55 protein-coding genes (2 of these 55 only partly in view) are annotated in these 57,671 nt (G+C 43.8%); 38 read left to right on the top strand and 17 right to left on the bottom strand.

Annotated features, from left to right (window positions below; all coding sequences use genetic code 11):
• From AC59JT_RS10025 to AC59JT_RS10075, 11 genes are all read left to right on the top strand, one after another.
• Positions 1-1,543: the 3' portion of a TonB-dependent siderophore receptor gene (locus AC59JT_RS10025; protein WP_497398321.1), read on the top strand. The gene continues 902 nt to the left of window position 1, outside the view; 1,543 of the gene's 2,445 nt are visible here — the last part of the coding sequence; the start codon falls outside the window, past its left edge; the stop codon is at positions 1,541-1,543.
• Between the two features lie 140 nt (positions 1,544-1,683).
• Positions 1,684-2,145 (top strand): hypothetical protein, encoded by a 462-nt coding sequence (locus AC59JT_RS10030; protein ID WP_497398323.1) that lies wholly within the window; start codon positions 1,684-1,686, stop codon positions 2,143-2,145.
• A gap of 97 nt (positions 2,146-2,242) precedes the next feature.
• The gene (locus tag AC59JT_RS10035) at positions 2,243-3,193 is read left to right on the top strand and encodes a glycosyltransferase family 2 protein (RefSeq protein ID WP_497398324.1); all 951 of its coding nucleotides are present in this window, start codon (positions 2,243-2,245) and stop codon (positions 3,191-3,193) included.
• A 128-nt stretch (positions 3,194-3,321) separates the two neighbouring features.
• Positions 3,322-4,293 carry a glycosyltransferase gene (locus tag AC59JT_RS10040; protein ID WP_497398326.1) on the top strand — a complete coding sequence of 324 codons (972 nt, stop codon included), beginning with the start codon at positions 3,322-3,324 and terminating at the stop codon, positions 4,291-4,293.
• 8 nt (positions 4,294-4,301) lie between these two features.
• Positions 4,302-5,033 carry a hypothetical protein gene (locus tag AC59JT_RS10045; protein WP_497398328.1) on the top strand — a complete coding sequence of 244 codons (732 nt, stop codon included), beginning with the start codon at positions 4,302-4,304 and terminating at the stop codon, positions 5,031-5,033.
• 3 nt (positions 5,034-5,036) lie between these two features.
• Positions 5,037-6,536 (top strand): GH3 auxin-responsive promoter family protein, encoded by a 1,500-nt coding sequence (locus AC59JT_RS10050; RefSeq protein ID WP_497398330.1) that lies wholly within the window; start codon positions 5,037-5,039, stop codon positions 6,534-6,536.
• A 9-nt stretch (positions 6,537-6,545) separates the two neighbouring features.
• Entirely contained in the window at positions 6,546-7,733 is a 1,188-nt protein-coding gene (locus AC59JT_RS10055; RefSeq protein ID WP_497398332.1) for a 1-deoxy-D-xylulose-5-phosphate reductoisomerase, read from the top strand.
• Between the two features lie 13 nt (positions 7,734-7,746).
• The gene (gene rseP / locus AC59JT_RS10060; RefSeq protein WP_497398334.1) at positions 7,747-9,105 is read left to right on the top strand and encodes an RIP metalloprotease RseP; all 1,359 of its coding nucleotides are present in this window, start codon (positions 7,747-7,749) and stop codon (positions 9,103-9,105) included.
• Positions 9,106-9,176: 71 nt separating this feature from the next.
• The gene (locus tag AC59JT_RS10065) at positions 9,177-9,323 is read left to right on the top strand and encodes a VOC family protein (RefSeq protein WP_497398336.1); all 147 of its coding nucleotides are present in this window, start codon (positions 9,177-9,179) and stop codon (positions 9,321-9,323) included.
• Positions 9,324-9,348: 25 nt separating this feature from the next.
• The gene (locus tag AC59JT_RS10070) at positions 9,349-9,702 is read left to right on the top strand and encodes a VOC family protein (protein ID WP_497398338.1); all 354 of its coding nucleotides are present in this window, start codon (positions 9,349-9,351) and stop codon (positions 9,700-9,702) included.
• Between the two features lie 198 nt (positions 9,703-9,900).
• Positions 9,901-11,274: a DUF3943 domain-containing protein gene (locus tag AC59JT_RS10075; protein WP_497398340.1), complete on the top strand. Its 1,374-nt coding sequence runs from the start codon at positions 9,901-9,903 to the stop codon at positions 11,272-11,274.
• A gap of 9 nt (positions 11,275-11,283) precedes the next feature.
• Here AC59JT_RS10075 and AC59JT_RS10080 read toward each other — a convergent pair whose 3' ends face one another.
• Positions 11,284-11,868 carry a TMEM175 family protein gene (locus tag AC59JT_RS10080; RefSeq protein ID WP_497398342.1) on the bottom strand — a complete coding sequence of 195 codons (585 nt, stop codon included), beginning with the start codon at positions 11,866-11,868 and terminating at the stop codon, positions 11,284-11,286.
• A 309-nt stretch (positions 11,869-12,177) separates the two neighbouring features.
• Between AC59JT_RS10080 and AC59JT_RS10085 the strand changes: the two genes are divergently transcribed.
• Positions 12,178-12,402 (top strand): hypothetical protein, encoded by a 225-nt coding sequence (locus AC59JT_RS10085; RefSeq protein ID WP_497398344.1) that lies wholly within the window; start codon positions 12,178-12,180, stop codon positions 12,400-12,402.
• Here the strand turns inward: AC59JT_RS10085 and AC59JT_RS10090 are convergent.
• Genes AC59JT_RS10090 through AC59JT_RS10105 form a run of 4 tightly spaced genes read right to left on the bottom strand, consistent with a single transcriptional unit; the run spans position 12,399 to position 16,188 of the window.
• The gene (locus AC59JT_RS10090) at positions 12,399-13,196 is read right to left on the bottom strand and encodes an NIPSNAP family protein (protein WP_497398346.1); all 798 of its coding nucleotides are present in this window, start codon (positions 13,194-13,196) and stop codon (positions 12,399-12,401) included. The two genes, AC59JT_RS10085 and AC59JT_RS10090, sit on opposite strands and share 4 nt — an antisense overlap.
• Before the next feature lie 13 nt (positions 13,197-13,209).
• Positions 13,210-14,079 carry an ABC transporter permease gene (locus AC59JT_RS10095; RefSeq protein ID WP_497398348.1) on the bottom strand — a complete coding sequence of 290 codons (870 nt, stop codon included), beginning with the start codon at positions 14,077-14,079 and terminating at the stop codon, positions 13,210-13,212.
• Positions 14,079-15,044 carry an ABC transporter substrate-binding protein gene (locus AC59JT_RS10100; protein WP_497398350.1) on the bottom strand — a complete coding sequence of 322 codons (966 nt, stop codon included), beginning with the start codon at positions 15,042-15,044 and terminating at the stop codon, positions 14,079-14,081. Before AC59JT_RS10100 ends, AC59JT_RS10095 begins: the two co-directional genes overlap by 1 nt.
• Before the next feature lie 37 nt (positions 15,045-15,081).
• The gene (locus AC59JT_RS10105) at positions 15,082-16,188 is read right to left on the bottom strand and encodes a serine hydrolase domain-containing protein (RefSeq protein WP_497398352.1); all 1,107 of its coding nucleotides are present in this window, start codon (positions 16,186-16,188) and stop codon (positions 15,082-15,084) included.
• 111 nt (positions 16,189-16,299) lie between these two features.
• Between AC59JT_RS10105 and AC59JT_RS10110 the strand changes: the two genes are divergently transcribed.
• The 6 genes from AC59JT_RS10110 (at position 16,300) to AC59JT_RS10135 (ending at position 27,170) form a co-directional block, all read left to right on the top strand.
• Entirely contained in the window at positions 16,300-17,451 is a 1,152-nt protein-coding gene (locus tag AC59JT_RS10110) for a methionine aminotransferase (protein WP_497398354.1), read from the top strand.
• A 41-nt stretch (positions 17,452-17,492) separates the two neighbouring features.
• Positions 17,493-18,275, top strand: coding sequence for an amidohydrolase (locus tag AC59JT_RS10115; protein WP_497398356.1), 783 nt, complete (start codon positions 17,493-17,495; stop codon positions 18,273-18,275).
• A gap of 27 nt (positions 18,276-18,302) precedes the next feature.
• Positions 18,303-20,837, top strand: coding sequence for a glycoside hydrolase domain-containing protein (locus AC59JT_RS10120; protein WP_497398358.1), 2,535 nt, complete (start codon positions 18,303-18,305; stop codon positions 20,835-20,837).
• A 118-nt stretch (positions 20,838-20,955) separates the two neighbouring features.
• Positions 20,956-23,274: a penicillin-binding protein 1A gene (locus tag AC59JT_RS10125; protein ID WP_497398360.1), complete on the top strand. Its 2,319-nt coding sequence runs from the start codon at positions 20,956-20,958 to the stop codon at positions 23,272-23,274.
• Positions 23,275-23,336: 62 nt separating this feature from the next.
• Complete coding sequence (locus AC59JT_RS10130) at positions 23,337-26,486, top strand: tolB protein precursor (RefSeq protein WP_497398362.1); 3,150 nt, start codon at positions 23,337-23,339, stop codon at positions 26,484-26,486.
• A 57-nt stretch (positions 26,487-26,543) separates the two neighbouring features.
• On the top strand, positions 26,544-27,170 hold the full coding sequence (locus AC59JT_RS10135) for a fasciclin domain-containing protein (RefSeq protein ID WP_497398364.1): 627 nt from the start codon (positions 26,544-26,546) through the stop codon (positions 27,168-27,170).
• A 22-nt stretch (positions 27,171-27,192) separates the two neighbouring features.
• Here AC59JT_RS10135 and AC59JT_RS10140 read toward each other — a convergent pair whose 3' ends face one another.
• On the bottom strand, positions 27,193-27,549 hold the full coding sequence (locus AC59JT_RS10140; protein ID WP_497398366.1) for a GIY-YIG nuclease family protein: 357 nt from the start codon (positions 27,547-27,549) through the stop codon (positions 27,193-27,195).
• A gap of 86 nt (positions 27,550-27,635) precedes the next feature.
• Here AC59JT_RS10140 and AC59JT_RS10145 point away from each other — a divergent pair, with 86 nt between their 5' ends.
• From AC59JT_RS10145 to AC59JT_RS10185, 9 genes are all read left to right on the top strand, one after another.
• Positions 27,636-28,409 carry an XRE family transcriptional regulator gene (locus AC59JT_RS10145; RefSeq protein WP_497398368.1) on the top strand — a complete coding sequence of 258 codons (774 nt, stop codon included), beginning with the start codon at positions 27,636-27,638 and terminating at the stop codon, positions 28,407-28,409.
• 66 nt (positions 28,410-28,475) lie between these two features.
• Positions 28,476-28,826 carry a hypothetical protein gene (locus AC59JT_RS10150; RefSeq protein ID WP_497398370.1) on the top strand — a complete coding sequence of 117 codons (351 nt, stop codon included), beginning with the start codon at positions 28,476-28,478 and terminating at the stop codon, positions 28,824-28,826.
• 115 nt (positions 28,827-28,941) lie between these two features.
• Positions 28,942-29,337 (top strand): hypothetical protein, encoded by a 396-nt coding sequence (locus tag AC59JT_RS10155; RefSeq protein WP_497398372.1) that lies wholly within the window; start codon positions 28,942-28,944, stop codon positions 29,335-29,337.
• Positions 29,338-29,469: 132 nt separating this feature from the next.
• Positions 29,470-29,859 carry a DUF4890 domain-containing protein gene (locus AC59JT_RS10160; RefSeq protein ID WP_497398374.1) on the top strand — a complete coding sequence of 130 codons (390 nt, stop codon included), beginning with the start codon at positions 29,470-29,472 and terminating at the stop codon, positions 29,857-29,859.
• Positions 29,860-29,900: 41 nt separating this feature from the next.
• Positions 29,901-30,287, top strand: coding sequence for a hypothetical protein (locus tag AC59JT_RS10165; RefSeq protein WP_497398376.1), 387 nt, complete (start codon positions 29,901-29,903; stop codon positions 30,285-30,287).
• 93 nt (positions 30,288-30,380) lie between these two features.
• Positions 30,381-30,743 carry a hypothetical protein gene (locus tag AC59JT_RS10170; protein WP_497398378.1) on the top strand — a complete coding sequence of 121 codons (363 nt, stop codon included), beginning with the start codon at positions 30,381-30,383 and terminating at the stop codon, positions 30,741-30,743.
• 75 nt (positions 30,744-30,818) lie between these two features.
• The gene (locus AC59JT_RS10175) at positions 30,819-31,937 is read left to right on the top strand and encodes an aminotransferase class I/II-fold pyridoxal phosphate-dependent enzyme (protein ID WP_497398380.1); all 1,119 of its coding nucleotides are present in this window, start codon (positions 30,819-30,821) and stop codon (positions 31,935-31,937) included.
• Positions 31,930-32,538 (top strand): dethiobiotin synthase, encoded by a 609-nt coding sequence (gene bioD / locus AC59JT_RS10180; protein WP_497398382.1) that lies wholly within the window; start codon positions 31,930-31,932, stop codon positions 32,536-32,538. Before AC59JT_RS10175 ends, bioD begins: the two co-directional genes overlap by 8 nt.
• Positions 32,539-32,549: 11 nt before the next feature.
• Positions 32,550-33,440: a 3-hydroxybutyryl-CoA dehydrogenase gene (locus tag AC59JT_RS10185; protein ID WP_497398384.1), complete on the top strand. Its 891-nt coding sequence runs from the start codon at positions 32,550-32,552 to the stop codon at positions 33,438-33,440.
• 51 nt (positions 33,441-33,491) lie between these two features.
• Here the strand turns inward: AC59JT_RS10185 and AC59JT_RS10190 are convergent, their stop codons facing one another.
• The 3 genes from AC59JT_RS10190 to AC59JT_RS10200 are packed head-to-tail and all read right to left on the bottom strand — an operon-like array spanning position 33,492 to position 37,734.
• Entirely contained in the window at positions 33,492-34,571 is a 1,080-nt protein-coding gene (locus tag AC59JT_RS10190; RefSeq protein ID WP_497398386.1) for a Gfo/Idh/MocA family protein, read from the bottom strand.
• A gap of 9 nt (positions 34,572-34,580) precedes the next feature.
• A complete protein-coding gene (locus tag AC59JT_RS10195) occupies positions 34,581-36,035 on the bottom strand; it encodes a Gfo/Idh/MocA family protein (protein ID WP_497398388.1) in 1,455 nt (484 codons plus the stop codon).
• A 34-nt stretch (positions 36,036-36,069) separates the two neighbouring features.
• The gene (locus AC59JT_RS10200) at positions 36,070-37,734 is read right to left on the bottom strand and encodes a 3-keto-disaccharide hydrolase (RefSeq protein ID WP_497398390.1); all 1,665 of its coding nucleotides are present in this window, start codon (positions 37,732-37,734) and stop codon (positions 36,070-36,072) included.
• A gap of 159 nt (positions 37,735-37,893) precedes the next feature.
• Between AC59JT_RS10200 and AC59JT_RS10205 the strand changes: the two genes are divergently transcribed.
• From AC59JT_RS10205 to AC59JT_RS10215, 3 genes are all read left to right on the top strand, one after another.
• Positions 37,894-39,504, top strand: coding sequence for a Na+/H+ antiporter (locus tag AC59JT_RS10205; RefSeq protein ID WP_497398392.1), 1,611 nt, complete (start codon positions 37,894-37,896; stop codon positions 39,502-39,504).
• Positions 39,505-39,602: 98 nt separating this feature from the next.
• The gene (locus tag AC59JT_RS10210) at positions 39,603-40,706 is read left to right on the top strand and encodes an SPFH domain-containing protein (protein ID WP_497398394.1); all 1,104 of its coding nucleotides are present in this window, start codon (positions 39,603-39,605) and stop codon (positions 40,704-40,706) included.
• 26 nt (positions 40,707-40,732) lie between these two features.
• A complete protein-coding gene (locus AC59JT_RS10215) occupies positions 40,733-41,851 on the top strand; it encodes a TFIIB-type zinc ribbon-containing protein (RefSeq protein WP_497398396.1) in 1,119 nt (372 codons plus the stop codon).
• Between the two features lie 13 nt (positions 41,852-41,864).
• Here the strand turns inward: AC59JT_RS10215 and xth are convergent, their stop codons facing one another.
• The 3 genes from xth to AC59JT_RS10230 all read right to left on the bottom strand — a co-directional run bounded on the left by xth (position 41,865) and on the right by AC59JT_RS10230 (position 44,380).
• A complete protein-coding gene (xth, locus tag AC59JT_RS10220; RefSeq protein ID WP_497398398.1) occupies positions 41,865-42,638 on the bottom strand; it encodes an exodeoxyribonuclease III in 774 nt (257 codons plus the stop codon).
• Positions 42,639-42,668: 30 nt separating this feature from the next.
• Positions 42,669-43,259 carry a DUF4468 domain-containing protein gene (locus tag AC59JT_RS10225; RefSeq protein WP_497398400.1) on the bottom strand — a complete coding sequence of 197 codons (591 nt, stop codon included), beginning with the start codon at positions 43,257-43,259 and terminating at the stop codon, positions 42,669-42,671.
• Positions 43,260-43,333: 74 nt separating this feature from the next.
• A complete protein-coding gene (locus tag AC59JT_RS10230; RefSeq protein WP_497398402.1) occupies positions 43,334-44,380 on the bottom strand; it encodes an outer membrane beta-barrel protein in 1,047 nt (348 codons plus the stop codon).
• Between the two features lie 587 nt (positions 44,381-44,967).
• On the opposite strand from AC59JT_RS10230, the gene AC59JT_RS10235 reads away from it, so the two are divergent.
• Positions 44,968-47,139 carry a glutamine synthetase III family protein gene (locus AC59JT_RS10235; protein WP_497398404.1) on the top strand — a complete coding sequence of 724 codons (2,172 nt, stop codon included), beginning with the start codon at positions 44,968-44,970 and terminating at the stop codon, positions 47,137-47,139.
• A 78-nt stretch (positions 47,140-47,217) separates the two neighbouring features.
• On the opposite strand, the gene xerD is transcribed toward AC59JT_RS10235, so the two are convergent.
• Positions 47,218-48,117: a site-specific tyrosine recombinase XerD gene (gene xerD, locus AC59JT_RS10240; RefSeq protein ID WP_497398406.1), complete on the bottom strand. Its 900-nt coding sequence runs from the start codon at positions 48,115-48,117 to the stop codon at positions 47,218-47,220.
• 40 nt (positions 48,118-48,157) lie between these two features.
• Between xerD and aroQ the strand changes: the two genes are divergently transcribed.
• Both aroQ and AC59JT_RS10250 read left to right on the top strand, forming a co-directional pair.
• Entirely contained in the window at positions 48,158-48,577 is a 420-nt protein-coding gene (aroQ, locus tag AC59JT_RS10245) for a type II 3-dehydroquinate dehydratase (RefSeq protein ID WP_497398408.1), read from the top strand.
• Positions 48,578-48,667: 90 nt separating this feature from the next.
• On the top strand, positions 48,668-51,190 hold the full coding sequence (locus AC59JT_RS10250; protein ID WP_497398410.1) for a mechanosensitive ion channel domain-containing protein: 2,523 nt from the start codon (positions 48,668-48,670) through the stop codon (positions 51,188-51,190).
• On the opposite strand, the gene AC59JT_RS10255 is transcribed toward AC59JT_RS10250, so the two are convergent.
• A complete protein-coding gene (locus AC59JT_RS10255) occupies positions 51,153-52,202 on the bottom strand; it encodes a glycosyltransferase family 2 protein (protein ID WP_497398412.1) in 1,050 nt (349 codons plus the stop codon). The two genes, AC59JT_RS10250 and AC59JT_RS10255, sit on opposite strands and share 38 nt — an antisense overlap.
• Entirely contained in the window at positions 52,203-53,081 is an 879-nt protein-coding gene (locus AC59JT_RS10260) for a lysophospholipid acyltransferase family protein (RefSeq protein WP_497398414.1), read from the bottom strand.
• Positions 53,082-53,117: 36 nt separating this feature from the next.
• Here AC59JT_RS10260 and AC59JT_RS10265 point away from each other — a divergent pair, with 36 nt between their 5' ends.
• On the top strand, positions 53,118-53,732 hold the full coding sequence (locus tag AC59JT_RS10265; protein WP_497398416.1) for a WbqC family protein: 615 nt from the start codon (positions 53,118-53,120) through the stop codon (positions 53,730-53,732).
• Positions 53,733-54,854 (top strand): magnesium/cobalt transporter CorA, encoded by a 1,122-nt coding sequence (corA, locus tag AC59JT_RS10270; protein ID WP_497398417.1) that lies wholly within the window; start codon positions 53,733-53,735, stop codon positions 54,852-54,854.
• Positions 54,855-54,860: 6 nt separating this feature from the next.
• On the opposite strand, the gene AC59JT_RS10275 is transcribed toward corA, so the two are convergent.
• Positions 54,861-55,931, bottom strand: a complete 1,071-nt coding sequence (locus tag AC59JT_RS10275; RefSeq protein ID WP_497398419.1) for a carboxypeptidase-like regulatory domain-containing protein — start codon at positions 55,929-55,931, stop codon at positions 54,861-54,863.
• 95 nt (positions 55,932-56,026) lie between these two features.
• On the opposite strand from AC59JT_RS10275, the gene AC59JT_RS10280 reads away from it, so the two are divergent.
• On the top strand, positions 56,027-56,614 hold the full coding sequence (locus AC59JT_RS10280; protein ID WP_497398421.1) for a YdeI/OmpD-associated family protein: 588 nt from the start codon (positions 56,027-56,029) through the stop codon (positions 56,612-56,614).
• A 2-nt stretch (positions 56,615-56,616) separates the two neighbouring features.
• Here the strand turns inward: AC59JT_RS10280 and AC59JT_RS10285 are convergent, their stop codons facing one another.
• Positions 56,617-56,862: a DUF3820 family protein gene (locus tag AC59JT_RS10285; protein ID WP_497398423.1), complete on the bottom strand. Its 246-nt coding sequence runs from the start codon at positions 56,860-56,862 to the stop codon at positions 56,617-56,619.
• Between the two features lie 104 nt (positions 56,863-56,966).
• Here AC59JT_RS10285 and AC59JT_RS10290 point away from each other — a divergent pair, with 104 nt between their 5' ends.
• Both AC59JT_RS10290 and AC59JT_RS10295 read left to right on the top strand, forming a co-directional pair.
• The gene (locus AC59JT_RS10290; RefSeq protein WP_497398425.1) at positions 56,967-57,206 is read left to right on the top strand and encodes a hypothetical protein; all 240 of its coding nucleotides are present in this window, start codon (positions 56,967-56,969) and stop codon (positions 57,204-57,206) included.
• Positions 57,207-57,222: 16 nt separating this feature from the next.
• Positions 57,223-57,671, top strand: partial view of an aldo/keto reductase gene (locus AC59JT_RS10295; protein ID WP_497398427.1) — the 5' end (the start) only. Its footprint extends 502 nt past the window's final position; 449 of the gene's 951 nt are visible here — the first part of the coding sequence; its start codon is at positions 57,223-57,225; its stop codon lies off the right edge, out of view.

Raw genomic sequence — 57,671 nt, forward strand, 5'->3', positions numbered from 1 at the left:
AAACCTTGCGGCACAAAATAAAGGTTCGTTCCGCACCAATGAGTTTAACGACCGTTATTCAATTGCGCCGGTAATTTCTTACCAAATTGACACGGCTACCAAAATAACTTTGGAGTACGTTTATCAAAAAGCAAAAATGTCTGACGTTGGTTCAATGTACGTATTTGATCACGATGGCTATGCCACCCGTCCGCGCGAGTTTTCTGCTTTACCGCAGGGCCTGCCGCCAACAAATATTAATGACCATAGCGTAAGCGTAAACTTACAGCATAAGTTAAACGATAACTGGAAATTTACGGCACAAGGCGCTTATTATAACTATTACATGCTGGGCTCATCACTGTGGGTAGCTTCAGACTCAGTACAGGCTAATGGCAAATACCAGCGTAGCGCAGGCTTTTGGGAAGCTAAAAGCGAAATGGGTTTAGCACAGGCATTCCTGAATGGTAAATTTACTACCGGCCCTATCCAGCACAACGTATTGACCGGTATTGATATGGGTACCAAAAAATACATTGCCGATTTTAACCAATCGCACGCCCTTGACAGCGTAGGTGGCGAGTTTGATCCCAATGATCCTAACTACCCTAATGGTGGCAACCCGCCAACAAACGGTTACCCTAATTTTGACAGAAGCCAGCCGCTGGAGCAGCGTGCTTATTTTTATACTTCAACCTACTCGGGCCTGTATTTCCAGGATGTGTTAGGGTTTATGGATAACCGCATCAGGTTAACCCTTGCCGGCCGCTACACCTATGTTAAACAGGACAATAGCCTGGTAGGTAAACGCTTTACCCCAAGAATTGGCCTAAGTGTTTCGGTTGATGATCAAACTTCTGTTTACGGTTTGTACGATCAGGCATTTACCCCACAGGCCGCAGCCCGTTTAGTAGGCGGTGGCAGCGTTAAACCACTTACAGGTGGCAACCTTGAGTTTGGTATCAAGAAAGATTGGGCAAACGGCAAATGGAACAGCACTGTATCGGTATATCGCATTGAGAAAAACAACGAAGCACAGGCCGACCCAAGCAGCACGCCAGCAAACCCGGTTAGCTTTTTGTTAGGTCAAAAAGTAGCTAAAGGTATTGAGTTGGATATCCGTGGCGAGATTTTGCCGGGCTTAAACTTAACTGCCAATTATGCTTTAACAGATTCGCGCGTAAGCCAGATCACAGCAAACACACCAGCCGGTATTGCCGTGGGCGATATTGTGCCGGGCTACTCAAAACATGTTGCTAATGCCTGGTTAAGCTACAAAATACAAAACGGCGTGCTTAAAAACATTGGTATTAATGCCGGCGCCAACTTCCAGGGCGACCGTGTTACCGACACCTGGAGCATCGGTTTAAAAAAACTGCCAAACTATTACAAGTATGATGCTGGCTTATTCTGGGAAGGCCGTAAAATGAGAATTACCGCTAACGCGTTTAACCTGTTAGATACTTACCTGTACAGCGGTTCGTACTACTCATACCAAAAAACATATTACTACCAGGCAGAAGCAGGCAGAAACTACCGCCTGTCTGTAAACTACCGTTTCTAAACAAATTGCAAATACTTTCTATCAAAAAGCTGCGGACCAGATACGGTTCGCAGCTTTTTGCATTTTGGGGAAATCTTTAAGGGTGATTTTCACTCCTGTAAAGAATATTTATCTTATTTTGCCGCCAGCAAATAATTCCCTTGAAAGCCAAAACCTATAACAACATTGCCACTATAACCAGGTTCATCAGCATTGGGGTATACATTATTTCGTTAACCCAACAGGGATTTTGTACATCAAACGCCTGCGGCGATCATTGGACAGGCTTTTCAATTGTTGGGCTGGGCGCCATAGGTGGCATTTTAAGCGTGGCGGGCTTAACGTGGTATGCTAATCCGCTGTTGTGGGTGGGTTGGTCGCTAACCAAAAAGAACGCTAAAAAATCTTTCCTGTTTAGTTTAGGTGCTTTGGCCGTTGGCTTATCATTTTTATTGTTTGATGAAATAGCAGATCGTAAGCCCGGCATCACCGTACCCATCACCAATTATAAAGAAGGGTATTGGCTGTGGATTGGCAGCATGGCTTGCATGGTTTTGGGTATGCTTATACTCACCATCAGTAAAAAGGAAGAAGAACTAAACACACACAATATTTTTTATTGATGCACGTATTAGGTCAGGCATAAAATCATAAGCCATTTTTTATATTTTTGCATGGGTTCGGCAAAAAATCATCAGCCATTACCCCTATCGCTTATAAATGGATATATCAGTAGTAGTACCTCTGTATAACGAAGTTGAATCATTACCCGAACTTACCGCGTGGATAGCCCGCGTAATGGAGGAAAACCATTTTACTTACGAGATCATTTTAATTGACGACGGCAGTACCGACGGTTCGTGGGAATTGATCCATCAGCTACGCTTAGATAATCCTTTTATTCGTGGCATTAAATTCCGTCGTAATTACGGTAAATCAGCCGCGCTTAATACCGGTTTTGAAGCTACACAAGGTAATGTAGTGATCACCATGGATGCCGACCTGCAGGACAGCGCAGACGAGATACCTGCGCTTTACAAAATGATAACAGAGGATGGCCATGACCTGGTAAGCGGCTGGAAAAAGAAACGTCACGACCCGCTGAGCAAAACCCTGCCTACAAAGTTATATAATGGTGTTACCGGCTACATATCCGGCGTTAAGCTAAACGATATGAACTGCGGCCTTAAAGCCTATAAGCAAAAGGTGGTAAAAAGCATTGAGGTGTATGGCGAAATGCACCGTTACATACCGGTTATTGCCGCCTGGGCCGGTTTCCGTAAAATTGGCGAAAAGGTAGTACAACACCAGGCCCGCAAATTTGGGGTGACCAAATTTGGCGGCATACAAAGGTTTATCCGCGGTCCGCTGGATCTGATTTCTATCATGTTCGTTTCCAAATTCGGCAAGCGCCCTATGCACCTGTTCGGCGGTATAGGCGTGGTTAGCTTTTTGGCCGGTTTAATATGTACCGTTTGGATCATAGTAGAAAAACTATACGCCATAGCGCATAACGAGCATTACCGTGATGTTACCGCCAATCCATTATTTTTTATTGCACTGGCGGCTATAGTTATCGGTTCGCAAATGTTTTTAACAGGCTTTGTGGCCGAAATGATATCCCGCAACTCGCACGAGCGCAATAAATATCTAATTGAAGAAGTGATCTAGTGAATGTGCAGATTTGCAAATATGCAGATGTGCAGATGGCCTGTCGCTTTTATTGAATTGAAATCTACTAATTGATAACATTAAAAAATCTGCACATTTGCACATCCGCATATCTGCACATCTAACATATGTTTTTTTCCATCATTATCCCTCTATATAATCGCCCGCAGGAAATTAAAGAACTGCTGGAAAGCCTTACCCTGCAAACCTACAAGCAGTTTGAGGTTTTGGTTATTGAAGACGGATCTAAACTAGACGCTGCCGATATTGTGCAAAGCTTTACAAGCCAGCTCGACATAAAATACTACGTTAAACCCAATGCCGGTCAGGGCTTTGCCCGCAACTACGCTTTTGAGCGCGCCAATGGCGATTACTTTATCATATTTGATTCGGACTGCCTGATACCGGCCAATTACTTGGAGGTAGTAAAACACCGGTTAGATACCGACTGGCTGGATGCCTACGGTGGCCCGGATGATGCGCATGCCTCGTTCACTCCTACCCAAAAAGCCATCAGCTATGCCATGACCTCGCCTTTTACTACAGGCGGTATCCGTGGCAATAAAAAAAACATGGGCGGCCAGTTTCATCCGCGCAGCTTTAACATGGGCTTATCCCGCAAGGTATGGGAAACCGTGGGTGGTTTTATTATTACCCGCCTGGGCGAAGATATTGAGTATAGCATCCGTATCCACTCAGCAGGTTTTAAAATTGGTTTGATACCTGATGCTAAGGTTTATCATAAGCGCCGTACCAATTTCCGCCAGTTTTATAAACAACTACACTTTTTCGGGAGATCACGTATTAACGTGTATAAATTTTTCCCTGAGCAATTAAAGCTGGTTCACTTTTTCCCGGCAGCATTTACGCTGTTTGTATTTTTTGCCTTAGTAACTAATATTTTCTGTTGGCCGCTGGGCTTTTTATGCAATATTATTCTGGGTATTTTTATTTTGTTGATATTTTTTCATTCGTTAATTAAAAACAAGTCGTTAAAAATTGCATTTTTGAGTATAATAGCCTCGTTAATCCAACTGATCGCTTATGGTTTTGGCTTTATGCAGGATTATTGGAAACGTGTAATTTTGAACATCGCTTAATAGTACCTATGTATCACCCTTTTTCTATAGCAGAAACCACCAAAACTGCCTGGGATATTTTCAAAAAAAACTTCGTTACTATTATAGTATATTCAATAGCTTCTGCTTTTTTGTTGGGTGTGCTGGGTGTAGTGGTAAGCTTTTTTATACCACAGGAAGAGTTTAACGGCAAAATGGCGGTATCGGCTATCATGATATTTATTCAAACCTATACCACGCTTGGTTTATATAAGCTGATATTTACCTTGATTGACAGCGAATACTATGAGTTTGAATTTAAACAAATATTACCCGCGTTTAAAAGCATACTAAGCTACCTTGGCGTGGTTTTCTTTATCGCTTTTATCGTTACCACCTTTCACTTCTTTGTATCACAACCGCTTGATGATTATCCGAATATACAATGGTTTATAGAGCAGGTTGCCGTTATTTTTTCGTTATTCATCGCGCTGCGCGTCATGTTTTTCATCACTTTTATAGTTGATGACCAGTCTGGTGGTTTTGAATCGCTGAAACAGAGCTTTCAGCTTACCAAAGGATACTTTTTTAAAGTACTTATTATGTTGCTTATCATATTATTATTGATCGCATTACCGGCAACATTGGCGCAGTACTACCCTATTATCTCGTTGGCTATTGTGTTTACCTATCCCTTTGTTAATATTTTGCTGGCCGTTACCTATCGCAAACTCATCTACAGCCACCAGGATGTTGATGATGATATTGCCGAAACCAATTAAGTCATGGGTTTAAAGGCCATATTAAGCAAAGTATTTGCCGCCTGGGTTAATACCAAACTCAACCGCATACGTACCAACGCGGTTGCCCTGCAGCAAAAAACTTTTGAGGGTTTAATAGCCCAGGCTAAAAACACGGCTTTTGGTAGCGATCATCAATTCGCCAACATTAAAACCTACGAAGATTTTAAGAAGTTTGTACCCATACGCGATTACGAGGAGCTCACGCCCTACATTAAACGTGTGGTTGATGGCGAAGCCGATGTAATGTGGCCGGGCAAACCCACCTATCTCACCAAAACATCGGGCACTACTTCAGGCGTAAAATATATTCCTATCAGCAAAGAAAGCATGCCCGAGCATATTACTGCCGCGCGCAATGCTTTATTGAGTTATATCTACGAAACCGGCAAAGCTGATTTTCTGGATGGCAAAATGATATTCCTGCAAGGCAGCCCTGTATTGTCCGAGAAAGCGGGGATCCCGACTGGTCGCCTGTCGGGGATAGTGGCGCACCATGTGCCGGGTTACCTGCAAAAAAACCGCATGCCCAGCTACGAAGTGAATTGCATTGAGGATTGGGAGGAAAAGGTAGATGCCATTGTTGCTGAAACCGTAAATGAAGACATGCGCCTGATATCGGGCATACCGCCCTGGTGCCAAATGTATTTCGACAGGCTTTCGGCTGCATCTGATGGGAAGAAGATCAAAGACATTTTCCCCAACTTTAAACTGTACGTATACGGCGGCGTAAATTATGAGCCTTATCGCGCCCGCATACAGGAGAGCATCGGCTTCGCTATAGATACGATTGAAACCTACCCTGCATCGGAAGGTTTTATCGCTTTTCAGGATTCGCAGAAAGAAAAAGGTTTATTGCTGCTGGTAGATTCGGGGATATTTTACGAGTTTATCCCTACCGAAGAATATTTTAACGAAAACCCGACCCGCGTTAGCCTGGTCGATGTGGAACTGAATAAAAACTACGCACTGATATTAAATACCAATGCCGGCCTGTGGGGCTACAGCATTGGCGATACGGTGAAATTCGTTTCTAAAAACCCTTACAAAATTGTGGTAAGCGGGCGCATTAAGCATTATATCTCCGCCTTCGGCGAACATGTTATTGGTGAAGAAGTGGAGCATGCCCTGTTAAGCGTAGCCAATGAGGAAGGTATTGACATTGTAGAATTTACCGTGGCGCCACAAGTCAATCCCCAACCGGGCCAATTACCTTACCACGAATGGTTTGTAGAGTTTGGTTCGGCACCTCAGGATATGCAGGCCTTCGCATTAAAAGTTGACAAAGCTTTGCAGCAAAAAAATATTTACTATTTTGATCTCATTGATGGTAACATTTTGCAACCTTTGATCATCCAAAGCCTGAAAAAAGATACATTTATTAATTACATGCGCAGTCAGGGTAAACTTGGCGGGCAAAACAAAGTACCCCGTTTGGCTAACGACCGGAAGATAGCTAACGAGTTACAGGATTATATTTTGTGAGGATAAGCATTGAGCAGTAAAGTTAAAAATATAGCCATCCTTGGCTCCACAGGCAGTATAGGCACCCAAACATTGGAAGTGATCGCTGAAAATCCATCATTATTCAGGGCTTATGTGTTAACCGGCAATAACAATGCTTTTTTGCTGATAGAACAAGCCCTAAAATTTAACCCCGTACATGTTATTATCTGTGATGAAAGTAAATATGCCGAGGTTAAACAAGCCCTTGCCCATACCAATGTTAAGGTAGCCGCCGGCATCGAAGCTATTAAAGATATTGTTACCGATGCCGCTATCGATATTGTGTTAACTGCCATGGTTGGCTTCGCAGGTTTAGAGCCTACCATTGCCGCCATAAAAGCCGGCAAAACCATCGCGCTAGCAAACAAAGAAACCCTGGTTGTAGCCGGCGACCTGATAACCGCCCTTGCCAAAAAACACAACGTAAACATTTTACCGGTTGATTCGGAACACTCGGCTATTTTTCAGTGCCTGGTGGGCGAGGAAAATAATCCGATCGAGAAGATAATTATTACCGCTTCCGGCGGCCCGTTCCGTGGTAAAACGGCTGAGGCTTTGGCCAACGTAACCCGCGAACATGCACTAAAACACCCTAACTGGGTTATGGGCGCTAAAATAACTATCGACTCTGCTTCGTTAATGAACAAGGGTTTGGAAGTTATTGAGGCTAAATGGCTGTTTGATCTGCATGCCGACCAGATAGAGGTTGTTGTTCATCCGCAGTCCATCGTTCATTCGCTGGTGCAGTTTGAGGATGGATCGATAAAAGCGCAGCTGGGATTGCCCGATATGAAGCTGCCTATACAATACGCGCTGGCCTATCCTAAACGTTTAAAAAACAATTTTAAACGCTTTGATTTTATGGCCTACCCTAACCTTACTTTCGAAAAACCGGATACAGAAACGTTCCGTAATTTGAATTTGGCGTATCGGGCTTTGCGTAAAGGCGGCAACATGGCTTGCATAGTGAACGCAGCTAATGAAGTTGCCGTGGCAGGCTTTTTAGCCAACCAAATTGGCTTTTTGGCCATGAGCGACCTGATTGAAACCTGCATGGAACGTATTGAGTTCAAATCAAATCCGTCCCTTGCAGATTATTTGAATACTGATAAAGAAACACGCATATTTGCGCACAATTTAATAACAGAAAGCGCTGTAAGAAGCGCCATAATTTGATTTTAATAACAGAATGGGTATAGTAATAATGGTTGGCCAGTTAATACTGGGGCTATCAATTTTGGTGATATTGCATGAACTGGGCCATTTTTTAGCCGCACGCGCTTTTGGTATAAAGGTTGAAAAATTTTATTTGTTTTTTGATGCCTGGAATTTTAGCCTGTTCAAATTTAACTATAAAGGTGTTGAGTACGGTATAGGCTGGCTGCCACTGGGTGGCTATGTTAAAATATCGGGCATGATAGATGAATCTATGGATACCGAGCAAATGGCGGGCCCACCACAACCTTGGGAGTTTCGTTCAAAACCGGCATGGCAGCGTTTAATTGTAATGCTGGGTGGTGTAATTGTAAACATTATACTGGGTATCTTCATTTTTTGGATGCTTACCGCGCGTTATGGCGAAACCTATCTCCCTAACGCCAATGTTAAATATGGTATAGTACCAGGGGAGATTGGTAAAAAAATGGGCTTGCGGGCGGGCGATAAAATTACCGCCGTAAATGGTAAACCTGTTAAGTATTTTGAAGAGTTAATGAGTACTAAAGTATTGTTGGATCATTCGGTATTGACGGTTGATCGTAATGGCAAAACTTTAGACTTAACTGTTCCTGCAAGTATTATTAATGACCTGGCGGACTATGGCAACAATGCTATCGAGCAATTCATCAGTCGCCTGCCGCGTAGTAAGTTTGCGATTGATTCGGTTATGCCTAAAAGCGGTGCGTTAATAGCCGGACTGGCTAAAGGCGATAGTGTATTAGCTGTAAACGGTAACAAGATCACTTTTTATGATGAGTTACAATCAGCAGTAAAACAAAATGCCGGTAAAAACATAACACTTGATATTAAACGTAATGGCCAGCTTAAACAACTTACAGCCGCGGTGAATAAGGATGGTATGCTGGGCCCCAAAGAAGGCGGTGCCGGTATAGCCCCAAGTTTTGATCTGCCTAAAGAGGAAACCATTACTTACGGTTTCTTTGGCTCGTTACCTGTTGGTGCCGACAAAGCCTGGGGAACTTTTTATGACAACATTAAAGGCTTTTCAAAAATATTTAAAGGCGAGGTTAAGTTTAATAAAGCTGTTGGCGGCCCTGTGGCTATCGCTAAAATGTTTGGTACCAAGGTTGATTGGATACACTTTTGGGGTATGGTAGGCTTCCTGTCAATGGTGCTGGCATTTACCAACCTGTTGCCTATCCCGGCACTGGACGGTGGTCACGCGGTATTCCTGATCATTGAGATGATAAAAGGCAAGCCACTTAGCGATAAGTTTTTAGAGCGCGCGCAGATAGTAGGGTTTGTTATGCTGATAGCATTAATGGTATTTGTTTTTGGTAACGACATTTTCAAAGCAGTTACTAAGTAGATAACCTGATAGATACAAAAAGGCGCCCATAAGGCGCCTTTTTTGCTTTATGGCCTAAGGGCACCCGCTAAATGTCCCGATCACACCTAACGGTTAAGGTATCATCTTCTTACCTTTACTTAACTCAAAACATTACCGCTATGCAAAAAATAACTCCGTTTTTATGGTTCGACAATAATGCCGAGGAAGCCATGAACTTTTACACTTCGCTAATTTAAAGATTCCAGCATCGGCCAAAAGCACATGATGGGCGACAAACTGCTAACCGCCAATTTCACACTAAACGGCCAGGAATTTATGGTATTGAATGGCGGCCCCATATTTCAGTTTACTGAGGCCATATCACTATTTGTAAAATGCGCCGACCAGGCCGAGGTAGATTACTTCTGGGATAAACTTACCGCCGATGGTGGCCAGGAAAGCCAATGCGGCTGGCTGAAGGACAAATTTGGCCTGTCATGGCAAATAATACCCGACGAATTGGGCAGCTGCCTGTGGGGCCCGGACGCAGCGGGATCGCAACGCGCCATGCAAGCTATGATGCAGATGCGTAAGATTGATGTAGCGGCCTTAAAAAAAGCTTATAACAACGAGTAAACATCAGGAATTATTCCATATAGTAAATATTAGCTATCTGCATAAAACAAAACGCTGCTTTGTATACTTTATAGAGCAGCGTTTTGGTTAACCGCATGGCCCTTAAAAGCGCTATGATCGTTTTTTATGAAGTTTAGCTGTACCTACTCTCCTATTAATACCACTTTCCGAAAAGTATATTCAGTATTAGCGTTACTGATGTGCCTTGGTTTTACACGCGTGGCGCTTGCACAAACCCTGCCGGTATACGAAGATAAAGTGGTTGATACCACTAAAAAAAGGCCCACGCCTTTAGACCGCCCCGGTGTACATCACTTCCATCGGGCAACGGCACAGTTGGCTGTGGTGGAGGTATTGCCATGGGTTTTCAGCAAATACATTACGCACCAGGACTATGCCGATATTAGCTGGGGCACCACCTGGCGCAACATCAGACCCAACAGCTGGGAATGGGATCAGGACCCTTTTCAAACCAACCAGTTTGGTCACCCTTATCATGGTAGTTTGTTTTTTAATGCGTTCCGCTCAAACGGTTATAGTTTCTGGCAATCAACACCTTCAGCATTTGTGGGTAGCTATTTGTGGGAAACCTTTGGTGAAAAAGAAAAACCTGCTGCCAATGATTTTATCAACACAGGCTTTGGTGGTGTGATACTGGGTGAGATGACGCACCGTTTCTCTAACATGATCGTCAATAACCGCGGCCGTGGCTTTAAACGTAACGCCAGCGAAGTAATAGCCTTTGTGGTAAACCCACAAAACGGCCTCAACCGCATCATGACCGGTAAATGGGGAAAACGGTTACCTAACACTCGCGAACGTGATTCATCGCAGGTTAGCGTTGAATTTGACCTAGGTTCGCGCCGGTTTACGGCTGATAATAAAAATACTATTGGTTGGTACGGCCGTGCTAAACTATTATACGGTACCGCTTTCCAGGAATACCGTGTACCCTTTAGCAATATTTTGATCAATGTTGAATTTGGTAAGGATGACAGTTCGTTTGTAAATGCCATAAACGTTTATGGTTCATTAGCAGGCTGGCGTATCCGCTCCAATAAAGACATTCATCACCTCGTTGTGTTATCTGCCAATTACGATTACCTGCGCAACCAGGCTTTCTTTTTTGGGGGACAGAGCGTGAAAGCCAATTTACTATCAGAATTTGCCTTACCCGAAAAAATAAAGATAAACACCAACCTGGGTATGGGCCCTACCGTGCTGGGCGCAGTACCCAACCCCTACCTGATGGGTGGCCGCAGGTATGATTACGGCATGGGTGTAGCCATAAATGGTGGCGGAAAAATAAGTTGGTCTGACAAAGTATCCTACGGCATTAACTATCGCGGTGGCTGGCTCAAAACCGTTAGCGGCGAGCATTCAAACTATTTTGTGCATACCGTATCAAACGAGCTTACCGTAAAAATAATTAACGACCTGTCTATATCCGGCGAAGGAGGTTATTTCCGCCTGGAAGGAAATTATCATAACGAGCATCCGGATGTGACGAAAAATTATCCTTTTGCACGCCTGTCTGCACGGTATTCGTTCGACCTATCGAATAAGGAATAAATCACGCGCTCACTGATTTGCCAGCTTTTTTTCAATTCTCCTGTCGGGAATGAACCAGATACACGCTACCAATACATAAAGCGCCAAGCTGATACTACTATTAACGAAGGCTAATACTATACCTATCAAGTAAAAAAGCAAAGATAGCCTGCCCTTCCAGTCGGCCCCTATAGCTTCTTTCAGCACTGAATTTTCGCCTTCGTGTTTTATCAGGAAAAAAACCAGGATAGTATAAGCTACAGCGTTCATTACCATAACAAAACCATATAAGGCAATTGGCCATTGTTCATGAAAATGGCTCTCGCCCATCCAGTTGGTCACAAAGGGGATCATGGATAGCCAAAACAATAAAAACATATTAGCCCAAAGCACCGGGCCGTTTATTGATTTAATGGCGTGCAGCATGTGGTGATGGTTATTCCAATAAATACCCACGTACACAAAGCTTAACACGTAGCTGGCAAAAATAGGGAGCACGGGTTTCAGGGCTGCCAGGTCATGCCCTTCGGGCACTTTCAACTCTAATACCATTATGGTTATAATAATGGCTATTACCCCATCGCTAAAAGCTTCCAGCCTTCCTTTGCTCATCATAAGTCCAAGTTTATCTTTAAAAATATTAAGAATGTTACACAATTGGGGAAAAATAAACGCAACATGCTGACCCATTTACACGTTTAAACACCATAACCAAAAGCCATAAATAAATCAAGGATTAATATCGATTGCAGATTTGGAAATGCTGGGCGGCTTTGATTTAGAAAAAGGTAATTTTTTGCACGATTAGGTTAAAAAATACTAATTCTATTTTGTTTGTAACAAAGTAGTTGCAAATGGCATGGTTATGCATATATTGTAACAGAAAACGGTACCCCTAAGACCAATTATAATTTAAACTAAGAGATGAATAACGAGACCCAATCACCATTGTTACTTACCAAACTATCGGTAGTAATTTTAGCTATTGTTTTTTTATCGGGTGTGGTAGAGTTTGCCTGCCTGGCCTTTTATGCTCACAAAAATAACTACTCGGTGTTTAATGAACTTAAACCCGCCAGCAGTGTGCAAACATCGCAAAAAAGCAGCATGATATTTACTGCTCCTGCGAAGTTCAAAAACGTTAATTAATAGTCAGAATAATCGGTCGGGTACATAAACACGGCATCAATTTTTGATACATTGTTTTTGTACTCGTCCATTTTACCCAAGGCAGCAAATTTAGCGTCGGCTCTAAAAGCTTTCCATTTATCCAGGTTATCCTGTTTGCTGTTAAAGGTTATCATATACATCAGGTTAGGCATGCGGCTGCCTGCAATAACTTCGGCGTAAAACACGGCGTTAAAATCAAGCGCTTTAAAAATACCGATCTCATCGCCCGCGTTAAACATCTTTACTTTACTGATATTATATTTTTCGCTGGCGCTTTCGTAGCTGCGCAGTTCATATACCCTGTCGGCTTTTTTAGCGGTTAGGTTTGGTAAACTTGGCTCGGGCGCATCTATAAACGCGCGTAGTACGATGGTTTCTAAACGGGCATAAGCCGGGTCGTTATAAGCGGCGTTCAAATAATCTTTACCGGCTTCGAGGTATTGCTGGTCTTTAAGCAGTTTGGTATCGGTATTTTCAAGGTCGTTCCAGGTGCGGTAAGGCACATAAACGTATACTTTCTTGTCGATACTATCCTGGGCGATAGGTTTAAACACACCTACGTTTTTAACACCTGCTTTGTGCAGCGCAGGCAGGTAAGCGTTTTGCAGGTAAGCGTCAAGGCGGTTCTCCTGTGCTTTGGTTTTAAAGTGGTATACCTTTAACTGGTAATAATACTGCGTAGCAGCCTGAACATACAAGCCCGAAAAAAGGCAGCTTGTAAATACAAATACCGCGATGCATACCACCGGGCAATTTTTATAGAATCGTTTCATATTTATGTGAGGTTTATAATTCGTTACTACTTTTTAAGCGGGGCAAACTTACGATCAATAATACAAAAACAGCGGTTACCAATTTTAATAAATTAGCATCAACCCCAATATTGAGCGTAAACGCCAAAACCAATTGAAATATTACAGCCCCTGTCAACACCAATACCAGGCTTAGCCATACCGATGATATGCGCAGCCAGCCTATCAAGGTTTCGGCGATGATAACAGAGCCGAGGCCAATGATCACAACACCTACGCCCATATTCATATCGGCAAAACCCTGAAATTGGGTAATGAGATAACCGCTTACGGCTGTAAGGGCGTTTGCTAAAGCGAGGCCGATGATCTTCATACGGTCGGTATTTACACCTAATGCACGAATCATGGATTCGCTATTACCTGTGGCACGCATGGCCAACCCGAAATCTGTTTTTAATAAGTAACCTATCAATAAAGTCAGCACCGCTACAAACGTCAGCAATACTAAAAAGGTATTATGATTTGGGTTAGCAATCAATTGTATTGATGTGAACAGCGACGACGTATCGATCAAAGGCAGATCAGACCGCCCCATCATTTCCAGGTTTACCGAATACAGGGCCGTCATCACCAAAATACCAGCCAACAAGGCATTTATCTTCAATTTGGTATGGATGACACCTGTTATCGCGCCAGCCAAAGCACCGGCTAAAATAACCGCGGGCAACACCAGGTAGCCGGGCAAATGTCGCGTTAGCAAAATAGCGGCTACAACCCCACCTAGCGTGTAACTGCCATCGGTGGTAATATCGGGTATATTAAATATCTTCATCGAGATATAAATACCCAATGCCAAACCGGCGAAGCCAAGTCCTTGTATTAACGCGCTGAGGTAAAAATCCATTATTTTACAGCTTCAAAATTTGCCGGTACGATGATATTATATTTTTTTACGGCATCCGGGTTGTAAACGCGCTTGCGCACTTTCACCATTTCCGGCTTCAAGCCGTCGGTTTTGTGGGTTTTTAAATATTGAGCAGCCTGCTCGCCGGCCTGGTAGCCCCACTGGTAAATATCGGCACCAAAAGCAGCTACCGCACCGCGTTGCACCAAACCGGCTTCGCTGGTAAATATCGGAACGTTTTTTTGATTGCAGTTTTTAAGAATGGTTTCGAAAGCGGCAAACACGGTATTATCCGGATTGGCGAAGAAGGCATCAATATCTTTATCTAACAACGATTGTGTTACCAATTGCGCGTCCGCGGACGTATTTAATGGCAAAGCGATGAGGGTGATGTTTAACTGATCAGACAATTCCTGAATATGCGCCATGGCGTCAGCCGATTGTGGTTCGGATTGATTATAGATCATGCCGATAGTCAGCTTCGTGCCTTTTGGCTTTAGCAGTTTGGGGATGATGCTAAACGATGTATCGATATACTGCAGATCTTCCATGGTACCGAAAAGGTTTGCCGGGGCGTTACCCTTGGAATCGATAACCTTCATACGCTCGGGCGTTGGCGATACCATTTCGAACACCGGGATAGTTTTGGTTTTCTGCACAGCTGTTACCGTGGATAGCGTGGTACAGGTAGCCAGTAGGTCAACCGGGACCGAAACAAAGTAATTCACTATCTGCGTCAACGTAGGGATGCTGCCCTGCGCATTGCGGTATTCTATTTTAACGGTGTTTTGCTCTTCGCTGAAACCGTTCTTCTTCAAAGCATCGGTAAAGCCGGTACGGGCTTGCGATATGGTGGCGTCTTCAAAAGCATCAACAAAACCAACAACAGGTACGCCGTCTTTTTCGGGTGAATTGCAGGCAGATATAGCGAGTATTAAAAATAGTATAGGCAGGTATCGTTTCATCCCACTAAGGTAAATATTACGCTTGATAAAATTGCCTTTAAATATCCTCCAGGAACCTGGCTGCAGCCAAAAATAAGTTAGTTACTCCAACATCATAATTGCGCATTAATATTACCCCGTACTTGCTATCTTCTTCAACCATAAACTGCGATGAATAGCCGGGAATTAGTCCGTTATGACCGATTAAATTAATGTCCGTCCGAGGGTCCACAGACAGCCCCAAACCGTAGTCTTTACCACCTTTTGGCGCTATCTTCATTTGGTGGATGCTGGCTTTGCTTAGCAACCCCTGCTGGGTAACAAAAGTGCTCACAAATTTGGCCAGATCTGCCGGAGTAGAATACAATGCTCCGCCGGGTATACCGTAGCCAAGCCCCTGGTGTTGCGCTAGCGGCAGTTGGGTATTTACTTTACCTTCCCTATTATATGTACCCTGTGCAATACGGGGCTTTTGGGCATCGTTCGGTGTAAAAAAAGTGTTGGTCATGTGCAGCGGGTCTGTTATGCGCTCTTTGATCATTTGTATGTAAGGCTTAGCGGCTGCACGCTCCAAAGCAAGGCCAACTATACAAACGCCTATGTTTGAGTATAACCACTGCTTACCCGGCTTTGATTCAAATTGTAAAGAAGTTAAGGCGGTCACTAGTTTCTTTTGCCAGTTACTAACAGGGCCAACATTACCGCTGTACATATTTGCGTCGCGTTTTAAGCCCGCTGTATGCGATGCCAATTGTCTTAACGTAAATTTGGTATCCTTGCCATAGCCAATTATGTCAGCCACTTCGGGCACGTATTTTTCGGCAGGGTCATCCAGGCTCACCTTCCCTTCCTCAACCATTAACATTAATAAGGTTGCGGTAAATGTTTTGGTGATAGAGGCTACCCGATAAATGGTGTTGGTATCGGCCAATTGCTTAGTATCGCGGTTGGCGTAGCCGAATGCTTTTGCCCAAATTACCTGATCATTTTTCATCACCAGCACGGACATGCCGCCATTTAAAGCATCGGCTGCCAGGTCGGCTTTTAACTTGCTTTCCAATTTCATTATTGCCGCAGCTTCCCTATCTGTGTAGTGATATTGGGCCAGGCAAATCAGCGGAAATGCACTTACTGCAAGGCAAATAATTGCTATTAGTTTTTTCACAGACGGCCGGGTTTACAAGCGCTTAGTATCAGGTTCATTGCTTAAATATAGCGTCATTATTATCAACTCTCAAACCTGTTTAACAGAGTTTTTACATATTTTAGCCGATACATGACATCTATCATTTCTAAACTACCCCAGGTAGGCACCACCATATTTACTACCATGTCGGCCCTGGCAGCCGAGGTGGGCGCAATTAATTTATCACAGGGTTTCCCTGATTATGACGCATCGCCCGAATTGATCGAGCTGATCAGCAAAGCGATGAAAGACGGGCATAACCAATACGCACCCATGGCCGGTGTTACGGCTCTGCGCGAGCAAATAGCTTACAAAACCGAAAAGCTTTACGGCGCCAAATACAATCCGGATACGGAGATAACGGTTACCGCCGGTGGCACACAGGCCATATTTACAGCTATTACCTCAGTTGTTAATCCTAATGATGAGGTGATCATCTTCGAACCGGCCTTTGATTGTTACGCCCCGGCTATTAAACTGGCTGGCGGTGTTGTTAAATCATTGGAACTACAACCGCCCGATTACCGCATTGCCTGGGATATGGTAAAAAAACTCATCAGCAACCGCACCAAGTTGATCATTTTAAACTCGCCGCATAACCCTACCGCCACCATTTTGCGTAAGGAGGACATTGACGAGCTAAGCGCTATTGTTAAAAACCAGGACATTTTGATCCTGAGCGATGAGGTTTACGAGCATTTAATTTACGACGGCGAAACCCACCACAGCATGGCACGCTATCCTGAATTGGCACAGCGTAGTTTTGTGGTAGCTTCCTTCGGGAAACTGTTTCATGCCACGGGGTGGAAAGTTGGATACTGCCTTGCTCCGGCATATTTGATGCAGGAATTTAGAAAGGTGCACCAGTACCTCGTATTCAGCGTTAACTCGGCTATGCAAACGGGTATGGCGGCGTATTTGAAGGATGAAAGTACCTATACTTCGCTCCCGTCATTCTTTCAACAGAAGCGCGATCATTTTAGGAAGGGCTTATCGGAAACTAAGTTTGAGTTGCTGCCCTCTTATGGTTCCTATTTCCAATCAGTTAAATTTAGGCACCTAACAGATGAGAGCGACGTAGACTTTGCCATACGCTTAACCAAAGGGGCTAAAGTGGCTTGTATACCCACTTCTGTGTTCTATACGCAGGGTACAGATCACCGTGTTTTGCGATTTTGTTTCGCCAAAAAGCAAGAAACTTTGGATGATGCCGTTAATAGATTGATAAGTTTTAAACTTTAAAGCTAAGTTTTACGTAAAAGTTAAAGCCGAACCAATAAAACATGGAGAATTTAAAGATCACCGTATTTCAAGGATACCTTTTTTGGGAAAAACCCGATAAAAACTTACAAAACATAGGTTTACGCCTGCAAGGCGGTATCCGTGAGAAAACAGATCTGATCATTCTGCCCGAAATGTTTACCACCGGCTTCACCATGAACGCAGCTGAACTGGCCGAACCCATGAACGGCACCACCATGCAATGGATGGAGCAAATTGCCAAAAAGTATGATGCAGTGATAACCGGCAGTCTTATTATCACCGAAAACGGCAAATATTATAACCGCCTTATTTGGATGCGCCCCGACGGTAGTTATGAGCATTATGATAAACGCCACTTGTTTGCCATGGGTAAAGAACACCATACTTATACGGCCGGCAACGATAAACTATTGGTTGAACTAAAAGGCTGGAAAATACGCCCTGTTATTTGTTATGACCTGCGTTTCCCGGTATGGCTGCGTAATGTTGATAAGCTTTACGACCTGCTTTTGGTTGTAGCCAACTGGCCCGAACGCCGCGCCCTGCACTGGCGTACCCTGCTGCCCGCCCGGGCTGTGGAAAACCAAAGTTATGTAATTGGTTTAAACCGTGTTGGCCACGATGGCAACGAAATTTATCATTCGGGTGACTCCACCTGTATCGATCCGAACGGAAATACCGTTTATTATAAAAGAGATGAGGAAGATGTGTATACTTTTTCTATTATTGCAGAAGAAGTTATCAAAGCACGCCGTGTAATGCCTTTTTTAAAGGATGCTGATCATTTCGACATAATAGACTAGGTATCCATACAAACACTATTCGTATCAATGAAATTATTAGGTAGAGCACTGCTTATTGCCTGCTGTTCGGTTATTACCGTTTCATCATCGGCCCAAAAAAAGAAAGACTACTCCTTACTTGTTGATCCGTTTATAGGTACCGCAATTACCAATAACCACTCTCCCGGCCCGGTTTTGCCGTTTGCAATGCTACAAGCCGGCCCGGTAACCAAAATCGGGACATGGGAATGGATAAGCCGATATAATTACAGGGACACTATAATTTACGGCTTCGCCAATACCCATTTAAGTGGCATAGCCAGGCCAGATCAATGCGACGTAGTATTTATGCCAACCACCGGGCAGCTGCAATTTAAATCGGCAGAATTTGCTTCGGGTTTTAAAAAGAAAAACGAGAAAGCATCGCCCGGTTATTACCAAACCAAACTTGATAAATATGGGATTGATGTTGAATTAACGGCCACCAGCCGCGCTGCCATGCATTTGTACGATTTTCCTTCTGGACAACAGGGCAACGTTATTATTCATCTTAGCCAGCGCCGCGAAGCCAAATCAAGCTATGAAGTTGTGAATGATCATGAAGTGAAAGGTAAAGTTTCCGTGTTTGATAAAACCCTATACTTCTATACCAAATTTTCCAAACCATTTAAAACCTACAAAGCAAATGTAAACGGCATGGTAACCGAGCAATCGGCAAAGGCCGATGGCAATGATATTGAACTTGCCGCACAGTTTGATAACCCCGGCGAGCTTATTGTTAAAGTGGGGATTTCGGCTGTAAGCTATGAGGGTGCACAAAAAAACCTCGACACCGAGATGCCGGGTTTTGATTTTAAACAAGCTGTAAAAAATGCTAAAGCTGCCTGGAACCAGGAACTGGGTAAAATTGATGCAGAAGGCGGCGCACCCGGCTACCAGCCCGCAGCCGGCACCGGCAGTACCAGCGATATGCTGATTGATGCTACCGGACGAAAAAAATCAAATCTGCCTGACTATGCCAAACAAAAAGCGACTACCTTTTATACCGCGCTTTACCATAGCATGCTATCGCCCAACATTAACAGCGATGTTGATGGGAAATACGTGAGCGACAATAATCAGCCGCCGGCATTAAAGCCTGTTTATGCTGCCGAGGGTTTTACAAACTACAGCTTTTTACGAAGCACTAAAAAATTCCCGGTTGGCTATCCCTTACTTACGCTTATTGATAAAAAACGCACCGCGGAAATCATCAATAGTTTTTTAGCGTGGTATGATCATAAAGAGCAAAATAACGCAAGCGACCTGATGCAGATGAACCTGCAAATAGCGCCTATTATTGTAGATGCCTACAGCAAAGGTATGCGCGATTTTAATGCGGAGAAAAGTATAGCTGCCATGAAATATTTCAACGACAGGTTTGCCGAACAATCGCTAAGTCCGCATGCTGCAATGCCGCCAAGGCCATCAATAGGTCAGCCTGATCCAAAATATGCGGTTTCGGCCGAGAGTACTTTACACATAGCTTATGTGGATTGGTGCATTGCCCAAATGGCAAAAATGATGAACAGGCCGGTGGATTATAACATGTACATAGCAAGGTCGCAATACTGGAAAGATACCCACGACGTTAATAGCGGCTTTATGCAAATGCGGGGTAAAGGCGGCTTTTCTGCTGTTGGGCCTTCAGCATCCGGCGGCGATTACACCGAAGGAAATGGCTGGCAATACGCCTTTGCAGTACCGCATGACATAGGTACATTGATAGACAGGGACGGTGGCGAATCAAAATTTGCAGCTAAGCTTGATGAACTATTTACAACTAATGCCAATAAAAACGATAGCAGCCGGATAGGCGAATATAACCATAGCGTTGCCGCAGTACAACTGGCACCTTACCTATACAACTTTACATCCGAAGCCAACAAAACACAGTTTTATCTCACCAAAATAATCAGGGGTTTATACAGCGATAAACCGGATGGTCTGCCGGGTTTCGATTTTAACGGTAACCTGTCGTCATGGTACGTAATGAGTTGTTTGGGTATTTACAATATCGCTCCTGGGCAATCGCAATATCAAATTGGCATACCGCAGTTTACCAAAACAGTGCTTAGTTTAGAAAATGGTAAGAAATTCACCATCCTAAATTCGGGCATAGCCATTAACTGGAATAACATTTACCTGCAAGGCATCAACCTGGAAAAAAAATCATACAGTAAATTGTATTTAAACTACGCTGATATAGCCAAAGGCGGCGAATTTGAAGTATATACCGGTACTTTGGCAAACCGCTTAACCATGCAGGACATGGAAAAACCAATATCGCGCGTTAGCGACAACCTGATAACACCCAACCCGGTTATAACACTATTGCAAACCTTCGCCCCGCCATCACTTATCGAAATAAAAAGCAACGATACCGAGCCAAATAAGATTTATTTTACTACCGATGGTTCAACCCCGACAACGGCCTCAAAGTTGTATGATAAAGCTATCCCGGTTACGCCAAAAATGGTAGTTAAAGCCATCGCTGTAAAAAATGGCAAGGCAAGTTTTGTTAGCGAGTTCCGTTTTGAATAAATTTGTTCAAATAATTGTTGCTGCAACCAGTTTCCCCTAAAATTTAATTACACAATTTACGTTGTACTAATTATTTATCAGGTTATGATATTGAGTCATAATTTTACATCTTTACCGCATGTTTAGACGCATAAAAAACAGGTATCTTCGATACTTTGTCATACTTATATATTTTGTTATCCTGTTTTTTTGCAGCATCGAGCTTAACTTCCTGTGGCTGTTCGGCTATTCGCCGGATATGCATGACATTAAGCAGCCCGAGCAATCGGTAGGCTCGCAGGTATATTTTGCCGATGGTAAACTCATCGGTCAGTATTATAAAGAAAATCGCTCGCCTGTTGAGTTCAAGGATATTTCGCCAAGCATCATCAATGCGCTAGTTGCTACCGAGGATGTTCGTTTTTACAAACATGGCGGTGTTGACTTCTTTTCGTTTGCCAGCAGTATGGTGTCAACTGCCAAAGGCGACAAGCGTGGTGGTAGTACGATTACGCAGCAATTGGCCAAAAACCTTTTCGCTACGCGGAAACGTAAATCGCAGGGTTTGTTTAGTCATATCCCGGGTTTGCGAACCGTTGTTTTTAAGTTTAAAGAGTGGATAACCGCTTACAAAATTGAGCGTGTTTATTCAAAGAATGAGATATTGACGCTGTACCTGAACACAGTACCGTTTGGCAATAACTCCTTCGGCATCAAGATCGCTACGCTAAAATACTTCAACAAAAATCCTGATGAAGTTACGCCGGCAGAAGCCGCCACATTGGTAGGCATGCTTAAAGCAACCTCAAACTACAACCCTATCAATTATCCTGAGCGTGCCATAGAAAGGCGTAATACCGTGTTGAGCCAAATGGAGAAATACGGTTACCTAACCAAAGCTGATTACGCAACTTATACCAAACTGCCAATCGGCCTTGATCTGAGTTATATTGACAACGATTCGCACGGCGACTCATACTTGCGCGAAGCAGTGAGCCGCTGGTTAAAAAAATGGTGTGAAGAGAACGACTATGACCTGTATAACGATGGTTTGAAGATCTACACTACTATCGACTCTCGTTTACAACAGTATGCCGAAGAAGCCGCAGAGGAAAAAATGAAAATGTTACAGCGCCGCTTTGATAATATATGGGGTGATAAAAACCCTTGGCGCGATTCCAAAGGCGTTGAGATCAAGGATTTTGTGCTGAAAGCAGAAAAACGCTTACCTATTTACAAACTGCTAAAAAAGAAATACAACGGCGATACCACGCTGATAAATCAATACTTTGAGAAGAAGAAACGCATGAAGGTGTTTACCTGGAAAGGCGAAAAAGACACCACCTTCTCCAGCATTGATTCTATAAAATATTACGCCCGCATATTGAATACGGGCATGATGACCATTGAGCCATCAACAGGTAAAATTAAAGTTTGGGTAGGCGGCATCAACCATAAATATTTCAATTACGACCACGTAAACCAAGCCAAACGCCAGGCGGGTTCAACCTTTAAGCCTTTTGCCTATTTAACCGCTTTGGATAATGGCTACACACCATGCGATAAGTTTACTGATAAACGCGTATCGATAAAATTTAAAGACAACGGCAAGGACGAAGTTTGGGAACCCAACAATGCCGACTTTAATTTTACCGGGCGCGAGATGTCATTACGCTGGGCTATGGGCCGTTCGGTAAACTCTATTACCGCGCAGCTAACCGAAGCTGTTGGCTGGGATAAAGTGGTTGAATATGCGCATAAAGTGGGTATCGAAAGTCCGTTGAAATCGGTGCCATCGGTATCATTAGGTTCTAACGATGTTTCGGTATACGAAATGGTGCGTGCATACAGCACATTCCTGAATAAGGGCGAGAAAATAGACCCGCTGTTAGTTACCAAAATAACTGATCAGGACGGCAAAGTATTAAAAGAATTTACGCTGAAAAGCGAACGCGTTATAAGTGAAGAAACCGCGTGGCTGATGCTCTACATGTTTAGAGGCGGTATGGAAGAACCGGGCGGCACATCACAGGCCCTGTGGGAATACAACGGCCTTTGGAAAAGCAACAGCAACCAGATTGGTGGTAAAACCGGCACATCGTCTGATTATGTAGATGGTTGGTACATGGGTATCACCAAGGACCTGGTTACCGGTGTTTGGGTAGGTGCTGATGACCGCAGCGTACACTTCACGACGTCTGAAAGCGGCGAAGGATCGCACACGGCACTGCCTATTTTCGGTAGGTTTATGGAGAAAGTTTATGCTGATCCGAACTCGGGATATGGCTATGGGCCGTTTCCTAAGCCCTGGACGAAGATCAGCAAATCATATGATTGCCCTTCGCCACGCATTGTGATAGATACTACTTTTGTTGACAGCCTGGATATGGAAATGGACACCACCAACGTCATAGCTCCGCCACCTGCTGAAACTGAGGGAACTGTGAGTCCGCCTTAACAAAATTTAACAAAAACATTTGGCTGCTATTAATTAAATTAGCAGGTACATATTAAAACCTTATGAGTAAACTTTACTCCTCCATGCATATAGCGACTAAATACCTATTGGTAATATTTTGCCTGATCAGTTCGCTTTTAATAACAAACCGTGCCAGCGCGCAATACTTTGGGCAAAACAAGGTCCGCTATAAAAACCTGAAGTTTAAAGTTTACAAAACCCCGCATTTCGACCTGTATTATTACATGAAGAACGATAGCCTGGTAAAACGCATGGCCCAGGAAAGCGAGCTTTGGTATACGCTGCACCAGCAGGTTTTTAGGGATACGTTTAAAAAAGCTAATCCTATTATTCTTTACGGAAACCACCCCGATTTTCAGCAAACTACTGCTATAGATGGCGAGATAAGCGTGGGCACCGGCGGTGTTACCGAAGGTTTAAAAAACCGCGTTGTAATGCCTATAATGGAGCATAACCAGATGACGCGCCACGTGCTGGGTCATGAGTTGGTTCACGCTTTTCAATACCATGTATTGCTGGATAATGATGATGCCAGTTTTGAAAACCTTAACAATATACCGCTGTGGATGATAGAGGGTATGGCCGAATACCTGTCGCTGGGTAAAAAAGATTCGTACACCTCTATGTGGATGCGTGATGCTTATTTAAACAATGATATCCCAACCGTACGTGCGCTAACCGAAAGCAATAAGTATTTTCCATACCGTTACGGCGAGGCATTTTGGTCGTTTTTAGGGTCGACATATGGTGATACGGTAATTGTGCCTTTCTTTAAAAACACGGCCCGCTATGGCCTACCTTATGCCATACGCCGCACTTTTGGTTATGATGATCGCACACTATCAAACCTTTGGAAAAACTCGATAGAAAACACTTACAAGCCATTTTTAAAAGATACGGTTCAAACACCAGTCGGTAAGGCTATCGTCGATGAAAAAAATTCTGGTAAAATGAATGTGGCACCGGCTATCAGTCCGGATGGTAAGTACATGGCCTTTTTATCAGAACGAAGTTTGTTCACTATAGACCTGTTTTTAGCTGACGCCTACACGGGGCGAGTCATCAAAAAACTCACGAGTAAAGTATCAAACACGCATGTGGATGAATTTAACTTTATCGAATCGGCCGGTGCCTGGTCGCCGGATGGGAAGAAATTTGCCTTCAGCGTGTTTAACAAGGGGCGTAACCGCATGGTGGTGGTTGAGGTGCCTAGCGGTAAAGTGGTGGGCGATATCTCTATGGAAAAAGCTGAGCAATTTGGTAACCTTTCCTGGTCGCCTAACGGCAAAGAAGTTGTTTTCCAGGGACTATCAGAAGGCCAGGGCGATTTGTACCTGTATAACTTCGACACCAAAAAAGTAACGCAGTTAACCAATGATAAGTTTTCAGACTATCAGCCAAGCTTTTCAAGAGACGGTAAGAAAATAGTTTTCTCAACCGACAGAACCACTTACGACCAAACCCTGACGCACGAAATTACCTTCAATCTTGCCGAATACGATCTGGAAACAGGCAAAACTACCGACCTGAATATATTTAACGGAGCCAACAACTTAAACCCGCAGTATTCATCAGATGGTACGCAGATTTACTTCCTTTCAAACAAAGATGGTTTCCGTAACCTTTTCCGTTATACTTTAGCAACCGAGAAAATTGAGCAAATGACCAATTTTTTCACAGGGATTAGTGGCATTACCGAATTTTCGCCTGCGTTAAGCGTATCAACTAAAGATGACATTGCTTACTCTTACTATCGCGCTCAAAAATACACGCTTTATAATGCCAAGGTTGGCGAGTTTTCGCCAACGGTTGTTGAGCCCGGCAAGGTTACGTTTGAAGCGGGTATACTCCCACCCGCTCGTTCTGTAGGTGTTGATCTGATCAATGCCAACCTTAACAACTTCCTGGCCTACCAAAAGTTTCCTGCTGATTCTATAAAAAACATCCCATACAAACCCAAATTCAAACTGGATTACCTGGCGGGAAATGGTGTTGGTGTATCAGTCAGCTCATTCGGCACCGGCTTATCAAGTGGTGTACAAGGCGTATTTAGCGATATTTTAGGCAGAAACCAGATCTATGCCGGTTTAGCTATTAATGGCGAAGTGTATGATTTTGGCGGACAGGTACAATATATTAACCAACAAGGCCGCTGGAATTTTGGTGTAGGTTTATCGCACATACCTTACCAGTATGCCAACTATAGTATAGTGCCCACCAACGCAACTTCGGGTGCACCTACCAATTCTACACTGGAAGAGCGTTATGATATAGTGCGGGTGTTCCAGGATCAGGTATCGCTGTTTACGTCTTATCCTATTTCGCGCAAGGCCCGTGTTGAATTTGGAACCGGCCTTGCAAAATATTATTACCGGGTTGACAGGTACAGCACATATTATGATAATAATGGCTTCGTGGTTGATTATCGAAAGCATCGTATAAGTAATGACGATTATAACAACGATCCTTTTAATCAGGGCGGCTCTTATTTAAGGCCATTTACCATTTACCAGCTTAGTACATCGTTGGTTGGCGATAATTCTTTTTTTGGTATTGCATCACCATTAAGCGGCTATCGCTATCGTGTTGAGGCTGAGTATAACTTTGGCAGCTTTAAATTCTTTTCACCAACTATTGATCTTCGCGAATACATACGTACGGCGCCCGTTACCTTTGCCGGCAGGCTATATGGTTTTGGCAGATTTGGTAATGCCAGCGGCCTGTACCCGCTATATATTGGCTATCCGTTCCTTATCCGCGGTTATGAGGCACAAACGTTTTATAACAGCTCGGGTACACCAAGTAATGGCTTTACCATTGATCAATTAGCCGGTACCCGCAATGTGGTGGCTAATTTTGAGGTTAGGCTACCATTTACAGGCCCCGAGAAGCTATCGGTTATCAAATCAAAATTCTTTTTCTCTGAACTGAACTTATTTTTCGACGCCGGCCTTGCCTGGAACTCGGGGAACCAGGTAAAATTCCAGATGGCGCCTGATAAAATAGGAACCACAGCGGCAGGTGCAGCTATTTATAATCCTAATCAGCGTGTACCTGCTTTAAGTACGGGCGTTTCGCTGAGGGTAAATTTATTGGGATATTTTGTGTTAGAGCCGTATTTTGCATTCCCGCTTAACCGTAACGATGTTAATAAACCTGTATTTGGCTTAGGATTTACACCAGGCTGGTAAAACAACAATTCCCCGCAAGTGCAATACATTGGCATGCTTAATGCTGATGCAATTAAAATGATGAGAAAACTATTATTTACCGTTGTTTGCCTTTTAAGCAGTCATTGGTTGTTGGCACAGGATACACCGCCACCGCCAAAAGTTGACTCAACAAGTTTGGATAAGCCACGTAAGGTCTCAAAGTCCGACTTAAAGCCTATTGAAGGCACTACCATGATCCCGGCAGTTGACATCAACGCCAACATTATGTACTCCAAAAATTTAAGCAGATTTTATGATGCGATAAAAAAGGCTGGCCTGGCCGAAACCTTTAGAAGCAAAGGGCCGGTAACTATTTTTGTGCCCGATAACGAAGCCCTGGGCCATATGCCCAAAGGAAAACTGGATACTTTATTGCGGCCCGATCACAAGTATGACTTGATAGCTCTCATCATGTATCATACCCTGGGTGGTAAAGTTACGGCGGGTAACATAGGTAAGAAAATAAGCGCCGGCAAAGGTAAAGCTATATTAACTACATTAACCGGAAACAGGTTAACAGCTACTTTTGATAATGGTAAGAATATTATACTAACTGACGAATACGGCGGCAAATGCCTCATCAAACGCGCAAACCTTGATCAAAACAACGGCATGATTCATTTGGTTGACGCGGTACTTATCCCCAAATTCAAAAGTATTTAATACTATATAGTATAGTACCTAATTAAGCTGCAACTTTTCCTGCTACCCTTTTAACAGCCGGACGCAATTGCGGGCGTGTACGTAATCCGCTTTCAAAGTTTAATGCAGCAGTAAGGTCTACCCAATCCGGGTTAACAGGTCTAATCATTTTTTCTTTCTGCGGACGGGTATAAGCACTTACCGTTTTAAAACGCTCCATTGCCATCTCCTCATTATTGATCTCTTCAAAATATACTAATCTGTTTAGCTGTTTTGAATTATCGAAGAACAAAGTAGGCATATCGCTGTAAAATTTAAGCGTTTTTAACAAGTCAGAGCATAAGCCTACGTGTAAGTTATTCCTGTTTCTGTCGGTGATGATATAGATAAAGCGTTTCATATTGATAATAAAATTTTGCCGGTTAAAAAATAATTACTAATTTTATGAGCATAAAATTACTAACAATTTTAGCAATTCCAAATTTTATGGCAAAAATTTCATCAAATATTAAATTTCTTCGCAAAAAGAAGGGACTAACACAGCAGCAATTCGCCGATCAAATAGGTATAAAGCGTTCATTAGTAGGCGCATATGAAGAAGAACGTGCCGACCCAAAATATGAATTGCTAAAAACAATAGCATCCTTCTTTGAAATTAGCATTGATGACTTTATTAACGAAACCATTGACGAAAAATGGGCGCCAAAACCAAAAGCGGGCGAAAGTAACCTGAGGGTACTAGCTATTTCGTTAGATAAGGAAGACAATGAAAACATTGAAATGGTGCCACTTAAGGCCAGCGCAGGCTATTTAAATGGTTATGCCGATACAGAATATGTGGCCCAGTTGCCAAAACTTTATTTGCCTATGTTTAAGCAAGGAACCTTTCGTGGCTTTGAATTAAATGGCGACTCGATGCTGCCGCTGGTATCGGGCACTACCATCATCGGCGAATATGTAGAGAACTGGGGCGATGTTAAACCCGGCGAAACCTATGTTGTAATATCAAAAAGCGAAGGCATTGTATACAAACGTATAGGCAACAAATTTAAGGACAATAAAAAGCTAAAGCTGGTATCAGACAACCCTGTTTATGATCCTTATGAAATAAGCGGAGAGGATATACTGGAAATATGGAAGGCAAAAGCCTACATATCAACCCAATTGCCTGAACCTACGCCCGAGCCTACTATGGAAAGCCTGACTGCCATGATGGCCCAGATGCAGCGCTCGATAGCAAACCTGCAAAGCAACAATTAAGTTACAATTGGGTTGGATTAAACCTTAGGGTGATATCAGCATCAAACAACCAAATTAAAACTTAAGATGAAAAAATTATTGATAGTAGGCGCTTTTGTATTAGGCCTTAGCACAGTTAGCTTTGCACAAGCCAAACGTAAGCCCAACCCGGAAAAACAGGCAGAAAAATTAAAATCGGCCTTAGCACTTAATGACGATCAGACCGCCAAAGTAAAAGTTATTTACCAGGCACAAGCTAAAACATTAGATAGCTTACAAACCGCGCTTGGTGAAAACGCCGACAAAAAAGCGATGGCAAAACAAAGAAGGCCCATTGTTGAGGCTAACAACGCAAAAATTAAAGCGCTTTTAACTGCGGAACAAGCTAAAACATTTCAAGAGCAATTACCTGCCAGGAAAGGCAAGAAAAACAAATAATCATTTTTAATGAAGAGATATTTTTAGCCGATAGCAACATTTAAGTTACAGAAGCTAAATTAAACCTTAGGGTTATATCTTTATCAAACAACCATAAAATTAAACTGTAAAAAAAATGAAAAAGTTATTATTAGTAAGCGCTTTTGTATTAGGAGTTAGCGCTGTAAGTTTTGCCCAAGGTGGCGGTAACGGCGGCAATGGTGGCGGCGGCGGCAGAGGCGGCAACCCTACGCAACAAGTAGAAAGATTAAAAACAGCTTTGACCTTAACCGACGACCAGACTGCTAAAGTGAAAGTTATTTACGAAGCTCAGGCTAAAACTTTTGATAGCATGCGTACCGCCGCTGGCGAAAATGCCGACAGAGCTGCTTTAATGGCTAAAAGAGCACCTATCACCGCAGCTAACAACGCTAAAATTAAAGCCTTGTTAACTCCGGAACAAGCTGCTACTTTCCAAAAACAATTGGATGCACAGGCAGAAAGAATGAAACAACGTCAACAAGGAAACTAATTTGTTGATCTGAAAAATAAAGAAGCGACTCCCGGGTCGCTTTTTTATTACAGCAACATTTAAGTTACACGCTGGATATTTAATCTTTATCGTTTTATCTTTAGTGTAACACTAAATTAAACAATCCTAAAAATGAAGAAATTACTTTTAATAGGTGCCTTGGTATTAGGCATTGGCACTTTGGCTCACGCGCAAGGTGGCGGCGGTGGCGGCCAGGGCCGTGGACGCATGAATCCAGAGCAACAAGTTACAGCCATGAAAGAGTCGTTAAAATTAACCGACGACCAGGCTGCGAAGATCAAAGTTATCTTAACAGCTCAGTCAAAAACGATGGACAGCCTAATGACTGCTGCAAATGGCGACCGTGCTGCTATGCGGGAAAAAATGATGCCTTTGCAAACAGCTACTGCTACTAAAGTAAAAGCTGTTTTAACCAAAGAGCAGGCTGATGCTTACCAAAAACAACAAGACGAACGTCGCGCGAGATTTCAACAAGGCGGCGGCGGTGGCGGCGGCAACTAATTGTATACTTAAAATAGACAATCATATTTAAATCAGACAAAATGAAAAAATTACTTTTAGTATGCGCTTTTGTAATGGGCATTAGCGCGGTTAGCTTCGCACAAGGTGGCGGCGGCGGTGGCGGCAGAGGCCGTATGAATCCTGAGGCACAAGTTACAGCTATGAAAGAGTCGTTAAAATTAACCGACGATCAGGCTGCAAAGATCAAAGTTATTTTAACTGCAAATGCTAAAACCAGGGACAGCTTAATGACTGCTGCCAATGGCGATTTTGCAAGCGTTAGAGAAAAAATGATGCCTTTACAAACAGCTACTACCGCTAAAGTTAAAGCTGTTTTAACTAAAGAGCAGGCTGATGCTTATCAAAAACAACAAGATGAAATGCGCGCACGCAGACAACAAGGCGGTGGCGGCGGTGGTGGTAACTAATCATCAATCGTAACAAATAAAAAAGCGGCATAGTCCGCTTTTTTATTTGCTTTTATTTTGCATTTTTAATTAACCAATAATAAACAACCAAACATGAAAAAATTATTACTAGTATGCGCTTTTGTAATAGGCATTAGTGCTTTAAGCCACGCGCAAGGTCGCAGAACTCCGGATGAGCAGGTTGCTCAGTTAAAAGAACAAGTTGCAGGTATTACCCCTGACCAGGCGGCAAAGATCAAAGCTTTGTACGAAGGCCAGGCCAAACGTATTGACAGCTTAAGAACAGCTAGTGGCGCTGATGCGGATTACCGTGCCATGATGCCTAAAATGATGCCGATAATGACCGCCACAACTACCAAAATCAAAGCATTATTAACAACAGAACAAGCTACGGCTTTCCAAAAAATTGTTGACGCACGTAACGAGCGTATGAAACAAATGATGCAAGGAAACTAATTTTCCATCATTGAATTACAGGAAAGCCCCGATAAAACCGGGGCTTTCTTTATTTTAGCAGAAATTTCTACTTCATTGGCATCCGCAGAAAACTATATCAAAACCAGGCTTGAAGCCAGGCAAACCGACGGCTCCTATCGAAAGCTAAAGCACGAAAACGACTTGATCGACTTTTGCTCGAACGACTACCTTGGTTTTGCACATTCGGCTACGCTTAAAAATTTGATAGATGTAGAGATAGCCAATAATATAGCTTTAAATGGTTCTACAGGTTCGAGATTAATATCGGGCAACCTGGCTTATACTGAAGGTTTAGAACAACAATTAGCCACAATATTTGGCAGCGAAGCAGGATTGTTATTCAATTCAGGTTACGATGCTAATGTAGGCTTACTATCCTCCCTTCCGCAACGCGGCGATACCGTTATTGCAGATGAGCTGATACATGCCTCGGTAATTGACGGTGTGCGGCTGAGCCATGCCAATCGGTACACTTTCAAGCATAATGATTTGGAAAGCCTTGAAAGCAAACTGCAAAAAGCCAAAGGGGTAATTTATGTAGTGATAGAAAGTATTTATTCTATGGATGGCGATACGCCTCTCCTAACTCAGATATTAGAGCTGACCGAATTCTACAACGCCAACCTGATAGTTGATGAAGCCCACGCGGTTGGTTTATATAAAACCGGCATCGTCGCTGCGTTGGGCTTACAGGAGAAAGTATTTGCCAGGGTGGTGACATTTGGTAAAGCGTTAGGTGCGCATGGTGCTATTGTGCTGGGCAGCGATCTGTTGAGGCAATACTTAATCAACTTTGCACGCTCGTTTATTTACACTACGGCTGCACCATTTCATCAATTGGCTGTTACCAAAGTTTCCTGTAATTATTTGCAGCAAGCGGATGCGGAGATTGACGCTTTACAAACCAATATCAATTTATTTAAACAACAGGTAAACGTTGGCGAAGCGCTGATTAAAAGCGACAGCGCTATACAATGCATCCTTTTAAATAGTAATGAAAAAGCTAAAGCCGCTGCCGCAGATTTAAAGCAGGCCGGGTTTGATGTTCGTGCTATTCTGAGTCCGACGGTAGCCATAGGAAGTGAACGGATACGCATATGCCTGCATGCTTATAATACAGCCGAACAGATCACAGCTTTGGCTAAGCAGATAAATATTTTAATACATGCGTGACAAACCACTATTTATAACCGGCATTGGCACCGGCATTGGCAAAACCGTTGTATCGGCAGTTTTGGTGGAGAACCTGAAGGCCGATTACTGGAAACCCATACAATCCGGTGATTTAGAAGATAGCGACACACTCAAAGTGCGTAGTTTGGTTGCTAATGCGAAATCTGTTTTCCACCGGGAAAGTTACCGTTTAACGCAGCCTTTCTCACCTCATAAATCGGCAGCTATTGATGGGATAACGATCGATCCGGCTAAGATCATCGCACCCGAAACTGATAATCAATTATTGATAGAGGGTGCCGGCGGTTTGATGGTGCCTTTAAATAATAGTTTTTTAATGATAGACCTGATACAGCAACTAGAAGCTGAAGTTGTGCTGGTGGTTAAACATTACTTAGGCAGCATCAATCATACCTTATTATCTTTGGAAGCTCTGTACAGCCGCAACATCCCTGTTAAAGCAGTTATATTTAATGGTGACACTGATGTAGATTCGGAACAATTAATTACCTGCTACGTTAAATCAGGAAAGATATTGAGGATACCTGCTATCGTTGAGCTTACAAAAGAAAACATCAGCAGCATTAAAATCGACCTATAAAATTCATCGCTATGAAAAACATCACGGTAATTGGTTCGGGCACTATGGGTAACGGCATTGCGCATACCTTCGCCCAGTATGGCTTTAATGTTTCGCTAGTTGATATTAATACCGATGCATTAGCGCGTGCACTGAAAACAATAGGCAATAACCTGGATAAGCAGTTAAAAAAAGGCACCATTGATGAAGCAGTCAAACAGTCGACCTTAAACCACATAAAAACCTACACCGACCTGGCCACAGGTGTTGCCAACGCCGAACTGGTGGTAGAAGCCGCTACAGAGAACGAGGATATTAAACTCAATCTTTTTAAACAGTTAAGTAAATTATGCGGAGTAGATACCATTCTGGCTACCAATACCTCATCCATATCCATCACCAAAATAGCAAGCGTAACTAAAAATGCCGCCAATGTAATAGGTATGCACTTTATGAATCCCGTACCGGTGATGAAACTGGTGGAAGTTATCCGAGGCAAAGAAACCAGCGATGCTACTACTCAAACCGTGATGCTGTTATCGCGACAGCTGGAAAAAACACCGGTTGAAGTGAACGACGCACCCGGCTTTGTAGCTAACCGTATTTTAATGCCTATGATAAACGAGGCTATTTATACCCTGGCGGAAAATGTAAGTGGCGTGGAAGAGATCGATACGGTAATGAAACTAGGCATGTCGCACCCCATGGGACCGCTGCAGCTGGCTGATTTTATTGGGCTGGATGTTTGTCTGGCTATTATGAATGTGCTGTACGAAGGCTTTAACAGCGCTAAATATGCGCCCTGCCCGCTACTGGTTGATATGGTGAATGCCGGACAATTAGGCTATAAATCCGGCAGTGGCTTTTATAAGTATACCGCCGGCAGTAAGGATTTGATAGTGGCCGATAAGTTCGCGAGATAATATAAAAAAAGCCGCTTACTAAAAGCGGCTTTCTTATTTCTGTAGGTTTGATTATAGTTTGACGATCTCCCCCGTCTTAACCGATTCATCGCAGGCAAAAGCTATTTTTAAGCTGTTAATGGCATCTTCGGTCGGGTGTGTCAGATCGATATCTTCTTTGATCGCTTTCAGAAAATAGCGCTGCTCACGGTTGCATAGCTCCTGGTGATCGGGTTCGTCTTTGAGGTTTACCCATTCGTTTTCCCGGGAAAATTCGTCGTTAGCATCCAGATCGGCGTAGTGTACTTTCAGGGCTTCGGTTTTGGTGTGATCGTCCACATTGTCCGAATTACCTTCTTTAGCCGCGTTCTTCGCCATGATAGATACCGAACCTTTTGGCCCGAACACATCTTTAATAAAGAAAGCGTTATCGCTTACCATAGGCCCCCAACCTGCTTCGTACCAGCCTATCGAGCCATCCTCAAAACGAATCTGCAACTGGCCGTAATTGTAGTTCCAGTCAGGGATATCATCTGTTAGCCTCGCGCCTATTGCACTAACCTGCGTAGGTTTTGAGCGGGTCATCTGGCACATTACGTCGATGTAGTGTACGGCGCAATCCACTATCGGGCTCAGGCTTTTCATCAGGTTGCGGTGTACCGTCCATTTTGGGCCATGGCTTTGCTGGTTAAGGTTCATGCGCATTACCAAAGGCTTGCCCATGGTTTGGGCCAATTCGGTGAACTTCTCCCATGAGGGATGGTATCTTAAAATATACCCCACCAGCAGTTTCTTATTCGCCTTTTTAGCAGCTTCCGCTACACGGATAGAACCTTCTACCGTATCAGCCAAGGGCTTTTCGATAAACACATGGCAACCATATTCAAACGATTTTACCGCATATGGTTCATGTGTATCAGGATAGGTGGAGATACAAACCGCGTCGGGCTTGGTGGCCTCAATGGCCTCATAAAAATCATTATATAGATCATAACCACCTCCTAGCTTTTCGTTAAGTTTATGCTTGCTTTGGCCGGTTGATACCAGGCCGCATATTTCAAACCCATCCAGGTTGTGATAAGCCGTAGCATGGGATGCCCCCATGTTGCCGCAGCCTACCACTAGTACTCTTAAATTATTATTTGCAGACATATTTTTGTGTTAAACACCCAGGCTCCAGCCTTTACGGTATTCGCGTTTTACGTATTGATTAACTTCGTCAAAGTTAGTTACTTTCATGTTCGCTTTATCCCACAGCAACTTGATATCGCGACCAGGATAACTAATGCGACCGTCGGCAGCCTCGCGCGGGGTATCATAACCACGTATGGCCAGGTTGGCTATATTCAAAGTCTCTGTCAGCGGACCAGCAACCTCAAAATCCGAACTCAGTGCGATCTTACCATAACCGGCCATAGCAGCCTCGGCAAACATGGCATAGTGGCCGTCTTCCTGCCCCACCACACGTGGTATGGTTATTTTGGTTTTGTCTTCGGCGTTGCGTTCGGTTGGCAGCAGTTTTGGGTCTTTACCATACACACCGCAGATCATGGAGCCTTTGGTACCGATGAAAAGCACACCATTATCACCAAATGCCTCATTCGGACCAAGCTCAGGGGGGCGTTGTGGCTTTATACCACCGTCCATCCAGTGCACCTGCAACTCGCCTTTGGTTTTTTTAGTTTTGGCGAAGGTCATGATAATATGGCTTGATGGCGGGCAGCTTTCCGGGTAAAATCCGCGCTGCGACTCGCCCGTGAATACGGTACCCACACTACATTCCACGCTCGTCGGTGTATCCAGTTCCAGTATCCGGAAAGGTGGTTCCATCAAGTGGCAGCCCATATCGCCAATAGCACCGGTTCCGTAATCCCACCAGCCACGCCAGTTGAAAGGTACAATCTTCTCTACATAATCTTTATATGGCGCGCTGCCTAACCACAGGTCCCAATTTAACTCCTTAGGCACTTCCGGTTTGGCGGTAGACCATGGAATACCCTGCGGCCAAATCGGGCGGTTAGTCCATACGTAAACCTCTTTTATTTTGCCAATTTTGCCGGCATCATACCATTCCTGCAACCTGCGCACACCATCGCCAGATGCACCCTGGTTACCCATTTGCGTAACTACTTTATAGCGCTTGGCAGCTTCGCTTAACATGCGGGCCTCGTAAATATCATGGCTCAATGGTTTCTGCACATACACCGCTTTACCCAATTGCATAGCAGCCATGGCTATCATGGCGTGGTTATGATCCGGGGTTGATACGGTTACGGCATCAATGTTTTTATGCTCTTTATCCAGCAGCTCGCGGTAGTCTTTATAATACTTCGCCTTCGGAAAGTTTTTAACAGACGTAGCCGCGCGGCGATCATCCACATCACATAAAAATGCCACGTCGGTTTTGCCGCCTTTGTATATCAGTGCAATATCGCTTTGGCCCTTGCCGCCCGCGCCAATACCGGCCAGTTGCAGGCGATCGCTTGGTGCGCGATATCCTTTGCCGCCCAGTACAAAGCGTGGTACGATCATAAATCCTGCCGCTGCCAAGGCTGATGTTTTAATAAACCCTCTGCGTGAGTTGTCGGCGCTTGATTGCCCTTTATCTTCAGTCATAATTAAGGTTTTATATTGTTGTTATTTTTTAGTTCTATTTGGTTGGACTAAGTTCTTTGATACGGATGTTGCGAAACTGCAATTGATCGCCATGCCCCAAAAAGCCAATGTGACCGCTGTCACGTTTCAAGCCCGGGTGATCTTTTTTATCCGGTGTGCCGTTTTCGCGGAAGGTGGTGATGTCGCCATCCAATATCACGGTGCCATTCAATATCACTTTCACTTTAGGGCCCTGCACAATAACCTCCTCATAGTTCCACTCCCCTGTCGGTTTCAGGAAACCGCGTTTCGCTGCCAGCGTGCCGTAAATAGAGCCGTGATATTGATACTCATGCAAAGCTTTATATTTCTCAGCTTCGTTATCCAATATCTGTAGCTCCATACCTGTGTACGCCGCATCGCCCTCCAAAGGCGCGCGTATGCCCAGGCCATTATTGGCACCCGGCGTTAACTGAAATTCAAAACGGAATACAAAATCGCTGTACTCCTGCTTGGTGAACAGATTGCCACCCTTGCCACCATTTTTTGGGCGGATAGCCAGATTACCGTTCTCTATCACATAGTCAACCGTATTGCCTGTCCAGTTAAACATGTTGGTGCCGTCAAACAGCACTTTAAAGCCATCAGCTTTCTCCTGCGCGCTTAGCTCGAAAGGTTTGGCGGCGGGTAATTCTTTAATATAAATATCGCGATAAGCCACCGGCGAACCATGTGCCTGCAACTCTATCTGTTCTTCGGGGAAAATAGGTTGTTTTCTGTCCCAATAATTTTCCAGCATCACATTATCGGTAACTAATTCGCCGTTCAGCCAAACGGTAACCCTGTCACCTACCATTTTAATGCGGAAAGTATTCCATTCATCCAACTTATTATCAGCTACCATAAGCGGTTTACTTGGGTTAACCTGGTTATTATACAAACCACCCGAGCCTACCTGCGCGCCCACACCGGTACGCGCCAGATCCCATATCTGTACCTGTGGCGCGCCACGCAGGTAAATACCCGCATCACCCTGGCCTTTTTTATCATCGATGATCTTCCAATCGACAAGCATTTCAACATCTTTATACTTCTTTACAGTAGCCAAATTATCGCCATGGCTTTGAAAAACCAGCTCACCGTTTACTACCTTCCAGCTGTCTTTAGCTTTTGCATCAGCAGCGGCTTGCGCGTCGGCTAAGGTTTTAGCATCCATCTTGCTGCGTTTTATGGGATCGGCTACCAGGCCTTTCCAGCCGGTTAGGTCTTTACCGTTAAATACCTGTATAAAGCCTTTGTCAGCTTTCATGCTGCTGATGTATTTGCGTGCTTTGGCCTTTGCTTCTTTATCTTTTGTAAGTGATGCGGCTTTGGTCAGGATCTGCTTTACCAGCTCGCCGTCATACTGTCCCGCCAGGGCAACGCTCAAAACCGTATTAGCAGCAGCTTGCTTTAACGCAGCATTATCTAAAAACCTACCCGCAAACAAAATCGTGTTCAGGCATTTGGCCTGTTGCATATCGGTAAGCAGGTTCTGTTTTTCGGCAGGTGTTTTGGCAGCATCAAAAGCGGCTCGTAGTTGTAGCAGCTTCTGCTCGGGTTTAACATCGCCTTCGGCAGAATAAGATATGGCTTTATTCGCCTTAGCATCGCCCACATTAAAGGCCGAAGCATTAAGCGTAGCCGATAACAGCAGCAGTAACGATATACGTTTGATCATGAGATTTCGAGGTGAATGTGTTTGGCGGCGATCGATTGCAAGCGCCTTATCAAATTTAGCCAAATAATTAAAAAAAGGAAGTTTTGTTAGCAATTATGTATATACATATTAGTCGCTCAATTTTGTTATTACGTATGCCTAATATTTGTATTTTTAGGCATGCATCACCTCGTAATACAATATACCTGCCTGCTTATTATTATAGTTTTTATGGTTATGCTGGCCGAAAAGCTAAAAATAGCCTACCCTATTTTACTGGTATTGGTGGGCCTGCCGCTGGGTTTCGTCCCTTTTCTGCAAGGCATCGAAATAAAACCCGAACTCATTTTTGTTATCATACTCCCACCGTTATTATATGAAGCCGCATGGTACACCTCCTGGAAAGACCTCTGGAAATGGCGGCGTGTAATAAGCAGCTTTGCATTCCCGGTGGTAATTATCACATCCTGCGTGGTAGCTTTTATTTCAGCGGCGCTGATACCTGGCTTTACTTTGGCAACCGGCTTTTTGTTAGGTGGTATAGTATCGCCACCCGATGCGGTTTCGGCAAGCGCCATATTGAAACGCATTAAGGTACCCAAACGCTTTGTAACCATTGTGGAGGGCGAAAGTTTATTGAACGACGCTTCCAGTTTGGTAGTATTCCGCTTTGCGCTGGCAGCCATCATGACCGGTACATTCGTTTTTCACGAGGCAGCTCTTGATTTTGTGTTGGTAATAGTAATGGGCACCCTGGTAGGCCTGGCAGTCGCATTAGTATTTTATGCTATACACCGCTGGCTGCCTACCACGGCTAATATTGATGTGGTACTTACTTTTATAAGTCCGTACGCCATGTATATCCTGGCAGAAGAGTTTCATTTTTCGGGCGTATTAGCCGTAGTGAGCGGTGGCTTGTTTTTATCCGCGCGACGGAATGAATTTCTATCTAACAAAAGCCGCCTGCAAGGCATCAACGTGTGGGAGGCCGCCGCCTTTGTGCTTAACGGCTTTGTTTTTATATTGATAGGACTCGAATTCCCGGTCATCATTAAAAACCTGGGGCCCGATGGTATTGGCCTGGCCTGCAAATACAGCCTGATCATTATTGGTGCATTAATAGCCACTCGTTTTGCCAGTACTTACGGCGCTATTGTGGTAACCATAGTAATGAGCAAGATCATCACCGTAGCCGACCCATCACCCGGCTGGCGAGCGCCCATCCTGCTGGGCTGGACAGGCATGCGTGGTGTGGTGTCGCTGGCCGCCGCCCTTAGCATCCCTATAGCATTAAAAACCGGCGCCCCCTTCCCCAACCGGGATATGATATTGTTTATCACCTTCAGCGTGATACTGGTTACGCTGGTAGTGCAGGGCCTTACCCTGCCCGCCATGGTAAAACTGGTAAATATGCCCGACCCTGACCTGGAATTTCCCATCGCGCAGCAAAAACAACTGGTTCGCAAAAAACTATCGCACTTAACACTGGACATATTAGAAAAGGAATACAACGAGCACGTAAAATCAAACGGCATGGTTAAATCGCTCAAGCTACGTTACGATACCGATATGGAGTTATTGAAAGACTGGGAGAAAACCGATAACGTAAAACGATCTGACGATTTTTACAAAGACTATCGCAAGATCATGGCCCATTTGCTAAAAGAACAACGTGCGCTGTTGCAAACCTTAAATAAAAAGGAGAATATCAGCGATGAGCTTATCAGGCACCAGATGGAGTTATTGGATCTGGAAGAAGAAAAACTCCGCCAGCATTTTGAGGCTGAATAAAATTTGAAACCCACTTTGTAATATTTAGCAATAAACAGCATCTAAATACTGTTAATTAATATATTTAACCATTATTTACCTTACACCCAACAACCATTATGGGACTTTTTAGCAGACTGTTAGAAGAATTAATAGACGTTATAGAATGGGTCGACACTACCCAGGATACTTTGGTGTGGAAGTTTCCGCGCAATAACAACTCCATTAAAATGGGTGCCAAACTAACCGTGCGCGAATCGCAGGTGGCCGTGTTCATGAACGAGGGCCAGATTGCCGATGTGTTTACACCCGGTATGTATGAATTGCATACGCAAAACATCCCTATCCTTACCTCGTTAAACTCATGGAAATATGGGTTTAATAGTCCGTTTAAGGCTGATGTGTATTTTATAAGCACCCGCCAGTTTATGAACCAGAAATGGGGCACCAAAAATCCGGTGATGATACGCGACGCGGAATTTGGCCCGGTGCGTTTACGTGCCTTTGGTACCTTTGGCTTTAAAGTGAACAACGCCAAGATGTTTTTAAGCGAAATTGCGGCAACGAACCCGCAGTTTAATGTAGAAGATATTAATGAGCAGTTACGCAATACCGTAGTATCCCGCGGTATGGATGCCGTGGCCGAATCAAAAATATCTGTACTGGATCTTGCCGCCAACTACAATGAATTAGGCACTTTCCTGACCGAAAAAACACAGGCCGATTTTGCCGAGCTGGGTTTGCAACTGACCAAATTACTGGTTGAAAATGTATCCTTACCACCCGAAGTGGAAGAAGCACTAGACAAACGCAGCCAGATGGGCATATTGGGCAACCTGGGTGCTTACGCGCAATTCCAGGCCGCTAACTCTATGGAAAAAGCTGCCGAAAACACAATTGGTGGCAACTTAGGTGCCGCAGGTATGGGCCTTGGGGTTGGTGCTGCCATGATGGGCCAGATAGGTAATGTTTTCCAACAAAATCAGTTTGATCCGCACACCACTACAGGTGCAGGTACGCCTCCGCCGTTAAACGTAGTTGAATATCATATAGCTATAGACGGCAAACCCGACGGGCCGCACAGCTTAGCTGCACTTAAGGGCATGATAGCCAGCAATACCCTAACCAAAGAAACTTTAGTTTGGAAAAAAGGAATGGCCAACTGGGCCACAGCCGGTACGATTACCGAGTTGTTTGACCACGAGCCGCCACCGTTAGCATAATAATTTAAACCTTTCCTTTTTCACAAATGAACGATACTGTAAGCCCCGGCGCTGTAAACCATTCGCTTAAATGCAATGGCTGCGGCGCCTTGCTATATTTCGCCCCCGGCACCAAAAACTTAAAATGCGACCACTGCGGCGAAAGTAACGCTATTGAAACAGCAAATGACGATCATCGTATTGTATCAGTAGACCTGGAAGTATTTTTAGCCGGGATTGACCAAAACAAAATTAACAACGGCAACAAGGTGGTTAACTGCAGCAACTGTGGTTCGCAAACGGTGCTGTCGGCTTTTGTCACGTCGGATAAATGTTCGTTTTGTACCGCACCACTGGTGCTTACGCCACAGGACGGGCAGCAATACCTGCCGCCCCATTATATCCTCCCCTTTGCTATAACACAGCGCGAGGGTATTGGCTATTTCGAAAAATGGCTGAAGGGATTATGGTGGGCACCTAATGACCTGACCAAAAAAGTAAGCGGAGCTTCATCGCCCCTAAACGGCATTTACTTGCCACACTGGACCTACGATACCGACACCATAACCGACTACACCGGCGAACGTGGCGACTATTATTACACTACTGAAACTTACACCGAAGAAGTGGACGGCAAAACCGTAACCCGCACGCGCCAGGTTAGGCATACCGCATGGTCATACGCCTCGGGTACAGTTCGTTGTAGTTTTGAGGATCTGATGGTGCCGGCAAGCAAATCATTACCCGGAGATACTTTGGTTAAGTTGGAGCCCTGGGCCTTTAATCAACTGGTAAAGTTTGATGAGCGCTATATGAGCGGCTTCCGATCTGAAACCTACCAGCTAAGCCCCGAGCAGGGTTTTGATATGGCCAAACTGCAAACCCAATCCACCATCCACTCGGCCATTTGCAACGATATTGGCGGCGATGAGCAGCAGGTAAACGGTACCGATACTACTTATAACAACAACGGCATAAAATACCTGATGCTTCCGGTTTGGGTGAGCGCCTATAACTATAACAACAAAATTTACCAGTTCACTATAAATGCCAGTACCGGCGAGGTTATAGGTCAGCGGCCTACCAGTTGGATCAAGATCGTTTTATTTGTGTTGATGTGTTTGGCAATTATTGCTGCAATAGTGCTGATTGTACAAAATCAATAAGATCAAGCGGCCATCATTCGGATAACTCTATCCAAACCGGGCAATGGTCGCTGCTTTTTTCCCAGCCGCGTACGTGTTTATCAACCGCGGCGGCTTTCAGGCGTTTTTCCAGTATTGGATTAAGCAGGAAGTGATCAATACGCAAACCGGCATTACGGCCATACGCGTTGCGGAAATAATCGTAAAAAGTATAAATGGTTTCTGTTGGATGCAGTTTGCGGATGGCGTCCGTCCAACCCTGGGCTACCAGTTTATGGAAGGCCTCACGCGTTTCCGGGCGAAACAGGGCGTCTTCAGTCCAGCGTTCGGGTTTATATACGTCAGCCTCGGTTGGCATCACGTTATAGTCGCCGCAGATCACTACGGGCAGATCATGTTTTAATAAACCTTCGGCATGGGTGGTCAATCTGTCAAACCATTGCAGTTTGTAATCAAATTTAGGACCGGGCGCGGGATTTCCGTTAGGTAAATACAGGCACCCCACCACCACATCATCAACCATAGCTTCAATATACCGGCTATGCAGATCTTCCGGGTCGCCGGGCAGGCCGCGACGCAGTTCCTGTATGTTTCCGCTGCGCGATAAAATAGCAACACCGTTCCAGCTTTTCTGGCCGTGCCAAATTGGGGTATAGCCGGCTTCCTTGATGGCATCCAAAGGAAATTTTTCATCGGGCGCCTTTAATTCCTGCAGGCAAGCCACATCGGGTTTTGTTTCATCCAGCCAGCGCAGTAAAACAGGCAGGCGGCCGTTCACGCCATTAACGTTGTAGGTTGCTATTTTCATGGTTTTAGTTTATATCTGTCAAAGATATAATTACCAATCTTTAGTTGTAATGGATTTTTTCTTAACCTCTTTTACTGCAACCTGCTCATTTTTCATATACGATTGTAATATCGATCTCAATTCGCGGCTGTTTTGCAGTACCTTTTGCACGTAACCATCATAATCGCGTTTTGAAAGCTTGGTTAAACCTTTTTCTAGCGGAAGGTTCTTGCCTTGTGAAGGAACGTAATTAGCATACCTGTCGCGTTCGTAAGGAACTATCACAAAATCTGTCAACCAAAAACGATATTTATCCGCCTTCGTTTCAACAACTATATTAAAAGTTATATTGGCATCTTCGTGATTGGCCAATGCAGATTTTTTTGACACCAGTACACCACCTTTACCTTGCAGGCTCTGATTGGCTCTATCTTCTTTTACCAGTTTTAACCTATCTGCCGTGTAAGCTGTCTTAAAAAAACTTAATGTCCGCTTGTACAAGGTATCGGCCGGCGATGAAGCCTGGGTTATCACCTGGTAATAAATGAGTTTATTATTTTCATCTAGAACCAATGAATCTGCCTGTGCAAATGCCGATGATGCCGATGCGATGAGTAATAATGCTACTAGTATCTGTTTCATAATGTAAATATAAAAAGCCGCCTCAAATAAGAGGCGGCTTTCATAACAATCACAATATATTATTTACCTAAAATTTAGAATGCGTAAACAGCAGCTAAAGATACCTGGGTAGCTTGTTTAGTTGCAGCACCTTTGCTATCGGTAAAGGTAGCATTGGTTGAATTGTTGTCTAACCTAACCTCAGGCATGATAGTAAGCGGACCTGATTTGATGTTAGCTGTTAAAGTAAAAGCAGCAACTGATGAACCTGCAGCCGGACCGAATGACTGGTAAGTACCTGCCTTGTTCTTGAAATACTCAGCACGTAAACCTAAAGTTACGTCGGTAGCAACACCAACTTGCGGATATAAAGCTACACCTGTGTAGCCACCGCTGCCTGCACCTGAAGTAGCTTTGTAATCAGCCGCGTTCAAACCAATTTTAAACATGTCATTTACTTGATATGATGTGGTTAGGTCTAAAACAGTACCTGAGGTTATAGTCTCATTGTCGCCATGTAAAACATTAAAGTAAGCATTCCAGCCTTCAACAGGTGATATGAATAATTGCGCACCAATTGTATTTACACGTTTTACTGCGGTGTAAACATTCCACTGGTCGTTAAACGCACCAACCATCAAGCTCGCTTTTGGCGAAAAGCTGTAAGTGGCTTTTAAACCGGCATTTTGGAACGGACCGTTAGTGAACATGTACGAAGTTGAGTAGTTAAAGTTACCAACCGGACTAATTACTTCATAACCAACAAATGTACCCATATAACCCATAGTGAAGTTCAATTTATCAGTTGCATCAAATGATGCATATAAGTTTTGAATGTGGTATGAATCGCCGTTTCCACTTGGCAACAATGATTGCTCCTGACCACGCGGACCGAAAGAGATCTCGCCTACGAAAGCCACTTTACCAACTTTCTTTTTCAGGGCAATATCAACCATACCGATTGAAACTGAGTTGTAATCGCTGGCAAAGCTGGTTGGGATGTTGTTATGGCCTGAAAAGTCATACTTGTAATACGTGTCAACCGAACCGCTTATCGTTAAAGGCGGATCAGCCGGCTTATCCTGTGCTTTAACAGTAACGGCACCCAATGTGATCAATGATAATAGTAAGATTTTTTTCATGATGATTAATTGATAAGTGTTTGATTTAATTGTTAGTGATTAATTTTTAGCTATAATGATCAGTTAATAGTTCTTTTTTAGTGTTTCAGTCTGTATTAAAATATACTTTCTTAAAAATTAGTCGATTATTTTATATCATTTGATAATTAAAATCGCCTTTCATTAATATTTTCATAAAATTAGAGATGTTTTAATTTAAAAACAAGACATAAATTAAAAAAACATCAAAAAACATGTAATTTTTATTAAAAATATAAATTCATACTGTTTTATAATTGAAAAATTGAGTAATTTTTAATTTCAAAACGACACAAAATATAATTTAAGCAATTTTTAAAGTATGAAAACATCGAATTTTAGACATATAAAATCAAAAAAGACTAAAAATTTCTTCCCATAACTATGATTTTCATCATAAAAATCATTGCAAACTTTAAAATCCTTGAAAATTTTAAAAATGAAGGGTGATTTTCTATTACAATTTAAAAAAATCAACAAAAACCCAAATCGGTCATATTTCCTGCTTTTTTTGGCCGATATTTTAAACTATAATTCTATTTTTGGCTAAAACCATTAATAAAGCAACCATGCCTAACATTAGATTTCAGGCCCTACAGGCTGTATTGAACAGAACTATACCGGAAGTAAAGGCCCCGTCACAAAAAATCTCTGATTTTTATGGAGCCAACGTTTTCGACATTAAGAAAATGAAAGAATACCTGTCTAAGGAAGCTTACCAGGGTATTGTTAATTCGGTAGAGAAGGGCGAACCTATTCCCCGCGATATGGCTGAACAGGTAGCAACTGCTATGAAATCATGGGCTATGGCCAAAGGCGCTACGCACTACACGCACTGGTTTCAGCCATTAACGGGCACTACTGCCGAAAAACACGACGCGTTTTTTGAGCCGGGACCGGATGGCACCGCCATTGAAGTATTTTCGGGCGATGCATTGGCCCAACAGGAGCCTGACGCGTCGAGCTTCCCGAGCGGTGGTATACGTAATACTTTTGAGGCCCGTGGCTATACCGCCTGGGATCCTTCGTCACCGGCATTCCTGATGGCGCGTACGTTGTGTATCCCTACCGTATTCGTATCATACACCGGCGAGGCGCTGGATTATAAAGTACCGTTATTAAAAGCCGTTAGTATACTTGATAAAGCCGCTGTTGACGTTTGCCACTATTTTGATAAAAGCATTGAAAAAGTAAATGCTTCATTAGGTATTGAGCAAGAATACTTTTTGGTTGACCGTGCCTTATTCAATGCACGCCCCGATCTGCACCTTACCGGTCGCGCGTTGTTTGGCCACATGAGTGCTAAGAACCAGCAATTGGAAGATCATTACTTTGGTTCGATACCTGAACGCGTATACGCCTTTATGCAGGATATGGAAACCGAGGCCTTATTATTAGGTATACCTTTAAAAACCCGCCATAATGAGGTTGCGCCTTCACAATTCGAGTGCGCGCCTATTTATGAAGAGATAAACCTGGCTATTGACCATAACCAGCTATTAATGGACCTAATGGACCGTGTGGCTAAGCGCCATAACTTTAAAGTGTTGTTGCACGAGAAACCTTATGCGGGTATTAACGGCTCTGGCAAGCACAATAACTGGTCGATGATCACCAATACAGGTAAGAATCTGTTATCGCCGGGCAAAACGCCTAAGAATAACCTGATGTTTTTAACCTTCTTTGTAAATACCATCAAAGCGGTTTATGAACATGCCGATCTGTTGCGCGCGTCTATCGCGTCGGTAAACAATGATCACCGTTTGGGCGCTAATGAGGCGCCACCGGCTATTATTTCGATATTCCTGGGCAGCCAGTTAAGCGATCTGTTGGATGAGATAGAAACATCGCGCATCAGCAAAAAAATAAAGGACGATTCATTATTATGGCAAGGCATCCCTAAAATACCACAAATATTAAAGGACAATACCGACCGTAACCGCACCTCGCCTTTTGCCTTTACGGGTAATAAGTTTGAGCTACGTGCCGTGGGTTCATCAGCCAATTCGGCCAGCCCGATGACAATTTTAAATTTGATCGTGGCCGATCAGCTTAAAAAATTCAAGTACGATGTAGATAAACTATTAAAGAAAGGCGAAAAGAAAGACGTTGCCTTATTAATGGTTATAAAAAAATACATCAAGGAATCAAAAAGCATCCGTTTTGAAGGCAATGGTTATAGCGAGGAGTGGGAAAAAGAAGCCGAACGCCGCGGCCTGTCAAACTTTAAAACTACGCCAAAGGCTTTGGATGCGATGATCTCTGAAAAATCAGAGATCCTGTTTGCCGAAACTAATCTATTCAGTAAACGTGAGGCACATGCCCGCCACGAAATTTTGCTGGATAGTTTCTATAAGAAATTACAGATAGAGGCCCGTGTAATTGGCGAACTGGCTAACAACATTATCATCCCGGCGGCTATTGATTACCAAAGCAAATTGGCAACCAACGCCCGCGATTTGAAAGAATTAGGTTTAGACGCTTCGACCTACCAGGTACAGCTTGACCTGATCAAGCAGATTGCAGAGCACGTTAACATCGTAAAATCAAACGTTGACCAAATGATCAACGAGCGTAAAAAAGCGAATGCGATTGATGATCTGCGCGATAAAGCCATCGCTTATGACGAGAATGTGAAAAGTTTCTTCCACACCATACGCTACCACGTTGATAAACTGGAGCAACTGGTTGACGATTCGTTATGGCCGCTGCCGAAATTCAGAGAGTTACTATTTATATAATTCGGACGCTAATTTTTTGAATTGGTTCGAATTTCACGAAATGAGGAAGCCCCGCTTGTGCGGGGCTTTTTTATACTTTTAATTTCGTGGGTGAAACTGGATGATTGTTCCTTTAAGATATTCCCTATCCAAATGCGTATAGATCTCGGTGGTAGTAATACTTTCGTGGCCGAGCATTTCCTGTACGGCACGTAAGTCGGCCCCGCCTTCTACCAAATGGGTAGCAAAGGAATGGCGTAAGGTATGCGGGCTAACTGTCTTTTTTAATCCAACTGTAGCCACCAGGTCTTTTATCAATAAGAAAATATATACCCTGGTTAATCTACTACCGCGACGATTTAAAAACACGTAATCCTCCTCGCCTTTTTTTATTGGTACGTGTACCCTCACCTGTTCTATCCATATCTGCAACGCTTTAATGGCTGATGTGCCGATGGGCACCAGGCGTTCTTTATTTCCTTTACCTGTAACCTTTATAAATTCAATATCAAGGTATAGGTTGGATAGTTTGAGGTCGGTTAGTTCGGATACGCGCAGTCCGCAGCCATATAAAACTTCGATGATGGCTTTATTGCGCGGGCCTTCAGGTTTTGACAGATCGATAGCGGCTATCATTTTTTCTATATCGTCGTAACTCAGTGTATCCGGTAGTTTGCGGGCAATTTTGGGCGACTCTAACAGTTCCGACGGATCGGCAGTTATCAGGTCTTCCATCAACATGTATTTATAAAACGCTTTAATCCCCGACAGGATACGCGCCTGCGATGACGGGATCATACCCAGTTCGGCCACGAAAGTGATGAAACGGCGCAGATCTGCCAGCTTAACCTTATCGGGGCGCAATGGTGCTTCAAGCGTTTCGCTGTATTGATACAGCTTTTCAATATCGCGTGTATACGCTTCTATAGAGTTTGGCGACAGCGATTTCTCGAGTTTTAAATATGCCTGGAAACCTTTTATTGCCGATAGCCAATCCAATTGATTTTAGTTTTAATGATTTATACTTAAGTTTGATGGAATGAATATACTAATTATGAACGGCCCAAATTTAAACTTATTGGGCGTACGCGAAAAGTCAATTTATGGTGATAACAGTTTCGAAACTTATTTAGAAGGTTTAAAGGCGCGCTATCCGCAGGTTAATATCAGCTACTACCAAAGCAATGTAGAAGGCGAACTGATCAATAAACTGCATGAAGTCGGTTTCAGTATTGATGGCATTATATTAAACGCCGGTGCTTATACGCATACTTCGGTTGCTATTGCTGATGCTATCGCGGCTATTACCAGTCCGGTGGTCGAGGTGCATATATCAAACGTTCATAAACGCGAAACTTTCCGTCATCATAGCTATATATCGGCCAATGCGAAAGGTATTATTGTAGGCTTTGGTATGGATGGCTACCGTTTGGCTGTTGAAAGTTTACTGGCCAAGTAAAACATATCTGCCTAAAAATTGTCAATGACCAGGATTTAATGATTTCAAGGGTTATCCTAAAATCCTTAAGTCCTAAAAATCATAGTCTTTATGCCCAACCTGTTCAAAATACCCGCTTTATTGTTTTTTGCATTGCTGGTATTGGCACATCCTGCCGGGGCACAAACAAAAAAGAAAAAATATCGCACCAAGCAGGATTCCCTGCGCGCGGCCATACATAGCCGCGATTCGCTACTGCACGGTTACAAAAAGGTAGATACTTCCATCAATGGCGTCCTCAAAAAAATTGAAGATTATAACCTGGCGCTTAATGATGTTAAAAGCAATTTAAGCCGTGGCATCGATACCGTTGAGCTGGGCGAACTATTGCCAAAACTAGAGGGTAGACTAAGCACCATCCGTGGGCTCATCAATAACGACCGCTCGGGTACCTTGCGTTATTTGTATGCCATCCGGGGTTTCCTGAACCGGATAAACGAACAACTGGACGTTAACCAGGATCAACTCAAAGAAATAAACGAGCGCCTGGTACAAAACCAAAACGAGCTGGAAGCCCTGGCCAAAGATCGTTCCATTAATATTTTACCAACTGATAGTATACTGCGCGAAACCTTCCTGATACAGAAGGAAGCGCTGTACCTGAAATGGGAAAGCCTCGACTCTACCAATAAAAAACTTATCCTTAAAATTGGCCACCTGCAAAACCGCATTACCGCGGTTTATATTGCCATACTGGATGAAACCGACCGCATTAACCTTAAAATAAAAGATTTCAGCATACGCGCGTTTACAGGCGAATATGATAAGATCTGGAAAATGCGCCCCGAACCTAAGGGCAGCTTTAGCGAGGCATGGAGCAAAACCGTCACCATGAACCAGCGCCTGTTCAACTTCTTTATCGGGCGCGATGTGTTAATACACCTGGCCGGCGTTATCCTGTTCACCTTGTTTTTTATGTGGATATTCACCAATCGACGTAAAATAACGCGTCTTAAAGAAATACCCGACAGCGTGCTTAACCAAACCCGCTACGTGGTAAAACATCCGGTGCTTTCTACCTTTATTGTAGCCTTCGTGGTGATACCTAATTTTTACGATCATCCGCCTATTGTTTTCCTCGAAGCTTTTTTCCTGGTATTAATGGTAGCTGTACTTTGGCTGGCGCGATATGTTTGCATACCGCCGGTGTTTAACTATCTGCACCAGCTATTTTGGATAACCGTATTATACAGCATCAGCAACCTGTTTATACAAGTATCCGATGTCGACAGGATCGCTATTCTTATACTCGCTGCCGTAGCAGTTGCGCTGAGCATCCGTTTTTTACGCCGCGTGGGCGAAGTGATCGATGGCCTGCCTCCTTTTACACGTATTGTAGTACGCATATTTATTGTATTGCAAGGACTATCGTTTGTTTGCAATGTATTTGGCAGATTCAGCCTCGCTAAAATATTCGGCGTAACGGCTGTGTATAATCTTTGGCTGGCACTGGCATTGCATTTTGTGGTACAGATCATCATGGAAGGCTTGTTTTTACAACTGGAAGCCAACAAAAGCAAAAACAGCTTTGCATCGTACATTGATTTTAAATTACTGCGCGATAAGTTTCGGAATATATTAAACGTAATAGCCGTAATACTATGGCTAATCATGCTGAGCCAGAACCTGGATATTGAGGATGCAGCTTATAAATACATCAGCGAGTTTTTGAGCAATACGCACCAGATAGGTTCTACCGGCACCTCGTTCACCTTTCAAAGTATTATTGTTTTTGTGGTGGTGTTATGGCTATCAACCATCGCGTCAAAAATCATCAGCTACTTATATGAAGTGGCCGGCAAGCAGGATTTTGATCTTTATCAAAAAAAGAACCGCACCTCTACTCTACTTATCCGTATAGGCATCATCAGCATAGGCTTTTTACTGGCTGTGGCGGCTTCCAATTTCCCGCTGGACAAGTTGACGATAATTATCTCTGCCTTCGGTGTGGGCATTGGTTTTGGCTTACAGAACATTGTAAACAACTTGGTATCAGGCCTAATACTGGCCTTTGAAAAACCGGTTCAGATAGGTGATATCATTGAAGTTGACGGTCGATCTGGCACTATTAAGGAGATCGGCATCCGCTCAAGCAAAATAGCTACGGCCGATGGTTCGGAAGTTATTGTGCCTAACGGCGATCTGATATCGCGCCACGTAATTAACTGGACGCTGAGCAATGATAACCGCCGCGTAGAATTGATCATTAACGTAGCCTATGGCTCGGATATTGAAAAAGTACAGGGTTTGTTGAAAGAGATATTGCTAAAGCGTGAGGATATCATGAACGACCCGGCACCTTTGGTGTTTCTGTATCTGCTTAATCAAAGCTCGGTGGATTTCAGGTTGTTATTTTGGGCTGATGATATTACCCACTGGCAGGAATTGAAGAGCCATGTGTTAACAGATATTTACAATACCTTTAGTCGCGAGGGTATTGAAATACCTTTCCAGCAGCGCGATGTGCATTTGCATTTACCCAGCGATGAGCAATTGGGGATTAACCTTTCCCGCCAGGAAAAAAAGCCTGATGAGTCTACTCAAACTTCGACTGATCAAGACTTGAAAAAGTAGTACGCTTTTTCACAAAAAAGTCCCACACAATGCTGCGGTAATACATACCTGTAAGCTTTTTGGCGTAGGTCATTTTCATGGTTTTGTATTTGAGGGAAGTTGGTGTTTCCTTTTTAAATATATGGCGGATAAAGTTTTGATGCGCGCGGCTAACGGCCCAGGCATCTTTACGCTTACCCTCGCTTAAAAAGCGCGCCAGCGCCAACAGATCCAATATATAACGGAAGATGATAACGCCTACCGATCGCCAAAACGGCAAATTCTTTTTCAACAGCAACAGGTTGTTACGAAAGTTCAAATACGTTTTAAATGGATTCTCGGTATTTAAGGTGCCGCCGCCTAAGTGATAAACTACCGACTCGGCACAGTACATAACCTTGTAACCACGGTTCTTTAAGCGCCAGCAAAGATCGATCTCTTCCATATGCGCAAAAAAGCGATCGTCAAAACCGCCGGCTTCTTCCCAGCAATGCTTTTTAATGAACATAGCCGCGCCCGATGCCCAGAATACTTCCTTCGACTCGTTGTATTGCCCCTTATCCTCTTCTATTTCGTAAAACATGCGGCCCTGGCAAAACGGGTAACCAAAACGATCTATCAATCCGCCCGCGGCACCGGCATGCTCAAAATGATCTTTCTGATTATAAGCCATAATTTTTGGCGCTGCCACGGCAATCAGCGGGTCGCTTTCCATCAGGTTAATAACCGGTTGTATCCAGCCGGGTTGAACTTCTACGTCCGAGTTTAGTAAGATGAAATAATCGGCCTCTACCTGCTCTAACACACGATTATAACCGCCTGTAAAGCCGTAATTCTGGCCTGTTTCTATAATGGTGATGCCTGGGTATTCCCGGCGGATAAAATCAACAGAGGCGTCGGTAGAGCCGTTGTCGCCCACCACAATCTCAAGATTGGGATAAACTGATGATAGTACCGAGGGCAGATACTGGCGCAGGTGCTCAATACCGTTCCAGTTTAATATAACAATGGCTACTTTAGGCGTATTACTCATTTATTTATTTCTATCCTCCGGCTTAAACTTCCACCTGCGGTGCGACCATAGCCAATATTCGGGTTTTGCTTTTATTATTTCGTTAAGGTACTTCACGTGCGCTTCGGTTATTTCGTGCGGCTGCGCTTCCCTGGCATTCTCCACCAAAGGTACAATCTCGTACGTATAATGCCCACGTTTAACCTTCTTCATATCATAAAAAATCACCACCGAATCTATGAGCTTGGCAATCTTCTCAATGCCTAAAAAAACGGCTGTGGGCTGGTTTAAAAATTCGGTAAAGTAATTAGCTTCCTCGCGCACGGGGGTTTGGTCGCCGGCAAAAACGGTTACGGTCAACTCATTTTTATTGGCCACCATAGTGCGTAGGGTTTGCTTCATAGCCACAGCTATGCCGCCAAATTTAGAGCGCACTTTAATAAAAAATTCGTCGAACACCTCGTTGGCCAAGGGTTTGTAAATAACAAACAGCGGGTTATCAATGCTAAACTCCATACCGGCCCATTCCCAGTTGCAATAGTGGCCGGCCACAGCGGTTATGCTTTTGCCTTTATCAAAATAATGCTGTACAATTTCGGGATTAAGGGCTACTACGCGGCGCTGCATTTCTTCTTTTGAAATGCTGATCATTTTGATGGCTTCCACCAGCAGATCGGCCAGGTGTTTGTAGTATTTACGTTCAATGTCGTCGCGCTCGGCTTGTGTTTTTTCGGGGAGGGCGTTGGCCAGGTTTTCCTTTACCACCGCGCGGCGGTAGCCAGTTACATGATACAAGATCACGTATAAAACATCAGATACAAGGTATAAAAACCAAAAGGGCAGCAACGACATCAGGTACAAAAAGAAGATACCTAACCTTGAAAGCCCTTTTTTTATCATTATTTTCGTCGAGTTTTATCTGCAAACATAAAATATATGATTGAAAAAGGTGCTGTACTGCCAATGTTTTATCTTCCGCCGGTGGCTTATTTCTCACAACTAAATAATTATAAGCCTGATATACTGTTTGAAAGCGAAGAACACTTCCCAAAACAAACATACCGCAACCGGGCCAATATCTATTCGCCCGACGGTATGTTAAGCTTAGTGGTACCGGTGGTAAAAGGCTCAAAAGTGCATACCAAAAGCAAGGATGTAAAGATAAGCTATGATTTTAGGTGGCAGCGCGCGCATTGGATGAGTTTAGAGTCATGCTATCGCCGCTCGGCTTATTTTGAGTATTATGAGGATGATTTTAAACCGTTTTATGAAAAGCATTTTGAATACTTGTTTGACTATAATGAACAATTGTTGCAGCTATTGCTTAAGTGCATAAAAATACAAACGCCCCTGCAACATACCGAAACCTACGAAGCTACCTACCCGGCCAGCGTAGCCGACCTGCGCCATGCCATGAGTTCGAAAAAAGAAATTAATTACGAACAAAAGCCGTATTTTCAGGTATTTGAGGATAGACAGGGCTTTTTAAAAAACCTGAGTATTGTGGATCTGTTGTTTAACCAGGGCCCACAAACTATAAACTATTTGTAAATGAAACACGGCATTAAAAAAGTAGCCTACAAAGCTATAAAACGCAACGTGGGCGAGCGCCCCGGCACCATCAATATTGATGAGGCAGCGTTGAAGCCTATTATTAAGGTTTACTCATATAATGCCGATGAGTTGATAACTTCTGAAGGGAAGGATATTAAAGTTGCTATAAAACAACTTAAAAGCTGCACCAAGCATACCCACTGGATACAGGTACAGGGCCTGGGCGACGCGCAATTGTTTAACGATATAGGTACGCATTTAAATGTAAGCCCCTTGGTGTTAGAGGATATTGTAAACACCCACCAACGCCCCAAGTATGATGATTACGATGAATATGCCTTCGCGGTAAGCCGAATAATACGCTTTAATGACGAAAAGGAATTGATCAACTGCCAGTTTTCGGCGCTGATCAAAGATGATATGATCATCAGCTTTGAGGAAACGCATGATGATTATTTTGATGCAGTAAAGGCCCGGTTGGCCAGCGGGAAAGGTATCATCCGTACCGCGGGCCCGAGCTATATGCTCTACGCGCTGAGCGATACCGTGCTCGACCATTATTTTATTATGCTGGCGCAGATAGGTGAAACGTTAGATGCTGTGGAGGATCGGCTTTACGCCCACGCCGATAAAACCATTATGTACGATACCCAGCAACTTAAACGCAGTTTTATTATTCTGCGCCGTGCTATATGGCCGGAGCGGGATAAGATAAACGAGATGTTACGGGCTGATAACGGATTGATAAAAGCCGAAGTTAAACCCTTCCTGCGCGATGCCTATGACCATTGCGTGCAGATAATGGACCTGCTGGAGAATTACAAGGAGATCACCTCCTCTATCATAGATCTTTACCTAAGCATGGTTAGCAACCGCATGAACGAGATCATGAAGGTACTCACCATTATATCGGCCATATTCATCCCACTAACCTTCATAGCCGGTATTTACGGCATGAACTTCGCCAAAGTTGACCCCGTTACCAACAGGGTAATGCCCGATAATATGCCCGAATTGTACTCGCCCAATGGCTATATTTATGCGTTGATAGGTATGGGCATTATTGGCTTTATCCAGATCATTATTTTCTGGAAAAAGGGTTGGTTCACTAAGCTTTGATTGTCTTTACTTTTTCTGCGGAGTGTAAATGTATTCTATCGGTAATTGGTCGCCAATGCGTCGGCTGCCCCAGTAGCCTTGCAATAGCAGGCTACGCGAATTGGTAAAACTACCGCGTTTATCAATATCGGCATCTATGGCAAACATGGAACCCATATCGGCCAGGTCAATGGTAATATTCTCGCGGTCTGATAACTTGTCCTCTTTGGCGGCTTTCTTTTTATTATACTCTACATACAGGCGCTGCTTGTAGGAGAAATTCACAAAATTACTGTCCAGCCTTTTTATCAATTGCAGCGGGTAAACAGGGTTGGGTTTTATCATGATAGGTAAAGCCGGACTAACAATTACATAAGTTAAAAAACCTTGCTCGCGACTGGTATTATCATAAATACCACGCAGGTATTGCATAAACGAACCCTCATAAGCCTTGGCCCTGTTGGCCTCCCATACTTGTTGTTGTTTCGGGGTACCGGTCATGGGTACAAATACCGATTCGCCGTCGTAATAAGTTCTGTCCATCGCATTATCATATTGAAAAGTGCGCAGCAGGTACTTTACGGTATAGCCCAGGTTTTTATTCTCTATTTCTAAAAAATCATCGGTAGTAGCGGTAAGCAGGGTCTTTGTGGTGGCAAAATCTATAATATCAGGATTTTTAATCACGCAAGCCTTAGCATTGGGCGAATCCCCCATAAAATAACGAAGGAAAGTTTTCAGGTATTCCGATTTCTTCGCGCCCGATCCGATAGTTACCTGGTCTAAAGCAATAGCTTTCTCGGCAAGTACTATATTAAGCGATGCTGAGCCATCCTTTACAATAACATTTTGCTTGACCGAAGCATAACCCAGCATATTCACCACAACCTGGTAAGTGCCGGGCGCTATGCCATTAAACTCAAACTCGCCGCTGGCAGTGGTAGCGGTCGCCTTTTGCGACCCGGCAATAAACACAGTGGCCGATTGCAGCCTTTCGCCTTTGGTATTTTTAACAATACCGCCTATGCTGTAGCTTCCCTGCGCGTTGGCGTTAAGCCCAAATAGTACGATAAAAGCGAGTAAGAATATATGTTTCATGATTCGGTTTTGATTTGAGACTGTGATAAGCCCGCCGGGTTTAAATATGGCGATTCTTCATCATGTAAAAAATAAATTACATACTTTTAATTGCGATGGCCCAGTTTAAAAAAGATGTTGAAACGTTTTACGCCACCAGCCGTGCGGCCTGGCGCGAATGGCTGCAGCAAAATCATGATAAAGAGCAATCTGTTTGGTTATTACAGTATAAAAAAACATCCGGTAAACCTACACTATCCTGGAGCGACGCCGTTGATGAAGCGCTTTGCTTTGGCTGGATAGACAGCGTAAGGAGATCAGTTGATGAGGAAACTTTTGTGCAATACTTCGGCAGGCGCAAGCCTACCAGCGCATGGTCAAAGATCAACAAAGCTAAAATAGAACAATTGATAGCCGATGGCCTGATGACAGCGGCAGGCCACGCTACCATCGCGACAGCAAAACAAAACGGCAGCTGGGTTATACTGGATGAGGTGGAAGAGCTAACCATCCCCAAGGATCTGACCAAAGCCTTCAAGGCCCACAAAGGCTCGTCACAATATTTTGAAAGCCTGAGCAAATCTGTAAAGAAAATGATGCTGCATTGGATAACAACCGCCAAACGGCCGGAAACACGCGAAAAGCGGATAAATGAACTGGCAGAACTAGCCGGGCAAAAACAGCGGCCGAAACAGTTTATGTAATATTATCGCTTAGGTGTTTGATATGCCTTCCTGATCTGCACCAGCAAAGTATTCAGTCCGTTGGTTTTAATTTCGTAGGTAGTTGATAGCAGCATACCCAGTTTTCCCGGCGGGAAGCCCTTAGCCTTAAACCACTCCAGGTAATAAGCCGGCAAATCGCAGATCAATACTCCCTGGTGCTTCCCGAAAGGCATTTTGGTATTCACAATATCTATCAGTACCTGTACATCCGGCGTTACCTGCTCCATAGCGGTAAATATAATATATTCCTTACGTAAACATGACCGAGGCCGCAAACAGAAACACCTTACAAGCGTTTATCTTTATACAATATTATATATAGATCTATCTTATGGAAGCACAATTCACCGCACAGTTAACAGGCTCGGATGGCACTGTTAGCGGCATCGTAAAACACATAACCCATGGCGGCTATCGCAACGCCTATCAATTCACTTCTATTGACGACACCCTGCACCTGGTGATCACTAAAGAAGCCGACGGCATCTGGAAACGCATTGACGGTACAGAACCCTACCTATCGGGCTGGGTTGATGAATTGGCCGAACAGGTTGACAAAGTTCACGCCTAAGCGCTATTTTTAAAATATGGAAAAAAGAGAACTTGGCCGATCGGGCATTGTGGTAAGGCCGTTCGCCTTTGGCAGCAATGTTTTTGGATGGACAGCAAACGAGCAGGAATCATTCGCCCTGCTGGATGCTTTTGTTGATAGCGGGCTTGACCTGGTTGATACTGCCGATGTATACTCCAAATGGGTACCCGGCAATACCGGCGGCGAATCGGAAACCATTATAGGCAACTGGCTCAAAAAAAGCGGCAAGCGCGAAAAGATCACTCTGGCTACCAAGGTAGGTAAGCCCATGGGCGAAGATAAAAAAGGGCTATCAAAGGCCTATATCACCCAGGCTGTTGAAGCATCGTTAAAGCGCCTGCAGACCGATTATATCGACCTCTACCAATCACATGATGACGATAAAGGCACACCGCTGGAAGAAACCATGGCCGCTTTTACCGAACTGATTAAACAAGGCAAAGT

It is taken from the genome of Mucilaginibacter sp. A3364 (assembly GCF_059690715.1).

Coding starts and splice junctions, on each gene's coding strand:
- corA (WP_497398417.1), top strand. CDS start 53,733: ATGAAACACGGCATTAAAAAAGTAGCCTACAAAGCTATAAAACGCAAC.
- AC59JT_RS10200 (WP_497398390.1), bottom strand. CDS start 37,734: ATGATCAAACGTATATCGTTACTGCTGCTGTTATCGGCTACGCTTAAT.
- AC59JT_RS10040 (WP_497398326.1), top strand. CDS start 3,322: ATGTTTTTTTCCATCATTATCCCTCTATATAATCGCCCGCAGGAAATT.
- AC59JT_RS10190 (WP_497398386.1), bottom strand. CDS start 34,571: ATGTCTGCAAATAATAATTTAAGAGTACTAGTGGTAGGCTGCGGCAAC.
- AC59JT_RS10135 (WP_497398364.1), top strand. CDS start 26,544: ATGATGAGAAAACTATTATTTACCGTTGTTTGCCTTTTAAGCAGTCAT.
- AC59JT_RS10260 (WP_497398414.1), bottom strand. CDS start 53,081: ATGATAAAAAAAGGGCTTTCAAGGTTAGGTATCTTCTTTTTGTACCTG.
- AC59JT_RS10195 (WP_497398388.1), bottom strand. CDS start 36,035: ATGACTGAAGATAAAGGGCAATCAAGCGCCGACAACTCACGCAGAGGG.
- AC59JT_RS10225 (WP_497398400.1), bottom strand. CDS start 43,259: ATGAAACAGATACTAGTAGCATTATTACTCATCGCATCGGCATCATCG.
- AC59JT_RS10145 (WP_497398368.1), top strand. CDS start 27,636: ATGGCAAAAATTTCATCAAATATTAAATTTCTTCGCAAAAAGAAGGGA.
- AC59JT_RS10085 (WP_497398344.1), top strand. CDS start 12,178: ATGAATAACGAGACCCAATCACCATTGTTACTTACCAAACTATCGGTA.
- AC59JT_RS10275 (WP_497398419.1), bottom strand. CDS start 55,931: ATGAAACATATATTCTTACTCGCTTTTATCGTACTATTTGGGCTTAAC.
- AC59JT_RS10050 (WP_497398330.1), top strand. CDS start 5,037: ATGGGTTTAAAGGCCATATTAAGCAAAGTATTTGCCGCCTGGGTTAAT.
- AC59JT_RS10185 (WP_497398384.1), top strand. CDS start 32,550: ATGAAAAACATCACGGTAATTGGTTCGGGCACTATGGGTAACGGCATT.
- AC59JT_RS10090 (WP_497398346.1), bottom strand. CDS start 13,196: ATGAAACGATTCTATAAAAATTGCCCGGTGGTATGCATCGCGGTATTT.
- AC59JT_RS10265 (WP_497398416.1), top strand. CDS start 53,118: ATGATTGAAAAAGGTGCTGTACTGCCAATGTTTTATCTTCCGCCGGTG.
- AC59JT_RS10125 (WP_497398360.1), top strand. CDS start 20,956: ATGTTTAGACGCATAAAAAACAGGTATCTTCGATACTTTGTCATACTT.
- AC59JT_RS10150 (WP_497398370.1), top strand. CDS start 28,476: ATGAAAAAATTATTGATAGTAGGCGCTTTTGTATTAGGCCTTAGCACA.
- AC59JT_RS10230 (WP_497398402.1), bottom strand. CDS start 44,380: ATGAAAAAAATCTTACTATTATCATTGATCACATTGGGTGCCGTTACT.
- xth (WP_497398398.1), bottom strand. CDS start 42,638: ATGAAAATAGCAACCTACAACGTTAATGGCGTGAACGGCCGCCTGCCT.
- bioD (WP_497398382.1), top strand. CDS start 31,930: ATGCGTGACAAACCACTATTTATAACCGGCATTGGCACCGGCATTGGC.
- AC59JT_RS10140 (WP_497398366.1), bottom strand. CDS start 27,549: ATGAAACGCTTTATCTATATCATCACCGACAGAAACAGGAATAACTTA.
- AC59JT_RS10155 (WP_497398372.1), top strand. CDS start 28,942: ATGAAAAAGTTATTATTAGTAAGCGCTTTTGTATTAGGAGTTAGCGCT.
- AC59JT_RS10290 (WP_497398425.1), top strand. CDS start 56,967: ATGGAAGCACAATTCACCGCACAGTTAACAGGCTCGGATGGCACTGTT.
- AC59JT_RS10285 (WP_497398423.1), bottom strand. CDS start 56,862: ATGGAGCAGGTAACGCCGGATGTACAGGTACTGATAGATATTGTGAAT.
- AC59JT_RS10165 (WP_497398376.1), top strand. CDS start 29,901: ATGAAAAAATTACTTTTAGTATGCGCTTTTGTAATGGGCATTAGCGCG.
- AC59JT_RS10205 (WP_497398392.1), top strand. CDS start 37,894: ATGCATCACCTCGTAATACAATATACCTGCCTGCTTATTATTATAGTT.
- AC59JT_RS10170 (WP_497398378.1), top strand. CDS start 30,381: ATGAAAAAATTATTACTAGTATGCGCTTTTGTAATAGGCATTAGTGCT.
- AC59JT_RS10080 (WP_497398342.1), bottom strand. CDS start 11,868: ATGATGAGCAAAGGAAGGCTGGAAGCTTTTAGCGATGGGGTAATAGCC.
- AC59JT_RS10045 (WP_497398328.1), top strand. CDS start 4,302: ATGTATCACCCTTTTTCTATAGCAGAAACCACCAAAACTGCCTGGGAT.
- AC59JT_RS10075 (WP_497398340.1), top strand. CDS start 9,901: ATGTGCCTTGGTTTTACACGCGTGGCGCTTGCACAAACCCTGCCGGTA.
- AC59JT_RS10250 (WP_497398410.1), top strand. CDS start 48,668: ATGCCCAACCTGTTCAAAATACCCGCTTTATTGTTTTTTGCATTGCTG.
- AC59JT_RS10160 (WP_497398374.1), top strand. CDS start 29,470: ATGAAGAAATTACTTTTAATAGGTGCCTTGGTATTAGGCATTGGCACT.
- AC59JT_RS10120 (WP_497398358.1), top strand. CDS start 18,303: ATGAAATTATTAGGTAGAGCACTGCTTATTGCCTGCTGTTCGGTTATT.
- AC59JT_RS10215 (WP_497398396.1), top strand. CDS start 40,733: ATGAACGATACTGTAAGCCCCGGCGCTGTAAACCATTCGCTTAAATGC.
- AC59JT_RS10095 (WP_497398348.1), bottom strand. CDS start 14,079: ATGGATTTTTACCTCAGCGCGTTAATACAAGGACTTGGCTTCGCCGGT.
- AC59JT_RS10100 (WP_497398350.1), bottom strand. CDS start 15,044: ATGAAACGATACCTGCCTATACTATTTTTAATACTCGCTATATCTGCC.
- AC59JT_RS10110 (WP_497398354.1), top strand. CDS start 16,300: ATGACATCTATCATTTCTAAACTACCCCAGGTAGGCACCACCATATTT.
- AC59JT_RS10130 (WP_497398362.1), top strand. CDS start 23,337: ATGAGTAAACTTTACTCCTCCATGCATATAGCGACTAAATACCTATTG.
- AC59JT_RS10070 (WP_497398338.1), top strand. CDS start 9,349: ATGATGGGCGACAAACTGCTAACCGCCAATTTCACACTAAACGGCCAG.
- AC59JT_RS10035 (WP_497398324.1), top strand. CDS start 2,243: ATGGATATATCAGTAGTAGTACCTCTGTATAACGAAGTTGAATCATTA.
- rseP (WP_497398334.1), top strand. CDS start 7,747: ATGGGTATAGTAATAATGGTTGGCCAGTTAATACTGGGGCTATCAATT.
- AC59JT_RS10210 (WP_497398394.1), top strand. CDS start 39,603: ATGGGACTTTTTAGCAGACTGTTAGAAGAATTAATAGACGTTATAGAA.
- aroQ (WP_497398408.1), top strand. CDS start 48,158: ATGAATATACTAATTATGAACGGCCCAAATTTAAACTTATTGGGCGTA.
- AC59JT_RS10280 (WP_497398421.1), top strand. CDS start 56,027: ATGGCCCAGTTTAAAAAAGATGTTGAAACGTTTTACGCCACCAGCCGT.
- AC59JT_RS10065 (WP_497398336.1), top strand. CDS start 9,177: ATGTCCCGATCACACCTAACGGTTAAGGTATCATCTTCTTACCTTTAC.
- AC59JT_RS10235 (WP_497398404.1), top strand. CDS start 44,968: ATGCCTAACATTAGATTTCAGGCCCTACAGGCTGTATTGAACAGAACT.
- AC59JT_RS10255 (WP_497398412.1), bottom strand. CDS start 52,202: ATGAGTAATACGCCTAAAGTAGCCATTGTTATATTAAACTGGAACGGT.
- AC59JT_RS10115 (WP_497398356.1), top strand. CDS start 17,493: ATGGAGAATTTAAAGATCACCGTATTTCAAGGATACCTTTTTTGGGAA.